The organism is Kiritimatiellia bacterium, assembly GCA_018001225.1.
Classification (GTDB): domain Bacteria; phylum Verrucomicrobiota; class Kiritimatiellia; order CAIQIC01; family JAGNIJ01; genus JAGNIJ01.
The window spans coordinates 1-55,090 of record JAGNIJ010000023.1 but is presented as its reverse complement, the minus strand read 5'-3'; the positions used below and the strand labels follow the sequence as shown (position 1 = coordinate 55,090).

63 protein-coding genes and 2 tRNA genes (1 of these 65 cut by a window edge) are annotated in these 55,090 nt (G+C 66.7%); 4 read left to right on the top strand and 61 right to left on the bottom strand.

From position 1 onward, the window contains the following. Positions 1–1,965: the start of a hypothetical protein gene (locus KA248_09290; GenBank protein ID MBP7830096.1), read on the bottom strand. It extends 4,758 nt beyond the left edge of the window; the window shows 1,965 of its 6,723 coding nt (coding positions 1–1,965); it begins with the start codon at positions 1,963–1,965; its stop codon lies beyond the left edge, outside the window. Positions 1,966–2,150: 185 nt separating this feature from the next. Then, entirely contained in the window at positions 2,151–4,376 is a 2,226-nt protein-coding gene (locus KA248_09285) for a hypothetical protein (protein MBP7830095.1), read from the bottom strand. 221 nt (positions 4,377–4,597) lie between these two features. On the opposite strand from KA248_09285, the gene KA248_09280 reads away from it, so the two are divergent. Both KA248_09280 and KA248_09275 read left to right on the top strand, forming a co-directional pair. Beyond that, positions 4,598–4,930 carry a hypothetical protein gene (locus tag KA248_09280; protein MBP7830094.1) on the top strand — a complete coding sequence of 111 codons (333 nt, stop codon included), beginning with the start codon at positions 4,598–4,600 and terminating at the stop codon, positions 4,928–4,930. A 4-nt stretch (positions 4,931–4,934) separates the two neighbouring features. Next, entirely contained in the window at positions 4,935–5,723 is a 789-nt protein-coding gene (locus KA248_09275) for a hypothetical protein (GenBank protein MBP7830093.1), read from the top strand. A gap of 122 nt (positions 5,724–5,845) precedes the next feature. Here KA248_09275 and rplQ read toward each other — a convergent pair whose 3' ends face one another. From rplQ to KA248_09020, 51 genes are all read right to left on the bottom strand, one after another. After that, positions 5,846–6,328: a 50S ribosomal protein L17 gene (rplQ, locus tag KA248_09270; GenBank protein ID MBP7830092.1), complete on the bottom strand. Its 483-nt coding sequence runs from the start codon at positions 6,326–6,328 to the stop codon at positions 5,846–5,848. Positions 6,329–6,352: 24 nt separating this feature from the next. Next, positions 6,353–7,372 carry a DNA-directed RNA polymerase subunit alpha gene (locus KA248_09265; GenBank protein ID MBP7830091.1) on the bottom strand — a complete coding sequence of 340 codons (1,020 nt, stop codon included), beginning with the start codon at positions 7,370–7,372 and terminating at the stop codon, positions 6,353–6,355. A gap of 55 nt (positions 7,373–7,427) precedes the next feature. Beyond that, the gene (gene rpsD, locus KA248_09260; GenBank protein MBP7830090.1) at positions 7,428–8,054 is read right to left on the bottom strand and encodes a 30S ribosomal protein S4; all 627 of its coding nucleotides are present in this window, start codon (positions 8,052–8,054) and stop codon (positions 7,428–7,430) included. 28 nt (positions 8,055–8,082) lie between these two features. Beyond that, positions 8,083–8,583 carry a 30S ribosomal protein S11 gene (rpsK, locus tag KA248_09255; GenBank protein MBP7830089.1) on the bottom strand — a complete coding sequence of 167 codons (501 nt, stop codon included), beginning with the start codon at positions 8,581–8,583 and terminating at the stop codon, positions 8,083–8,085. A gap of 20 nt (positions 8,584–8,603) precedes the next feature. Continuing rightward, positions 8,604–9,005, bottom strand: a complete 402-nt coding sequence (gene rpsM, locus KA248_09250) for a 30S ribosomal protein S13 (protein ID MBP7830088.1) — start codon at positions 9,003–9,005, stop codon at positions 8,604–8,606. Between the two features lie 11 nt (positions 9,006–9,016). Beyond that, positions 9,017–9,130, bottom strand: coding sequence for a 50S ribosomal protein L36 (gene rpmJ, locus KA248_09245; protein ID MBP7830087.1), 114 nt, complete (start codon positions 9,128–9,130; stop codon positions 9,017–9,019). Continuing rightward, entirely contained in the window at positions 9,127–9,354 is a 228-nt protein-coding gene (gene infA, locus KA248_09240; protein ID MBP7830086.1) for a translation initiation factor IF-1, read from the bottom strand. Before infA ends, rpmJ begins: the two co-directional genes overlap by 4 nt. Beyond that, entirely contained in the window at positions 9,336–10,091 is a 756-nt protein-coding gene (gene map, locus KA248_09235; protein ID MBP7830085.1) for a type I methionyl aminopeptidase, read from the bottom strand. Before map ends, infA begins: the two co-directional genes overlap by 19 nt. Next, entirely contained in the window at positions 10,088–10,750 is a 663-nt protein-coding gene (locus KA248_09230; protein MBP7830084.1) for an adenylate kinase, read from the bottom strand. Before KA248_09230 ends, map begins: the two co-directional genes overlap by 4 nt. Before the next feature lie 9 nt (positions 10,751–10,759). After that, the gene (gene secY, locus KA248_09225) at positions 10,760–12,109 is read right to left on the bottom strand and encodes a preprotein translocase subunit SecY (protein MBP7830083.1); all 1,350 of its coding nucleotides are present in this window, start codon (positions 12,107–12,109) and stop codon (positions 10,760–10,762) included. A gap of 15 nt (positions 12,110–12,124) precedes the next feature. Further along, on the bottom strand, positions 12,125–12,577 hold the full coding sequence (gene rplO / locus KA248_09220) for a 50S ribosomal protein L15 (protein MBP7830082.1): 453 nt from the start codon (positions 12,575–12,577) through the stop codon (positions 12,125–12,127). Positions 12,578–12,579: 2 nt separating this feature from the next. Beyond that, positions 12,580–13,041: a 30S ribosomal protein S5 gene (gene rpsE, locus KA248_09215; GenBank protein ID MBP7830081.1), complete on the bottom strand. Its 462-nt coding sequence runs from the start codon at positions 13,039–13,041 to the stop codon at positions 12,580–12,582. Positions 13,042–13,097: 56 nt separating this feature from the next. Beyond that, entirely contained in the window at positions 13,098–13,463 is a 366-nt protein-coding gene (locus KA248_09210) for a 50S ribosomal protein L18 (protein MBP7830080.1), read from the bottom strand. Positions 13,464–13,468: 5 nt separating this feature from the next. Further along, entirely contained in the window at positions 13,469–14,002 is a 534-nt protein-coding gene (gene rplF, locus KA248_09205) for a 50S ribosomal protein L6 (GenBank protein MBP7830079.1), read from the bottom strand. 16 nt (positions 14,003–14,018) lie between these two features. Next, the gene (rpsH, locus tag KA248_09200) at positions 14,019–14,417 is read right to left on the bottom strand and encodes a 30S ribosomal protein S8 (protein ID MBP7830078.1); all 399 of its coding nucleotides are present in this window, start codon (positions 14,415–14,417) and stop codon (positions 14,019–14,021) included. A 25-nt stretch (positions 14,418–14,442) separates the two neighbouring features. Further along, positions 14,443–14,628 carry a type Z 30S ribosomal protein S14 gene (locus KA248_09195; protein MBP7830077.1) on the bottom strand — a complete coding sequence of 62 codons (186 nt, stop codon included), beginning with the start codon at positions 14,626–14,628 and terminating at the stop codon, positions 14,443–14,445. Continuing rightward, positions 14,621–15,184 carry a 50S ribosomal protein L5 gene (gene rplE / locus KA248_09190; GenBank protein ID MBP7830076.1) on the bottom strand — a complete coding sequence of 188 codons (564 nt, stop codon included), beginning with the start codon at positions 15,182–15,184 and terminating at the stop codon, positions 14,621–14,623. Before rplE ends, KA248_09195 begins: the two co-directional genes overlap by 8 nt. A 21-nt stretch (positions 15,185–15,205) precedes the next feature. Further along, positions 15,206–15,469: a 50S ribosomal protein L24 gene (rplX, locus tag KA248_09185; GenBank protein ID MBP7830075.1), complete on the bottom strand. Its 264-nt coding sequence runs from the start codon at positions 15,467–15,469 to the stop codon at positions 15,206–15,208. Between the two features lie 26 nt (positions 15,470–15,495). Beyond that, positions 15,496–15,861 (bottom strand): 50S ribosomal protein L14, encoded by a 366-nt coding sequence (rplN, locus tag KA248_09180; protein ID MBP7830074.1) that lies wholly within the window; start codon positions 15,859–15,861, stop codon positions 15,496–15,498. Then, positions 15,858–16,148, bottom strand: coding sequence for a 30S ribosomal protein S17 (rpsQ, locus tag KA248_09175; GenBank protein MBP7830073.1), 291 nt, complete (start codon positions 16,146–16,148; stop codon positions 15,858–15,860). The genes rplN and rpsQ overlap by 4 nt, the downstream gene beginning before the upstream one ends. A gap of 2 nt (positions 16,149–16,150) precedes the next feature. Further along, a complete protein-coding gene (gene rpmC, locus KA248_09170) occupies positions 16,151–16,348 on the bottom strand; it encodes a 50S ribosomal protein L29 (protein MBP7830072.1) in 198 nt (65 codons plus the stop codon). Between the two features lie 19 nt (positions 16,349–16,367). Beyond that, positions 16,368–16,781 carry a 50S ribosomal protein L16 gene (rplP, locus tag KA248_09165; protein MBP7830071.1) on the bottom strand — a complete coding sequence of 138 codons (414 nt, stop codon included), beginning with the start codon at positions 16,779–16,781 and terminating at the stop codon, positions 16,368–16,370. Further along, positions 16,765–17,427, bottom strand: a complete 663-nt coding sequence (rpsC, locus tag KA248_09160) for a 30S ribosomal protein S3 (GenBank protein MBP7830070.1) — start codon at positions 17,425–17,427, stop codon at positions 16,765–16,767. The genes rplP and rpsC overlap by 17 nt, the downstream gene beginning before the upstream one ends. Before the next feature lie 29 nt (positions 17,428–17,456). Then, positions 17,457–17,804, bottom strand: coding sequence for a 50S ribosomal protein L22 (rplV, locus tag KA248_09155; GenBank protein ID MBP7830069.1), 348 nt, complete (start codon positions 17,802–17,804; stop codon positions 17,457–17,459). Between the two features lie 6 nt (positions 17,805–17,810). Further along, a complete protein-coding gene (locus tag KA248_09150) occupies positions 17,811–18,329 on the bottom strand; it encodes a hypothetical protein (protein MBP7830068.1) in 519 nt (172 codons plus the stop codon). Positions 18,330–18,461: 132 nt separating this feature from the next. Continuing rightward, the gene (gene rpsS, locus KA248_09145; GenBank protein ID MBP7830067.1) at positions 18,462–18,746 is read right to left on the bottom strand and encodes a 30S ribosomal protein S19; all 285 of its coding nucleotides are present in this window, start codon (positions 18,744–18,746) and stop codon (positions 18,462–18,464) included. A gap of 2 nt (positions 18,747–18,748) precedes the next feature. Beyond that, a complete protein-coding gene (gene rplB, locus KA248_09140; protein MBP7830066.1) occupies positions 18,749–19,573 on the bottom strand; it encodes a 50S ribosomal protein L2 in 825 nt (274 codons plus the stop codon). A gap of 13 nt (positions 19,574–19,586) precedes the next feature. Further along, positions 19,587–19,871 carry a 50S ribosomal protein L23 gene (rplW, locus tag KA248_09135; protein ID MBP7830065.1) on the bottom strand — a complete coding sequence of 95 codons (285 nt, stop codon included), beginning with the start codon at positions 19,869–19,871 and terminating at the stop codon, positions 19,587–19,589. Further along, positions 19,868–20,512 (bottom strand): 50S ribosomal protein L4, encoded by a 645-nt coding sequence (rplD, locus tag KA248_09130; GenBank protein ID MBP7830064.1) that lies wholly within the window; start codon positions 20,510–20,512, stop codon positions 19,868–19,870. Before rplD ends, rplW begins: the two co-directional genes overlap by 4 nt. Then, positions 20,509–21,198 (bottom strand): 50S ribosomal protein L3, encoded by a 690-nt coding sequence (gene rplC / locus KA248_09125; protein ID MBP7830063.1) that lies wholly within the window; start codon positions 21,196–21,198, stop codon positions 20,509–20,511. The genes rplD and rplC overlap by 4 nt, the downstream gene beginning before the upstream one ends. A gap of 8 nt (positions 21,199–21,206) precedes the next feature. Next, positions 21,207–21,515, bottom strand: a complete 309-nt coding sequence (rpsJ, locus tag KA248_09120) for a 30S ribosomal protein S10 (protein MBP7830062.1) — start codon at positions 21,513–21,515, stop codon at positions 21,207–21,209. 7 nt (positions 21,516–21,522) lie between these two features. Beyond that, positions 21,523–23,652, bottom strand: coding sequence for an elongation factor G (gene fusA / locus KA248_09115; protein MBP7830061.1), 2,130 nt, complete (start codon positions 23,650–23,652; stop codon positions 21,523–21,525). A 21-nt stretch (positions 23,653–23,673) separates the two neighbouring features. Then, positions 23,674–24,144 (bottom strand): 30S ribosomal protein S7, encoded by a 471-nt coding sequence (rpsG, locus tag KA248_09110; protein ID MBP7830060.1) that lies wholly within the window; start codon positions 24,142–24,144, stop codon positions 23,674–23,676. Positions 24,145–24,155: 11 nt separating this feature from the next. Further along, on the bottom strand, positions 24,156–24,530 hold the full coding sequence (gene rpsL, locus KA248_09105; GenBank protein MBP7830059.1) for a 30S ribosomal protein S12: 375 nt from the start codon (positions 24,528–24,530) through the stop codon (positions 24,156–24,158). A gap of 73 nt (positions 24,531–24,603) precedes the next feature. After that, entirely contained in the window at positions 24,604–28,779 is a 4,176-nt protein-coding gene (rpoC, locus tag KA248_09100; protein MBP7830058.1) for a DNA-directed RNA polymerase subunit beta', read from the bottom strand. Between the two features lie 27 nt (positions 28,780–28,806). Further along, complete coding sequence (gene rpoB / locus KA248_09095; GenBank protein MBP7830057.1) at positions 28,807–32,553, bottom strand: DNA-directed RNA polymerase subunit beta; 3,747 nt, start codon at positions 32,551–32,553, stop codon at positions 28,807–28,809. A gap of 80 nt (positions 32,554–32,633) precedes the next feature. Then, positions 32,634–33,059: a 50S ribosomal protein L7/L12 gene (rplL, locus tag KA248_09090; GenBank protein ID MBP7830056.1), complete on the bottom strand. Its 426-nt coding sequence runs from the start codon at positions 33,057–33,059 to the stop codon at positions 32,634–32,636. A 28-nt stretch (positions 33,060–33,087) separates the two neighbouring features. Beyond that, on the bottom strand, positions 33,088–33,606 hold the full coding sequence (locus KA248_09085; GenBank protein MBP7830055.1) for a 50S ribosomal protein L10: 519 nt from the start codon (positions 33,604–33,606) through the stop codon (positions 33,088–33,090). A gap of 26 nt (positions 33,607–33,632) precedes the next feature. Continuing rightward, entirely contained in the window at positions 33,633–34,328 is a 696-nt protein-coding gene (locus KA248_09080) for a 50S ribosomal protein L1 (GenBank protein ID MBP7830054.1), read from the bottom strand. 2 nt (positions 34,329–34,330) lie between these two features. After that, positions 34,331–34,753, bottom strand: coding sequence for a 50S ribosomal protein L11 (rplK, locus tag KA248_09075; protein ID MBP7830053.1), 423 nt, complete (start codon positions 34,751–34,753; stop codon positions 34,331–34,333). A 55-nt stretch (positions 34,754–34,808) separates the two neighbouring features. Beyond that, positions 34,809–35,357 carry a transcription termination/antitermination protein NusG gene (nusG, locus tag KA248_09070; GenBank protein MBP7830052.1) on the bottom strand — a complete coding sequence of 183 codons (549 nt, stop codon included), beginning with the start codon at positions 35,355–35,357 and terminating at the stop codon, positions 34,809–34,811. A 28-nt stretch (positions 35,358–35,385) separates the two neighbouring features. Then, positions 35,386–35,526 (bottom strand): preprotein translocase subunit SecE, encoded by a 141-nt coding sequence (secE, locus tag KA248_09065; GenBank protein MBP7830051.1) that lies wholly within the window; start codon positions 35,524–35,526, stop codon positions 35,386–35,388. A gap of 85 nt (positions 35,527–35,611) precedes the next feature. Next, positions 35,612–35,687: transfer RNA gene (locus tag KA248_09060), tRNA-Trp, on the bottom strand. Between the two features lie 16 nt (positions 35,688–35,703). Beyond that, a complete protein-coding gene (rpmG, locus tag KA248_09055) occupies positions 35,704–35,856 on the bottom strand; it encodes a 50S ribosomal protein L33 (GenBank protein MBP7830050.1) in 153 nt (50 codons plus the stop codon). A 78-nt stretch (positions 35,857–35,934) separates the two neighbouring features. Then, positions 35,935–37,143, bottom strand: coding sequence for an elongation factor Tu (gene tuf, locus KA248_09050; GenBank protein ID MBP7830049.1), 1,209 nt, complete (start codon positions 37,141–37,143; stop codon positions 35,935–35,937). Positions 37,144–37,222: 79 nt separating this feature from the next. Beyond that, positions 37,223–37,295 (bottom strand) — tRNA-Thr (locus tag KA248_09045). A gap of 375 nt (positions 37,296–37,670) precedes the next feature. After that, positions 37,671–37,862, bottom strand: a complete 192-nt coding sequence (locus KA248_09040; protein ID MBP7830048.1) for a hypothetical protein — start codon at positions 37,860–37,862, stop codon at positions 37,671–37,673. 67 nt (positions 37,863–37,929) lie between these two features. Then, positions 37,930–40,095, bottom strand: coding sequence for a hypothetical protein (locus KA248_09035; protein ID MBP7830047.1), 2,166 nt, complete (start codon positions 40,093–40,095; stop codon positions 37,930–37,932). 3 nt (positions 40,096–40,098) lie between these two features. Then, complete coding sequence (gene murB, locus KA248_09030) at positions 40,099–41,031, bottom strand: UDP-N-acetylmuramate dehydrogenase (protein MBP7830046.1); 933 nt, start codon at positions 41,029–41,031, stop codon at positions 40,099–40,101. Next, positions 41,028–41,594: a cob(I)yrinic acid a,c-diamide adenosyltransferase gene (locus KA248_09025; protein ID MBP7830045.1), complete on the bottom strand. Its 567-nt coding sequence runs from the start codon at positions 41,592–41,594 to the stop codon at positions 41,028–41,030. Before KA248_09025 ends, murB begins: the two co-directional genes overlap by 4 nt. Positions 41,595–41,863: 269 nt before the next feature. Then, positions 41,864–43,372, bottom strand: a complete 1,509-nt coding sequence (locus tag KA248_09020) for an aminotransferase class V-fold PLP-dependent enzyme (GenBank protein ID MBP7830044.1) — start codon at positions 43,370–43,372, stop codon at positions 41,864–41,866. 85 nt (positions 43,373–43,457) lie between these two features. Here KA248_09020 and lgt point away from each other — a divergent pair, with 85 nt between their 5' ends. Continuing rightward, positions 43,458–44,447 (top strand): prolipoprotein diacylglyceryl transferase, encoded by a 990-nt coding sequence (lgt, locus tag KA248_09015; protein ID MBP7830043.1) that lies wholly within the window; start codon positions 43,458–43,460, stop codon positions 44,445–44,447. Here lgt and KA248_09010 read toward each other — a convergent pair whose 3' ends face one another. From KA248_09010 to KA248_08985, 6 genes are all read right to left on the bottom strand, one after another. Beyond that, a complete protein-coding gene (locus tag KA248_09010) occupies positions 44,448–45,755 on the bottom strand; it encodes a 3-deoxy-D-manno-octulosonic acid transferase (GenBank protein MBP7830042.1) in 1,308 nt (435 codons plus the stop codon). Positions 45,756–46,026: 271 nt separating this feature from the next. Then, positions 46,027–46,965: a tyrosine recombinase XerC gene (locus tag KA248_09005; protein ID MBP7830041.1), complete on the bottom strand. Its 939-nt coding sequence runs from the start codon at positions 46,963–46,965 to the stop codon at positions 46,027–46,029. Then, a complete protein-coding gene (gene topA, locus KA248_09000) occupies positions 46,962–49,517 on the bottom strand; it encodes a type I DNA topoisomerase (protein ID MBP7830040.1) in 2,556 nt (851 codons plus the stop codon). The genes KA248_09005 and topA overlap by 4 nt, the downstream gene beginning before the upstream one ends. Before the next feature lie 25 nt (positions 49,518–49,542). After that, positions 49,543–50,685: a DNA-processing protein DprA gene (gene dprA / locus KA248_08995; GenBank protein ID MBP7830039.1), complete on the bottom strand. Its 1,143-nt coding sequence runs from the start codon at positions 50,683–50,685 to the stop codon at positions 49,543–49,545. An 85-nt stretch (positions 50,686–50,770) separates the two neighbouring features. Continuing rightward, positions 50,771–52,096 carry a hypothetical protein gene (locus tag KA248_08990; GenBank protein MBP7830038.1) on the bottom strand — a complete coding sequence of 442 codons (1,326 nt, stop codon included), beginning with the start codon at positions 52,094–52,096 and terminating at the stop codon, positions 50,771–50,773. 34 nt (positions 52,097–52,130) lie between these two features. Then, the gene (locus tag KA248_08985; GenBank protein ID MBP7830037.1) at positions 52,131–52,502 is read right to left on the bottom strand and encodes a hypothetical protein; all 372 of its coding nucleotides are present in this window, start codon (positions 52,500–52,502) and stop codon (positions 52,131–52,133) included. Positions 52,503–52,638: 136 nt separating this feature from the next. Between KA248_08985 and KA248_08980 the strand changes: the two genes are divergently transcribed. After that, positions 52,639–53,910 carry a hypothetical protein gene (locus KA248_08980; GenBank protein MBP7830036.1) on the top strand — a complete coding sequence of 424 codons (1,272 nt, stop codon included), beginning with the start codon at positions 52,639–52,641 and terminating at the stop codon, positions 53,908–53,910. Here KA248_08980 and KA248_08975 read toward each other — a convergent pair. Beyond that, complete coding sequence (locus KA248_08975) at positions 53,888–54,577, bottom strand: class I SAM-dependent methyltransferase (protein MBP7830035.1); 690 nt, start codon at positions 54,575–54,577, stop codon at positions 53,888–53,890. The genes KA248_08980 and KA248_08975 overlap by 23 nt on opposite strands. Before the next feature lie 17 nt (positions 54,578–54,594). After that, positions 54,595–55,090 (bottom strand): hypothetical protein (locus KA248_08970; GenBank protein ID MBP7830034.1); only part of this gene is annotated, 496 nt, incomplete at its 5' end.

Below are 55,090 nucleotides of genomic sequence, written 5' to 3'. Positions count from 1 at the left end.
GTAATACTCCAACCGCCGCATTTCGTTGGTATCCACCAATTCCGTGATTCGCGTTTCATACCGGCCGCCGTTGCCGGAGTTCAGGCTCCAGCCCTGATAGCCGGCATCCCATGTATACGCGTACTCCTTTGTAGCTCCTTCCCTGATTTCGCTGATGGCCACCGCGTTCGTATTGCCGGGCGTCCCCTCTATGCGCCAGATCACATAAGGCACGCCTACAGGCTCATACAGGCCTTCCGCGTTCTTCTCCCCCGCCGATGCCGGCAGATAGAAACGCACGTCATAGCTGATGGAGCTATTCGTTACGATATCCACCAACGCCTGCGTGGCGCGCACTTGTCGCAGGGCGCCATCCTCGGAGCGGATTACCTCGGCCCCGCTTCCCGTGCGATAGTATCTCAATCCCAGCGGAGAAGTGAGATCCGGTACGGGATACCGGGCATACAAGGTAAGTCTCCCCGCCGATTTCCCGTCGGCCATTCGTCCCAAGCTCATCTCCAGGTGAACGCTATCATTATTCGCGTAGCCGCTGCCGGACGGGCAGGAGTCGCCCTCACACTTCTTACAGACAATCTTCACGAGGAACGAACCCGTCTCGTCATTTCCGCATTGGTCCACGGCATACAACGTCACCCGTACCGCGTCGCCAACGGAGTACTTTTTCGATCCCGGAGCCGGCGTCTGCGTTACGGAATCCAAGGCGCAACTGTCCTTGGCGGCGGATCGGAAATCGGGCAACCACGCATACCCGTCTTTGTCGGCCTCCACTTCAACTTCCGAAGCAATATCAATGACCGGATCCGTGGTGTCGTTGATGGTGATGGTCCGCGTCTCCGACGCTTCGTTCCCGCTGGAATCCACCGCCGACCAGGTGCGGGTGATGACCGTGGGACATGACCCTTCGGTGGTTTCCTCCAGCGTCACCGGCACGGAGCCATCCCGATCATCGCGGGCTGTCACGGTTGGAGCGCTGGTATCGCCCACGGGGCACTCGTTGGTCACGGATTCCGGCACTCCATACAACACGGGAGGTTCCGTGTCGGGCACCGCGTTCGTCAGAACCGTATAGTTGATTCTGTCCCGCGCGCCGCTCGCGGGATGAACGGCCACAATTTGGCCTGATGCCTCGGGAAGCTGCCCCTCAACGTAGAGTTTTAAAGGGAAGCTGGAGACCGGATAGCTACTGGCAGCCGGAGTCTGCTTCCGGCGATCTTCATAACAATGGGCAATTCCCGTTAGCTCCACGGTCTGTCCCGCCGGCAAATTGGCGGGATAGATCGCGATATCAACGCCGACAAGATCCGTATCATCCAGTAACAACGGAGCTTCGTCCTTATCCGGAATACCGCTGCCGTCACTGTCATTGTCGTTCAGTCCGACAAACCCGCCCGGATTTTCCTCCTCATCCTCATCCACACACCCGATAGCCACATCCAGTTTTACCACGGTGAGCCGCTTTTCCAGGTACGGACACAGCTTGCTCACACCGACCCAATCGCCTTGGTACGAACCGCTGGGCAATCCTATTTCCTTCACGTGCACCTGCGCGGAGACCGGATAAGGCGGCTCGCTTGTAAAGCGGACCCTATCGCTGCGGGACCACAGGTAGTCCAAGTCGTAGAGTTCGGGTGTCAATTCGGCCGTTACTACGAGTTCATCGTAGGGCGGGCTCGGAGAATCGAACAAGTTGATGCCCAGGTAGTACTTTGTAACGTCAAGAGTCAGAAGGTGAGCCGAAAAGGACTTGGAAATGGTTTTTACCACATCGCAATCCGTCGGATGGTCCGTGGTGCCTTCAACCGTAAAATAAATCTGGGCCTGGCCCGGCGTCAGCGGTGTGAAGTCAGCGCAATGGCCTTTGCCGCTTTGAGGATCGGCGGTTATTCCGATCACCTCCCAGGAATAGGAGACTGCTTGAAACCAAAAAGAAGCTCCATCGCACAGCCCGTTCGTTTGATTAACCATGGACACACATGTGTAGATCGGATTGCCGACACATACCCGGATGAGCGTAGGGCTGACGGCTAATCCGAAGTCGGGACAGTAACAGGGTCCATTCGTGTGGCCGGCAGGAGGATCTCCGCTTTGGCTCCACGCTGAAGAGCAAAAGAGGAAGGCGGTGAAAACAGATAATGCCGCAGTTTTATTTATCATAGCGGTAACGCTAGATCGTGGTGGATTTCCTCGAGGACTCCGGAAAGGAAATCGGGACGATAGTTGACTGCCTGGGCATCTATCTTGGTAGGATCCAGGTCCGCAAGCAGTAACAACGCTTTAGCGTCAAGCTTCCATTCGTCGAGAAGCCCTACGTTCGTCCCTTGCGCCAAGCGCAACGCTTGAACGCATCGCGCACATTCTCGTGCATCACCTCGCTTGAACGATCCAAGCGCTTTCCAATACCAACTCCGCGCGCACTGGGGATGGGTTGGCGCCTCCCGGATGAGTTGGTCAAACAAGGCCAAGGCCTCTGGAACCCGCCGGCTTTCAATCAGCCATTCCCCGTACACGGTCCCGACCTGAACTCTACCCTCCGGCGGGGTCGCCACATCCTTGAGCCAGGCCTTGGCACATCCGTCTACATCCGCAGCGGACCCGGCCCGCCCGTACGCCCGCAGAAGAAGCCCAAGGTATTCCCAATATCGCTGTTGCGTGGACCATAGCCATGTTCTTTGCTGCTCATTCAGTCCTTCCCACATCTTTATTGCATCGTGCGAACGGCCGAAGTCGTAGACTTGTCGCCGGGTTAGTTTGAAAAGAATATCAAGCGCAACGGATGGATGGCTCGCTTCTTCGAACTGCTCGATCGCCAGCGCGGCGCCTTTTTCAAACAGATCAACCGCCCATGTCTGCAACTCTGGCGATGTCAAGGCCAGTTGCCGAGCGAAATCCATGAGAGTTTCAGGATCCCGAACCTCCGTCAGCATGGCCTCGATCGCTGGGCGGGCCGCCAACAGGGCGCCATATTCTCCGCCCTTAAGCAAAGCCTGAATCCACAACGTCCCGGCTTGAAGACGAAATCGCATCGGCAAGGCTTGTGTTTCGCTGAATCTCTTATAGAGGCTGGCCGCAGACGTGTAATTACCGAGCACGTTTTCCATGCGCGCCAAAGCCCAGAGGGACTTTGCCCACACGCTTCTCCCAGCCTCCGCTTCTGCCAGATTGCGTTGCAGGAGCTTCCGCGCCAGGTCGTGCCGCTTCGCCATCATGCACGAGAGAGCCAGACTATGCGCTGCGCGCAAGCCGGAATCACCTCCATAGCAGTTGTCGGCGAATTGAACGAGGGCATCCACATCCGGAGTCGTTCCTTCCCAGAACCCGGCCCGGACGGCCTCCTTGGCGGCGGCCAGCCATTCATTACGGCTTAATCCCGGCGTTCTCATGAGCGCTTCCGCCAACTCGCGCTTGCCTTTCGCATCGCCTGGCTGAACCTTAGCTGAAGCCAGATACATTTTCCGGATTTCCGCCTCGATGATCGGGAACTTCTTGCCCTCACCCTGCAACCATCTATCCGCCACTTCACGCCATTGCCGCATGTCGCTATTTCGGAGTTCCCGCGTAATCGCCAACACCGCGCGTGCTCTTACAGATGGCGTCGCCATCTCAAGTCCGTTGAGAAGAGTCTGGCTAATCTGCCAGCCACCCAGTTTTCGTCGAGCGGCAATCAGGATCGCCCATGCAGCTATGGTTTTTGCTCCGTAATGACCTATACGGATTGACTCCGCGGCCAGATCCAATGCTCGGGCAGGATTACTCACCAGTGCGATACGAGCCAATCCTTGACGGGCTCGACAGGCTCCGCGGGGATTCGCGGTCACCGCTCTTTGGAAGAACTCTTCTGCCGCGTCGGGTTCTCCTTCATCCAGGAACAGAAAACCCATTCGTGTCGCTACTACGCTGATCCGGGGTGGAAGAGAAGGCACGGTCACGCTTCCGCCTGTCGCCATCTCCTCGTTGGCCGCGGAAACCTGCTCATCAAACGCCGCGCATTTCTGTGCTGAAATGTCGCAGGCATGGCGCGCGATCATCCGCGCATCGTCAACGCGTACGTTTTTCAACAGGGCAAGGACCTGACCTATTATCGGACGGAGCCACAGGTCGTGATGATCGAAACATAGTGTTGCCGCTCGTTGATAGACTGTCAGAGCTTCATTAAATGCTCCGCGAAGAAATTCACTGTCGCCCACCATGCCCAAGACCCTGGCTTGTTCATGCCGGCTGATGGTGAGAGAAGCGAGTAGATCGTTGGCCCTGGACAAGCCGGCCTTCACATCAGAGCACTGGATGCGTGCACCGATCTCGCGCAAGGTTGCAGAAAAGGCCCTTTTGTCCCGTGGCGACTGATAAGGATGTTTATGATAATGCCGTCGCATGTTCATACCTCCCACCCTGTCTCAATCAAAGAGGTCGCGCCATGCGACGCGGCCTGTAGCCCCCTTGCCTCCAGAACCTTCCTGCTAGAAAAAGGCGGCCAGGAACCTGAAATCCTCGCGGGTTGTTTTCGGTTCCCGGCCAAAGCCCTCGGCAGACACGCAGCGCTGCTGCGCGTCCCCCGAGGGCGAAAGAGTAAAATGTTCAGCACTCACGGCGTATTTCTGCAATGAGCCCGCGTCTGGCCGCGACGCGCATGGCATCCGCTGCAGTCCTGAAACGAGCCCTTGCGCAGAAGGCCTCATCCGATGCGGTGCATTTCGCAGAAGAAAGGAGACTCAAGCGCACCAGTTTCGGCCCCAAATCTGAACCGATCAACTTCCTTGACATGAAAGAACATGCGGTGAATCCCACAGCGGCCGCGCTGGTTACCTGTAAAAACCTCCTGCGTGATACAGGTTTCATGTTCGGCTTCTATTATATGCGTGGGGGGGAGGCAAGTCTTTTTTTTACAGTTTCTCTGATATTGCTTTATCTTAAACGGTTCAAGAGGTTATGTTGAAATTATGAAACACAGTTTGCATTTTTTCCTGCTGCTCCTGTCCGTTTCAATGGTGAGAGGAGACACGATTGCCTTCTTTTACGCTCTCGACAGCGATTTGGCAGCACTGAAAACAGAGGCCCGCGAAATCGGACAACCGTACTCCGCCGGTGCGCGGCGTATTCAGCGTCTGGCTCTCGGCCCTCATTCGATCTACGCGTTGAAGATGGGTTCGGGCTGCGTGGAGACGGCGGCATCGGCCCAGGCCTTGCTATCGCGTTTTCGCTGCGACTGGGCGTTTTCACTTGGGCCGGCCGGAGGGTTGTCCGAGCATCTGGAAACCGGATGCTGGTATCGCGTGGGACGCGTCGTGGCCTGGCAACGCGGGGTCATGGAATCCACGGGCACGTCACTCTCGGAATCATCAACATGGGAAACCGATTGGAGCCGGTTCCCCGCTCCTATCCCCTCCCCGCTCGCGCCATCAACATCCACTATCTCCGTGGCGTCGGGGGAATTGTTCGTGGCCTCTTCCAGGGAACGCGAAAGGATACGCGCGGTCGCCGAAGCCGATGCCGTGGACATGAACAGTTTCGGCCTGGCCCTGGTCTGCGCGGACCATGGCGTGCCGCTGTTCGCGTGGAAGATCATCAGCGACCGCGCGGATGATAATGCCTCGCTGGATTTTCGGGCGTTCGTCAGCGGCTACCAGGGGGAGGGAGGAAAGGCGCTGGCGGAGATCATCGCGGCGTTGCCGGCGCATCCGCATGACCCGGCGTCGTACCCGGCGATCAAGAAATTGCTTCACGAGTGATCGATCGCCTCGGCGTCGCGGGAGCTCCGCCCTCCAGGAAGAGGCGGACAGGAATTGGAAAAGAAAATCGCCCCCCGATCCGTGGATCGGGGGGCGCGGCACGGCCGGTGGCCGGCCGTGAATCAGGCCTTCGACTTCTCCGCGGCCTTTTTCTCGGTCTTCTTGTCGGCCTTCTTTTCCGGGGCCTTGGCCTCGGGCTTTTCGCCGGGCTTCTCCTTCTTGTCCTTCTTCTTGGCCTTCGGCTGGGGCACGAAGTTCACCCACTCCAGCAGCGCGTTCTCGGCGCCGTCGCCCAACCGCTGCCCGAGCTTGACGATGCGGGTATAGCCGCCCTGTTTTTCCTGGAAGGCCGGGCCGACCTGCTCGAACAGGGCGCCGACCACGTCCGCCCGGTGAAGGCGGGCGATGGCGGCGCGGCGCGCCGCCAGGGTGTTCCGCTTGGCCAGGGTCACCATCCGCTCGGCCAGCCGCCGGGCGGCCTTGGCCTTGACCACGGTGGTCTGGATGCGGCGGGCCAGGATCAGATTGCAGACGAGGCTGCCGAGCAGCTCCTGCACGTGGGCCGACGTGCGGCCCAGCTTCAACGTGTCTTTGCGATGGCGCATGGAGGCATTCCTTCCCGGCGGCCGTTACTCGGCCGGTTCCTGGGGTTCGATTTCCAAGGGCTTGAGCACATCCGCGTCGAAGGACATGCCGAGCGACAGGCCCATTTCGCTCAACTTCTGCTTGATCTCGTTCAGCGACTTGCGGCCGAAGTTGCGGTACTTGAGCATCTCGGCCTCGCTCTTCTGCGCCAACTGGCCGACCGTCGTGATGTTGGCGTTGTTCAGGCAGTTCGCCGCGCGCACGCTCAACTCGATCTCGTTGACGCTGATGTTCAGGCGGCGGCGCAATTCCTCGCGCTCCGGGTTGATCTCGGGCACGGCCTCGGCGATCTCGATCTCCTCGTGCTCGGCGCTGACGAAGACATCGAGGTGGTGCCGCAGGAGGGCGGCGGACACGGCCAGCGCCTCGTCGGGCGTCTGGCGGCCGTCCGTCCAGACCTCCAGGATCAGGCGGTCATAATCCGTGCGCCGGCCGACGCGGGTGTTCTCGACCGTGTACTTGACGCGGCGGACGGGCGAGAAGAGGGAGTCGATCGGGATCAGGCCGATTTCCTGCTCGTCCTTCTTGTTCCACTCGGCGGGGCAGTAGCCGCGGCCGATCTTGATTTCCAGCTCGGCCTCGAACTTGCCGTCCTTGTCCAGGGTGGCGATCTTGTGGTCGGGATTGAGCACCTCGACCATGCTGTCCGCCTGGATGTCGCCGGCCTTGACCTCGCCGGGGCCCTTCACGCTGATCTTCAGCTTGCGGGGCGCGCGGGTGTACATCTTGAGGAGCACCTGCTTGAGGTTGAGGATGACGTCGGTGACGTCCTCGACCATGCCGGGCAGGGTGCTGAACTCGTGCTGGACGCCCTCGATCTTGATGGACGAGATGGCCGCGCCCTCGATCGAGGAAAGCAGCACGCGGCGGAGCGAATTCCCGAGCGTCCGGCCGTAGCCGGCTTCGAAGGGCTCCGCGATGAATTTGCCATAGTTGGGGACCGCCCCGGCGTCATCCTTGGCGATGCGCTTGGGCATTTCGAACCGGGCCAGACGTACGGGCATGACTTTCCTCCCAGGGCCGGGCGTTAGCCGGCCCGTATGGTGTTCACGGACCTGCTTACTTCGAGTACAACTCGACGATCAACTGCTCGCGGACCACGGGCGCGATCTCCTCGCGCGTCGGGACGTGCAGCACCTCGCCGCGCGCGTTGGCGCGGTCGAGGGCCAGCCAGCCGACGATGCCGCGGCCCTCCGCGACTTCCATGTGGCGGTTGGCATACTCGCGGCTCTGGGCGCGGTCGCGCACCTGCACGACATCGCCGGCCTTGAGTTGCATGGAAGGGATGTCCACCTTGTTCCCGTTGACCTGGATGTGGCCGTGACGGACGAACTGGCGGGCGGCGCGGCGCGACGGGGCGAAGCCCAGGCGGAACACGACGTTGTCGAGGCGGCACTCGAGCGACTGGAGCAGCGTCTCGCCGGTGACGCCGCGCTTGCGCAGCGCGCGCGTGAAGAACAGGTGGAACTGGCCCTCCTGCATGCCGTACATGCGGCGCAGGCGCTGCTTTTCGCGAAGCTGCACGCCGTAGTCGGACATCTTGCCGCGGCGCTGCCCGTGCATGCCGGGCGCCGGACGGCCCGTCTCGATGGGGCACTTGGCCATGAAACAACGGTCGCCCTTGAGGAAGAGCTTCATGCCCTCCCGGCGGCACATCCTGCAAACGGGTCCTGTATATCTGCCCATGAACTCTTCCTCGCTTTCTCGGGAAAACCTAGACGCGCCGCCGCTTGGGCGGCCGGCACCCGTTGTGCGGGACCGGCGTGATGTCCTTGATGACGGTGACGGTCAGCCCGGCGGACTGGATGGCGCGGATCGCCGACTCCCGGCCGGCGCCGGGGCCCTGGATCCGCACCTCGACCTCGTGCATCCCGAAGCCCACCGCCTGGCGGGCGGCTTCCTGGGCGACGACGGTGGCGGCGTAGGCGGTGCTCTTGCGCGAGCCCTTGAACCCGCAGCGGCCCGCCGTGCTCCAGCAGACCACGGCGCCCCGCATGTCGGTGATGGTGACCATCGTGTTGTTGAATGTCGCGCGGACATACACGATCCCGACCGGGACCGAGCGCTGGCCCTTGACGGCCTTCCGCTTGACGGGCTTGGCGGCGGCCTCCCCTTCCGCCGGCGCGGCGCCCTCGGCCGGGGCCGGGGCGGCTTCCGCCGGGACCGCTTCCGCGGCCGGCGCCTTGACTTCCTTCTGTTCTTTTTCCTCTGCCATACCCACCTCGCCCTTCAACATTATTTCTCTTCGGTCTTCACGGCGGACCGGGCGTCCTTGCCGCGGACGGCGCCGACCGTCTTGCGCGGGCCCTTGCGCGTCCGGGCATTGGTGCTGGTCCGCTGGCCGCGCACGGGAAGGCCCTTGCGGTGCCGCGAGCCGCGGTAGCTGCCGATGCCGATCAGCCGGCGGATGTTGGAGGCCACCTCGCGCCGCAGGTCGCCCTCCAGGGTGTAGCCCTGGAGCGCGTTGGACACAGCCGTGACCTGTTCGTCCGTCAGGGCGTCCGCCTTGGTGGCCGGATCGATCCCGGCCTGGGCCACCACCTGGCGCGCGCGGGCCGGACCGATCCCGTAGATGTACCGCAACGCAAATTCCACCCGCTTCTTGCCGGGTATCTCGATGCCGAGCACTCTGGGCATGGTTCCCTCCGTTAACCCTGGCGCTGCTTGTGGCGCGGGTTATTGCAGATGACGCGCACCACCCGTTTCCGGCGCACGACTTTGCACCGCTCGCAGATTCGCTTGACTGAACTTCGTACCTTCATCCGTTTTCCTCTTCCCTGAAAACCAGCCGTCCCCTCGACATGTCGCAGGGCGACATTTCCACGCGCACCCGGTCGCCCGGCTGCAGCGTTCCCGCGCGGCTTTTCCCGGCCCGGTCCGCGTAGGCCACCAGGCCGTGCCCGTTGGCCAGTTCGACCCGGAAAACCGCGTTGGTTATCACAGAAACCACCCTCGCGTCCAGCCGAATTATTTCGGGCCCAGCCACGTCAGCACCTCGGCCGCCCCTTCCCCGACCGCGATCGTGTGCTCGAAGTGCACCGACAGGCTCCGGTCCCGCGTTCGCACCGTCCACCCGTCGCCGAGGACTTCCACCTCGTGCCCGCCGCGGTTGATCATCGGCTCGATCGCCAGCGTCATCCCCGGCTTCAGCCTCGGGCCGCGCCCGGGCGGCCCGAAGTTGGGGATCTGGGGATCCTCGTGCATCGAACGGCCGACGCCGTGCCCCACGAAATCCCGCACCACGCTGTACCCGGCCTCGCGGGCCGTGGACTCGATGGCATGCGAGACGTCCGACAGCCGGCCGCCGGCGACGGCCTTGCCGATCGCCGCCTCCAGCGCCCGGCGCCCCGTGCTGACGAGGCGCACGACCTCGGGATCGCTGACGCCGACCATCACCGTCGTGGCGTTGTCGCCGACGTACCCCTCGTACACCACGCCGACGTCCAGGCTGACGATGTCGCCCACCTGGATCCGCCGCGGGCCGGGCACGCCGTGCACGACTTCGTCGTTGATCGAAATACACGTCTGTCCGGGGTATCCCCGGTATCCAAAGAACGCGCTGCGCCCGCCGCGCCGGGCCATCAGCTCCCGGGCCAGATCGTCCAGCTCCTTCGTGGTCACCCCCGGCGCGACCCGGCGGGCCAGTTCCCCGAGCACCTCGGCGGCCATGCGGCCGCTCACCCGCATCCGGGCCAGGTCCTCTGGGGTCTTGATGACGATCATGTCCCGGCCGCCGGCTTCCGCAGAACGTCCAGGATCTCTGCCTGGACCACTTCCCGGTTTCGGCCGGCGTTGATCCTGACCAGCACGCCCTTTTTCTCGTAGTACTCGATCAGGCTTTCCGTCTGCTTTCGAAAGACCTCGAGGCGGTTGAGCACGGTCTCCTCCGAGTCGTCCGCCCGCTGGTAGAGTTCGCCGCCGCACGCGTCGCAGACGCCGGCGACGCGCGGCGGGATGTTGCGCACGTGGAAGACCGCGCCGCAGCTGCGGCAGATTCGGCGGCCCGCCAGGCGGTCCACCAGGATCTCCCGGGGCACGTCCAGCAGGAACACGAAGCGCACGGCCGTGCCGTGCTCCGCGAGGACCTGGTCCAGCATCCGGGCCTGCTCGGGCGTCCGCGGGAAACCGTCGAACAGATATCGGGCGTCCTTCGACCCGGCGTCGAGCCGCTCGGTGACGATGCGGATGATGACCGCGTCGGGGACGAGTTCGCCCTTCTCCATGTAGGACCGGGCCTCGAGCCCCACGGGCCGGCCGGCCTTGACCGCGGCGCGGAGCATGTCCCCCGTGGAGACGTGCTCGTAGCCGGCCCCGGTCTTCACGACGTCGGCCAGCGTGCCCTTGCCCGCGCCCGGGGCGCCGAGGAATATGATGGCTTCCATGGATTCCGCCTATCCCCGCCTCGAATGCAGGCGGCCTTTCTTGAGGAATCCGTCGTAGTGGCGGGTGATCAGGTGCGCCTCGACCTGGCGCATCGTGTCCAGCATCACGCCGACGATGATCAGCATGCTGGTCCCGCCGAAGAAGGAGGAGACGATCCAGGGGATGTTGAACTGCTGGGCCATGATGCTCGGCAGCACGGCGATGACGGTCAGGAAGATCGCGCCCGCGAGGGTGATGCGGGTCATGGTCCGGTCCAGAAACTCGGCGGTCGGCCGGCCGGGCCGGATGCCGGGGACGTAGCCTCCGTACTTCTTGAGGTCGTCGGCGATCTGGATCGGGTTGAACTGGGTCGCGACCCAGAAGTAGGAGAAGAAGAGGATCATCAGGGCGTAGAGGACGTTGTAGAGCGCGCCGCCGACCTGCAGCGCGTAGGCGAGCCGCTGGAAGAAATCCATCTTGATCATGCCGAAGAGCTTGGACGGGAACATCAGGATCGCCTGCGCGAAGATGATGGGCATGACGCCGGAGTAGTTGACGCGCAGGGGCATGTACGTGCTCTGCCCGCCGTAGACCTTGCGGCCGATGACGCGCTTGGCGTACTGGACCGGGATCTTCCGCTGGGCCTGCGTGACCGCGATGACGCCGGCGATGACCAGCAGGAACATCGCCAGCATGCCGACGAGGTGGAACAGGCCGAACTGGGCCACGCCGTCCACCGGCTTGAACATCGCCATCCCGGCCTGGACCGCGCCGGGCAGGCGGCTGGTGATGCTGATGGTGATGATGAGGGAAATCCCGTTGCCGATCCCGCGCTCGGTGATCTGCTCGCCGAGCCACATCAGCAGCATCGTGCCCGAGGTCATCGTGAGGACCGCGAGGAGCCGGAACTTCAGGCCCGGGATGATGACGATCTGGCGGTTGATCCCCAGCCCCTCGGGATGCTCCAGCGCCACGGCCATCGCGTAGCCCTGGACGATGCAGAGCGCGACGGTCAGCAGGCGCGAGTACTGGTTGATCTTCTGCCGGCCCGCGTCGCCCTCGCGCGCCAGGCGCTCGAGGGACGGGACGACGGCGGTCATGAGCTGCATGATGATCGACGCGCTGATGTTGGGCATGATGCCCAGCGCCCCGATGGCGACGTTCTCCAGCGCGCCGCCGCTGAACAGGTCGAACAGCCCGACGAATCCCCCGCCCGCGGAGGCCCGGACCCCGGCGATGAACTCCCGCAGCGCCACGGCATCCACGCCCGGCGTGGGGATCATGGCGAGGATGCGCACGACGAAGATCAGGCCGAGGGTATAGAAGATCCGGGTCCGGAGGTCCGGGATCTTGAGGCTGTTGACGAAGGCGGAGAACATGGGGATTTCCTGGCGTTATTGGAAGGGGACGATTTCGCAGGTGCCGCCGGCGGCCTCGATGCGCGCCCGGGCGGTCGCGCTGAAGGCCTGGGCTTTCACGGAGAGCTTCCGGGCCAGTTCGCCCGTGCCGAGCACCTTGATCCCGCGCACGCCGGGGCCCCGGTGAGCCAGGCGGGCCTTGACCAGGGCGTCCGCGTCGACCACGGCGCCTTCCTCGAAGCGCCCGAGGGCGGCGAGATTGACGGCGATGTAGCGGTCCTTGCTCCCCGTGAAGCCGCGCTTCGGCATTCGCCGGACCAGGCGCATCTGGCCGCCTTCGAAGGTCGGCTTGCGCTTGTGGCCCGTGCGGGACATCTGGCCCTTGTGGCCCTTGCCGGAGGTCTTGCCCTTGCCGGACGACCGGCCGCGGCCGACGCGGAGCCGGCGGTGCCGGGCGCCCGGCGTGTTGGAGAGGTTCGAGAGGGTCAGACTCATGACACGCCTTCCATCTGGCGCAGCGCGGCCGCCTCCTCGCGGGTGCGGAGTTGCTGCAGACCGTTCACGGTGGCCTTGATAACGTTGAGGGGATTGGTCGCGCCGAGGGACTTGGCGAGCACGTCCCGGATGCCCGAGAGCTCCAGGATGGCCCGGACGCCGCCGCCGGCGATGACGCCCGTGCCCGGCGAGGCGGGGCGCAGCATCACGCGCGAGGCGCCCATCCGGCCGACCACGGCGTGGGGAATGCTCTTGTCCTTCATGGTCACGGGGAACATGCCGCGGCGGGCCGATTCGGTGGCCTTGCGGATGGCGTCCGCCACCTCGTTGGCCTTGCCGAGCGCGTAGCCCACGTGGCCCTTGCGGTCGCCGACGACGACCAGCGCGCTGAAACTGAAACGGCGCCCGCCCTTGACGACCTTGGCGCAGCGGTTGACGTTCACCACCCGCTCCTCCATGTCCGAGGGCTCTCTGACTTCGTGCCTGGCTGGCTTTCTCACGCGCTGTGCTCCTTTCAGAACTTCAATCCGGCGGCGCGCGCGGCGTCGGCCAAGGCCTTCACGCGCCCCTTGTAGGCAAACCCGCCGCGGTCGAACACCACGGTCTCGATCCCCTTCTCGCGGGCCGCCTTGCCGGCATACGCGCCCAGCTCCTTGGCGGCGGCGACCGTATTCTTGCCCTTGACGAGATCCCGGATGGCGGGGGTCAGGGTCGAGAAGGCCGCGAGGATACGCGCCCGGGCATCGTCCACGAACTGCACGCGCATGTGCTTGTTGGAGACATGCATGCACAGGCGGGGGCGCTCGGCCGTCCCGCTGACCTTCCGGCGCACCCGCAGGTGCCGCCGGACCACGTAATCGGTCCTGGATTTCAATTTCATGATGATTATGCCACCGTCTTGCCCACTTTGCGCCGCACGTACTCGCCCTTCAGGCGCACGCCCTTGCCCTTGTAGGGCTCCGGCGGGTAGAAGGAGCGCAGCCGCGCGCTGACGTCGCCCACGAGATGCTTGTCGGCCCCGCTGACCACGATGTTCCCGTCCTCCATCTTCACGGTAATACCCTCGGGGATGGCGAACTCGATCGGGTGGGAGTAGCCCAGCGCCAGGACCAGCTTCCGGCCCTGCAGCGTCGCGCGGAAGCCAACGCCCTGGATCTCCAGCGTCTTGGAATAGCCGTCCTTGACGCCGCGCACCATGTTGGCGATCAGGCTCCGCGTGGTACCATAGACCGCGCTGCCCTGCTTGTCCTTCCGCTCGCAGGCCACCTCGACCCGGCCGTCCTTGACGGCCACCTGGATATACGGGACGCACTCCCAGGCCAATTCCCCCTTCGGTCCCTTCACGCGGACCGTCCGGCCCTCGACCGTCACGGTGACGCCCTGGGGGATGGCTACCGGCTGTTTTCCGATTCTGGACATGATCCAATCCTCGCTGTTACCAAACGTAGCAAAGCACTTCGCCGCCGAGCCGGTTCTGCCGCATCTCGCGGTCCGTCATCAGGCCCTTCGAGGTGCTGATGATGGCGATGCCCATGCCGCCGACGACGCGGGGCGGCTTGGTGAGGTCGGCGTACCGCCGGAGGCCCGGCTTGCTGATGCGGCGCAGGCCGCGGATCACCGGGGCGCGCCCGGCCGTGTACTTCAGGTACACGCGCAGCCGCTTCTTGCCGTCCTGCGCCTCGCTCACGAAGTCGGCGATGAAGCCCTCCTTCTTCAGGATGCGGGCGATCTCGCCCTTGAGCTTCGAGTGCGGCATCTCGGTCGTCGCGAGGCCGGCCCGGCCCGCGTTGCGGATGCGCGTCAGCATGTCGGAAATCGGATCAGATACGCTCATGGTCTTTTCTCTCTCCCGCCGGCCCCTACCAGCTCGCCTTCACGACGCCGGGGATCTTGCCCTCCAGCGCGAGTTCCCGGAAACAGATTCGGCACAGTTGAAACTTCCGCATGTAGGCGCGGGGCCGGCCGCACTTGCGGCAGCGGCGGACGGTCCGCGGGGCGAACTTCGGTTTCCGGTTCGCCTTGATGATGAGGGATTTCTTAGCCAACGCGTCCTTCCTTTCCCGCGGCCGCGCTCGCGAACGGCACGCCCAGGAGCTTGAGCAGCTCCTCGGCCTCGCCGTCCGTGGCCGCGCTGGTGACGATGGTGATATCCATACCCTGGGTGCGTTTCACGTGGTCCGCCGGGATCTCCGGGAAGAGCGTCTGCTCCTTCAGGCCCAGCGTGTAACTCCCCCGCCCGTCGAACGACCTCGGCACGCCGCGGAAGTCGCGGATGCGGGGCAGCACGGCGCCGATCAGGCGCTCGAGGAAGTCGAACATCATCGGCCCGCGCAGGGTGACCTTGGCCCCGATCGGCATCCCAGCGCGGAGCTTGAAGTTCGAAATGCTCTTCCGGGACTTCGTGATCACCGGCTTCTGGCCCGTGATCTTCGCCAGGTCCTCGGCGACGTGCTTGAGGACGTCCTTCTCCTCCGTGGCCTTGACGCTCATATTGACCACGATCTTGAGCAGCCGCGGCACCTGCATGGGGTTGCGGTATCCCCGCGACTCCCTCAAGGCCTTGACCACTTCCGTCTTGTAGCGTTCTCGCAAGCTCGACATGATGGATCCCCCGGCGGCGGGTTACTTCGCCTTTTTTTCCGGGCGGGCCGGCGCGCTCTTCGCCGCGGCGGCCTGCCGCTTGAGTTTCGACACGTGGATGGGCGCTTCCTTCCTGACGATCGCGCCCTTGGGATTGTCCTGGCTCTTGCGCAGGTGCTTGGTCACCAGGCGGACCCCCTCGACCAGCGCGGCCGCCTGCTTCGGGAGGACCTGGAGGACCTTCCCGGTCTTGCCGGCGTCCGATCCGGACAGGACCACGACCGTGTCGCCGCGATGGATGTGCATCTTGATTCGTTCCGGGCGCTTTTTCACTAGATGACCTCGGGTGCCAGGGAAATGATCTTCATGAAGTTCTTCTCGCGGAGCTCGCGGGCCACGGGGCCGAAGATGCGCGTGCCGCGCGGGTTCATCTGGTCGTCCACCAGGACCACGGCGTTGTGGTCGAAGCGGAGCAGCGTGCCGTCCGGCCGCCGGATGCCCTGCTTGGTGCGGACGATCAGCGCGCTATGGACCTCGCCCTTCTTCACCATGCCGACGGGCTGGGCCTCCTTGACGGCGACCTTGATCAGGTCGCCGATGTGGGCGTAGCGCTTGCGCTGGCCGAGCACGTGGATGCACTGCACCCGGCGCGCCCCGGTGTTGTCCGCCACGTCCAGGTTGGTTCGCATCGCGATCATGGGGCCGACTCCACGGGCGCCGCCGCCGCGCCGCGCCGCACGATCTCCATCAGGCGCCAGCGCTTGAGCTTGCTCAACGGCCGGATCTCCTGGATCCGGACCACGTCGCCCTTGTGCGCTTCGTTCTTCTCGTCGTGGGCATAGAACTTCGCGTGCTGCCGGATGACCTTGCCGTAGACGGGATGGTGGTACCGACGCTCCACCCGCACGACGATGGTCTTGTCCATCGCATCGCTCAAGACGACGCCCTCGCGTTCCTTCCGTACGCTCTGCCGTGTGCTTGCCATAATCACCTGCCCGCCTTCTGCCGTTGCCGCAGCAGGGTCAGCACCCGGGCGATGTCCCGCCGCAAGGTCTTCAGGCGCGAGGCCTTCTCCATCTGGCCCGTCGCCTGCTGGACGCGCAGGTTGAACAGCTCCTGCCGCGCTTCCTCCAGCCGCTGCTGCAATTCGTCGGCGGTCAATTCCTTCAGTTCGCTTGTCTTCATGCCGATTCCATCCCCGGCGTTACCGGCCGCGCCGGATAAACTGCGTGTAAATGGGGAGCTTCGTGGCGGCCAGCCGCAGCGCCTCCCGGGCCTGCTCCTCCGTGATGCCGTCCACCTCGAACAGCACCCGGCCCGGCTTGATCACGGCGACCCACTTGTCCACGGCCGCCTTGCCCTTGCCCATGCGGACTTCCAGGGGCTTCTTCGAGATCGGCTTGTCCGGAAAGACGCGGATCCACATCTTGCCGCGGCGCTTCAGCTCGCGGTTGATCGCCACGCGGCAGGCCTCCAGCTGGATCGCCGTCACCCACGCCCGCTCCAGGGCCTTGAGCCCGTACTCGCCGAACTCCAGCGTGTTCCCGGACTGCGCGAACCCGGAGCGGTTGCCGCGCTGCGCCTTGCGGTACTTCACCCTTTTAGGCATAAGCGGCATGGGTCTTCTCCTTCACCGTCTCTTCCTCTTCCTTCTTGCAGATCCAGACCTTGCAGCCGATCTTGCCCGTCACCGTGTGCGCCTCGGCGAACCCGTACTGGACGTTCGCGCGCAGCGTGTGGAGGGGCACCTTGCCCTCCTTGTACCACTCGCGCCGCGCCAGCTCGGCCCCGCCCAGGCGGCCGCTGACGTGCACCTTGATCCCCAGCACGCCCAGCTCGATCGCCATCTGCACGGCCCGCTTCAGCGCGCGGCGGAACGACACCCGGCGCTCCAGCTGCAGCGCGATGTTCTCGGCCACCAGCTGCGCGTTCGTGTCCGGGCTCTTGACCTCGCGGATCTCGACGTAGATCTCCTTCTTCGTCGCGTCCGCGATCGCCGCCCGCACCTGCTCGATCGCCTCGCCCTTGCGCCCGATGACGATGCCCGGCCGCGCCGTGTAGATGGTGATGCGCGCGCGGTTGGCGTAGCGCTCGATCAGCACCTCCGGCACGGCGGCGTCCTTCAGTTTCTTTTTGACCAGCTCGCGGATCAGAAGATCCTCGTGCAGCAGGTCGCCGAACTGGCGCTTCTCGGCATACCACCTCGAGCGCCAGTCCTTGTTGACGCTTACCCTGAACCCGATAGGATTTACTTTCTGACCCAAGACCGGTCTCCTTTCCAGCAAAAGCCGCGTTATTTTGCCGACGGATTTTCGTCCGTCAATACAATCCTGATGTGACTCATTCTCCGCAACACCGGGCTGACCATGCCTCGCGAGCGGGGCCAGAACCGCTTCATGGCGGGCCCCTGCTCCACCGCCGCGTCGCGGACGAACAGCTTCGTCGCGTCCAGCTTCGCGTTGTTCTGGGCGTTCGCGATGGCCGCTTTCAGCGTTTTCAGCATGAGGACCGCGCCCTTGCGCTGGCTGCCCGCCAGCGTCCGGACCGCCCGGTCCACGGGCTGGCCGCGGACGGCCCGCGCCAGATCCGCCGCCTTGCTCGCGCTGATCCTCGCGTATCTCGTTTTAGCTACAATATCCATGGCATCTCACCTCAAGCTCATTCCGGGCCGCGCCGGGATCACCCGGTCGCCCGCGGCGGGCTCCGTACGGTCCCGCCTCTCTTCCACCACCGCCCCGGCCACCCCGGCCCGGGCATCCACGACGACCAGCCGGGCCACCGGCCGGTCGTCCCGCAACACGTACATCCGCATCCCGTTCCGCAGCCCGCGCTGCGCGCCCCCGTCCAGGATCACCATCCGGAGTTCCGGGTCGGCCTTCAGGACCTTCCACTCGCCCGCCAGGTCGCCGGCCGCCGGCGGCTCCGCCGGGAACCCGACCTGGTCCAGCCGGGCGCGGTACCCATCCGCCTCGATCCGCACCGCCGCCAGCGCCTCCGCCAGCCGGCCCACCTGCTGCTCGAGCGTCGCCGCCTCGCGGCGCAAGGACTCGTTCTGCTCGGCCAGCGCGAGGGCCGCCAGCCGGGCCTCGCGGCTTTCCACGGTTTCCGCGGCGCTCGTGGCCGCGGGGCGGGGCCTTCGGGCCGGCACCGCCTTTTTCGTACTCAAAGAACAACTTCCGCACCGCCCCACCCACCATCCGCTCGCCCCGGCCAGCGCCGCGATCAGCAGTCCGCCCGCGATCCACGGCCCGGCGTCCCGGCCCGGCCCTCTGGCCTGACCCTCCAGGGTGCGCCTCGCCTACTTCAGCGCCACGGTCTTGTCGGTGGCCGCGCCGTGTTTACGGAATATCCGCGTGGGCGAAAACTCGCCCAGGCGGTGACCGACCATGTTTTCCGTCACGAAAACGTTCACGAACGTCTTGCCGTTGTGCACGGCAAACGTATGCCCCAGGAACTCCGGCATGATCATCGAGCGGCGCGACCAGGTCTTGATCGGCGTCTTCGCGCCGGACCGGTTCAGCAGGTCCACCTTCTTCAGCAGCCGGGGCTCCACGAACGGCCCTTTTTTCAGGGATCGCGACATGCTTATTTCCTCCGCTTGAGGATCATCCGGCTCGACACGCGCCGGGGGTTCCGGGTCTTCTTGCCCTTGGTCAACTCGCCCCACGGCGTGACGGGATGCCCGCCGCCGGAGGTCCGGCCCTCGCCGCCGCCCATCGGGTGGTCCACCGGGTTCATCGCCACGCCGCGCACGGTCGGGCGGATGCCCTTCCAGCGCTTGCGGCCGGCCTTGCCCAGCGAAACGCTCTCGTGGTCCAGGTTGCCGACCTGCCCGATGGTCGCCATGCAGCGGATCGGGATCTTCCGAATCTCGCCGGAAGGGAGACGGATATGGGCATACTCGCCTTCGCGGGCCATGATCTGGGCCGCCATGCCCGCCCCGCGCACCAGTTGCGCGCCGCGGCCGGGGACCATCTCGATGCAATGCACGGGCACGCCGAGCGGGATTTCGATCAGCGGCAGGGCGTTGCCGTCGAGGGGCTCGGCGCCCGGCCCCGAGACCACCGTGCGGCCGACGGCCAGGCCGAGCGGCGCCAGGATGTAGCGCTTCTCGCCGTCCTTGTAGTGCAGCAGGGCGATGCGGGCGGACCGGTTGGGGTCGTACTCGATCGCCACGACCTTGGCCGGGATGCCGGCCTTGTCGCGCAGGAAATCCACGTTCCGCAGGAACCGCTTGTGCCCGCCGCCGCGGTGCCGGATCGTGACCCGGCCGTGGCTGTTGCGCCCCGCGCTCGACTTGCGGAAGGAGCGCAGGGATTTCTCCGGCCGCTTCTTGGCCAGGTCGTCGCGGCTCAACAGCGACGTGAATCGCTCGCTGGGCGTGACCGGTTTGTGGGATTTCAGAGCCATGGGATCAATCCTTTCACGTGAATTCGATCTTGTCGCCCTCGCGGAGCGCCACGACCGCGCGCTTGGAGTCGGCGGTCCAGCCGTACTTCATCGTGCGCAGCCGCTTCTGCTTGCCGGATCGGTTCAGGGTGTTCACCCGGGTGACCTTGACCTTGAAGAGCTTCTCCACCGCCTGGCGGATCTCGATCTTGTTCGCGTCCCGGCTCACCTCGAAAAGGTACCGGTTGTCCTTCTCCTTCATGGCGGTGCCCTTCTCCGTCAGCAGCACCTTCCGGACGATCGTGCGCGGGTCCTTCATGACGCGTCTCCCAGCCGTTTCTGCATCCGTTGATCGATCAGCTCCAGGGCGGCGCGGGAGACCACCAGCAGGGGGGCCGCCAGGACCTCGTAGGTGTGCAGCGAGGCGGCGGTGGTCACGCCCACGCCCTCGATGTTGCGGGCGGCGCGGATCACGCTGGCGTCCGCGGCGTCGAGCACCAGCAGGGCGCCCCGTTTCGCCTTCAGCGCGTCGAGCATCGCCTGCACGTGGCGCGTCTTCGGCTCGGGCAGTTCGATACGCTCCAGGACCGCGACCTGCCCGGCCGCGGCCTTCTCGGCCACGGCCCGGCAGAACGCGAGCTGCGCGGCCTTCCGGGGCAGCTTCCGGGAGAAGTCCCGCGGGTGCGGACCGAACACGATGCCGCCACCGCGCCAGATGGGAGACCGGATCGAGCCCGCGCGGGCGCGGCCGGTGCCCTTCTGCTTGTAGGGCTTGGCGCCGCCGCCGGCGACCTCGCCGCGCTTCTTCGTGGAGGCTGTGCCGGCCCGGCGCGCCGCCAAATGCGCCGTCACCGCGTCGTGGACGGCCTGGCCGCCCTTGCCTTTCGGGAGCGCCTCGTCGGACAGGCTGACCTCGCCCACCCGCTCCCCCTTCATGGTGTAAAGAGGTAGTTTACTCATGATTTCTTAGCCGCCTTTTCCGCCTTTTCCGCCGCCTTCGCCGCCTTGGCCGCGAGCACCGCGCCCTTGACGGCCTTGCGCACGACCAGCAGGGCCCCCGCGGGGCCGGGCACCGCGCCGCGCACGAGCAACGCGTGGTCTTCCGGCCGCACCTGCACGACCTTGAGGTTCTGCACGGTCACCTGCACGTGGCCCATGTGGCCGGGCATGCGCTTGTTCTTGAAAATACGGGCGGGCCAGGTGCGGTTGCCGATGGCGCCGCTGCGCCGGTGCATCATGGACCCGTGCGCCGCGCCGCCGCCGACCATGCTGTGCCGCCGCACGACGCCCTGGAACCCCTTGCCCTTCGACATCCCCTCGACGTCCACGTGGGACACGCCGTCGAAGATCGAGACCGTCAGCGAGGCGCCGGGCGCAAGGTCCTCGCCCTCGTCCAGCGGGAACTCCCGCAGCACGCCGCTCGGCTCCTGGCCGGCCTTCTTGAAATGCCCCAGCTCGGGCTTCGTCAGGCGGGATTCCTTCTTCTTCTCGAATCCCATCTGCACGGCCTCGTAGCCGTCCTTGGCCTTCGTCTTGCGCTGCACCACGACGCAGGGCCCCACCTGGAGCACGGTCACGGGCACCTGGGCGCCCTGGTCGTCGAAGATTTCGGTCATTCCGATTTTTCTGGCGAGTAAGCCTTGCATGGTCGTTCTCAAATCTTGATGGTGATGTCCACGCCGGCCGGGAGGTTGAGCTTCTTCAGCTCGTCCACCGTCCGGGCCGTCGGGTCGATGATGTCCAGCAGCCGCTTGTGAGTCCGGATCTCGAACTGCTCCATGGATTTCTTATCCGCGTGGGGGCTGCGGTTTACACTGTAGCGCTCGATGCGCGTCGGCAGGGGAATCGGGCCGGCCACCCGCGCGCCCGTGCGCTTGGCGGTCTCGACGATGTCCCCCGCGGACTGGTCCAGCACCCTGTGGTCGAATCCCTTGAGTCGTATGCGTATGCGTTGTCCGCTCATGCTTGTCTCACCGGTTTAAGATACTTTTCTGCAGCGAATCCGGAACGGTCTCGAATTGATAAGGCTCCATCGAGCAGCTGGCGCGTCCCTTGGAAAGCGAACGCAGCGACGTGGTGTACCCGAACAGCTCCGCCAGCGGCACTTCGGCGCGGACGATCTGCACGCCCTCCCGCGCCTCCATCTCCCGCACCTGCCCGCGCCGGCTGTTGACGTCGCCGAGCACGTCGCCGAGGAATTCCTCGGGGGTGATGATCTCCATTTTCATGATGGGCTCCAACAGGGTCGGCTGGGCCTGCAGCGCGGCCTCGCGCAGCGCAAGGACCGACGCCGTCCGGTAGCCGACTTCGCTGGAATCCACGGGATGGAAACTGCCGCCCACCACGCGGACGCGCACGTCCGTCAGCGGGTAGTTGCCCACGACGCCCGTCAGGAGGCCGTCTTGCAGCCCCTGCTCCACCGCCTCGCGGAACGAGTTCGGGATGTCGTTGGCGGAAACTTCGAATTCAATCTCGTTGCCCGACGCCCGCTCGCGCGGCTCGAGCTCGATGACCACGTGCCCGTACTGGCCGTGCCCGCCGATCTCGCGCTGGAACAACTGCTCCGCGCGGGCGGCCGCCCGGATGGTCTCGCGGTACGCGACCATCGGCTTGCCGGCGTTGGCCTGCACCTTGAATTCGCGGAGCATCCGGTCGCGGATGATCTCGAGGTGCAGTTCGCCCATGCCCTTGATGATCGTCTGACCGGTCTCCGCGTCCGTCGCGACCTTGAACGTCGGGTCTTCCTCGGACAGCGAGGCCAGGGTCTCCGCCAGCTTCGCGCGGTCGGCCGCCGTGCGGGGCTCGATGGCCATGGCCATGACGGGCTCCGGGAACTCGATGCGCTCGAGGGCGATCGGTTTCTGCTCGGCGCAGAGGGTGTCGCCCGTCGTGATCTGCTTGATCGCCGCGACGCCGCCGATCTCGCCGGCGTACAGCGCCTCCACGTCCTCGCGGTGGTTGGCGTGCAGCAGGACGAGCCGCCCGAGCCGCTCGCGGGTGCGGGTGCGCGGGTTGAAGACGTTCTGGCCCTTCTTGAGCAGCCCCGAGTACACGCGCACGAAGGCCAGCCGGCCGACGTACGGGTCGGTGGCGATCTTGAAGGCCAGGGCGCTCAAGGGCACCAGGTCGCTGGTCTCGCGGGTCTCGGCCTCGTTCGAGCGCGGATGGTGCCCCTGGACGGCGGGCACATCGAGCGGGGAAGGCAGGTAGTCCACGACGGCGTCGAGCAGGGGCTGGATGCCACGGTTGCGGAGGGCGGCGCCGCCCAGGACGGGGACCAGCGCGCCCGCCAGGGTCGCGCGGCGGAGGCCGGCGCGGAGCGTCTCCGCGGGGACGTCCATGTTCTCCATGAACGCCCGCATGACCTCCTCGTCCTTGTCGGCGACGGCCTCGACGAGGGCCAGGCGCGCCTTCTCGGCGGCGGCGGCCAGTTCGGCCGGGATGTCGCACTCGACGACCCGGGCGCCGAGGGAATCGGCGTCGAAGTCCAGCGCGCGCATGCGGAGCAGGTCCACGAGCCCGCGGAACGACTCCTCGCGGCCCCAGGGGATCTGCACCGGGACGGCGGGCGCGGCCAGGCGCTCGCGCATCTGGCGCACCACGGCGTCGAAATCGGCGCCCGCGCGGTCAAGCTTGTTGACGAAGGCGAGCCGGGGCACGCCGAACTTCTGGGCCTGGTGCCAAACGGTCTCGGACTGGGGCTGGACGCCGCCGACGCCGCAGAAGACGCCGATGGCGCCGTCGAGCACCCGCAGCGAACGCTGCACCTCGACCGTGAAGTCGATGTGGCCCGGCGTGTCGAGGATGTTGACCTGGTGGTCTCGCCAGAAACAGGTCGTTGCGGCGCTGGTGATGGTGATCCCGCGCTCCTGCTCCTGGATCATCCAGTCCATCGTCGCCGTGCCCTCGTGCACCTCGCCCATCTTGTAGACGCGGCCGGTGTAGTAGAGCATGCGCTCGGTGACCGTGGTCTTGCCCGCGTCGATATGGGCGATGATGCCGATATTGCGGAGCAGCGGCAGGGAGCGGCGGCGGCCCGGCGCCTCGCGCCCGGCCTGCTGCTCCTTCCGCTCTCTGGACTGTTCGACCACGGTGCCCATGAACTTGTTGCCGATCCGTTTCTACCAGCGATAGTGCGCAAAGGCCTTGTTCGCCTGCGCCATCTTGTGCGTGTCGTCGCGCTTCTTGATCGCGTTGCCCTGGTTCTTGAACGCCTCGAGCACCTCGAGGGCCAGCGCGCGGTTCATCGCGACGCCCTTTCGCCCCTTCGAGAAATCGATGATCCAGCGGAGGGCCAGGCTGACCTGCCGGTCCGCGGCGACCTCGACCGGGACCTGGTAGGTCGCGCCGCCGACGCGGCGGGACTTGACCTCGAGCCGCGGCTTGACGTTGTCGATCGCCTGCGTGAAGACCGCCAGCGGGTCCTCGTTGCCGGCCGCGCGGATCTGCTCCAGCGCGTCATAGACGATCCGCTCCGCGGTGGACCGCTTGCCCCGCTCCATCAGGCTGTTGATGACCGTCGCCACGAGGAGGCTGCGATACCGGGGATCCGGCAGCGTCTTGCGTTTTTGTGCCCTTCGCCTTCTGGCCATGGTGTCGTCCCCTACTGTTTAGGTGTCTTGGCGCCGTACTTGGAACGGCCGCGCCGGCGGGTGTCCACGCCGAGACAATCCAGCGTGCCCCGGATGATATGGTACCGGACGCCCGGCAGGTCCTTCACGCGGCCGCCGCGCACCAGGACCATGCTGTGCTCCTGCAGATTGTGCCCGACGCCCGGGATGTACGCCGTGACTTCCTCGCCGTTGGTCAGGCGCACGCGGGCGACCTTGCGCAGCGCGGAGTTCGGCTTCTTGGGCGTCATGGTCTTCACGAGCAGGCAGACCCCGCGGCGCTGCGGGCATTCCCGCAGGGCCGGCGACTTGCTTTTGAACTTCGGGGGCCGCCGCCCTTTCTTCACCAACTGGTTGATCGTCGGCATACTTCCGTTTCCTTATTGGTCCGTGGACACGAGCGCGGCACGATAGCAGACGCGCGCGCGCCTGACAACTGAATCATGTCGCGTTCGTCGTCTCCGGCGTTTTCTTGGGCCCAAAAATATCCTCGCCCCGCCACTCCTCCACCGAGATCGGCTCGCCGAGCGGCACCAGCTTGAGCTGCCGGTACATCCCGAAGCCCGTGCCCGCGGGGATGACGTGGCCCATGATCACGTTCTCCTTGAACCCGCGGAGCGCGTCCACGCGGCCCAGCGTCGCGGCATCCGTCAGGACCCGGGTCGTGTCCTGGAACGACGCGGCGGAGATGAAGCTCTCGGTCTCGAGCGAGGCCTTGGTGATGCCCAACAGCACCGGCGACGCTTCCGCCGGGCGCTTGCCCTCGGCCACGGCCTTCTGGTTGACCTCCTGGAAGAGGTGCTTCTCCACCTGCTCGCCCCAGAGGAAATCGGTGTCGCCCGGCTCGGTGATGCGCACCTTGCGCAGCATCTGGCGGACGATGATCTCGATGTGCTTGTCGTTGATCTCGACGCCCTGCAGCCGGTAGACCTCCTGGACCTCGTTGACGAGGTATTCCTGGAGCTCCTGCGGGCCGCAGACCTCGAGCACCTCCTGCGGGACCACGGGACCTTCCGTCAACTGCTGCCCCTTCCGGACGTGGTCGCCCTGGAAGACCACGACGTGCTTGCCCATCGGGATCAGGTGCTCCTCCTGGTCGCCCGTCGCCGGGTCGCGCACGATCAGCTTGCGGCGGCCGCGGACCATGCCCGCGAACTCGACCAGCCCGTCGATCTTGGCGATCTCGGCGGCGTCCTTCGGGCGGCGCGCCTCGAACAGCTCGGCCACGCGCGGCAGGCCGCCGGTGATGTCCTTGGTGCGGACGACCTTCCGGGGCGTCTTGGCCAGCATGGCGCCGGCGACGACCTTGTCGCCCTTCTTGACCATCACGTGCGCGCCCGACGGGATGGAGTAGTAGCTCAAGACCTTCTCCCGGTTGTCCGGGTCGCGCAGCACGAGCTGCGGGTGGAGGTCTTCCTTGTGCTCCATGACCACGGTGCCCTCGAGCTTCGTGGACTCGTCCATCTCGCGGCGCACGGTGACGCCGTCGATGAAATCGTGGAAGTCCACGGTGCCCGTCTGCTCGGACAGGATGGGCACGCTGTAGGGGTCCCACTTGACGAAGCTCTGGCCCTTCTTCACGGACCCGCCGTCCGCGACGGCGATGACGGCGCCGATGACGGCGTTGTAGCGCTCCAACTCGCGGCCCTCGTGGTTGTAGACGCTGACCGCGCCGTTCTTGTTGAGCACGATGAAGCTGCCGTCCAGCGCCTGCACCGTGCGCAGGTCGTTGTAGCGGATCACGCCGTCGTGCTTCGCGATCAACTGGGGCTGCTTGAACACCGAGCTCGCGCTGCCGCCGATGTGGAAGGTCCGCATCGTCAGCTGCGTGCCGGGCTCGCCGATCGACTGCGCGGCGATGATGCCGGCGGCCTCGCCGAGCGCGATGGACCGGCCGGTGGCCAGGTTGCGGCCGTAGCAGCGGGCGCAGATGCCCTGCCGCGACTCGCAGGTCAGCAGGCTGCGGATCTTGATCTTCTCCAGGCCCGCCTGGCCGATGATCTCGACCGCGCGCTCGTCGATCTCCTGCCCCGCGGCCACGACGATCTCGCCGTTGCGCGGGTCGCGCACGTCGTCCACGGCCGTCCGGCCGAGGATGCGGGCGGCCATCGGCACGAGTTCCTCGTCGCCCTCGTAAATCGAGGTGACCTCGATGCCGTTGAGCGTGTTGCAGTCCTGCTCGACGATGATCATGTCCTGCGCCACGTCCACCAGCTTGCGGGTCATGTAGCCCGAGTCGGCGGTCTTCAGGGCGGTGTCGGCCAGGCCCTTGCGCGCGCCGTGCGTGCTGATGAAGTACTCCAGCACGCTCAACCCCTCGCGGAAGTTGGACAGAATGGGCTGCTCCATGATTTCGCCGGAGGGCTTGGCCATCAGGCCGCGCATGCCGGCGAGCTGGCGGATCTGCTGGCGGTTGCCGCGCGCGCCGGAGTCCACCATCATGAACAGCGGGTTCACGTCGTTGCGGCCCTCGTTGAACTCGATGGCGCGGAACATGGCCGCGGACGTCTCGTCCGTGGCGTGGGTCCAGATGTCGACGATCTTGTTATAGCGCTCGCCGTCGGTAATGACGCCCTTGCGGTACTGCACCTCGACTTCCGCGATCTGCCGGTGCGCGCCCTCCACGATCTGCGCCTTCTCCTTCGGCACGATCATGTCTTCCATTCCGATGGAAATGCCCGCGAGCGTCGCGTGCTCGAAGCCGAGGGCCTTCAGGCGGTCCAGCACCCGGACGGTCTCCTCGTGGCCGGCGATCTGGTAGCAGCGCCAGATGAGCTCCTCCAGGCGCTTCTTGCCGACCGGGTTGTTATAGAAGCCCAGCGATTCCGGCCAGACCTCGTTGAAGAACACGCGGCCGACGGTGGTCGTGATGACCGAGACCTTCGCGTTGCCGTAGCGCGTCTCGCGGCGGCAGTCCGGGTTCCGGAAACGGATGCGGTCGTGGATCCGCACGGCCTTCTCGTCGTAGGCCGTGTGCACTTCCATGACGTCGTTGAACAGGGGCAGGTGCTCGACCTCGCCGGTCGGCGCGGCGCGGCGGGCGCGCAGGCGGTCCTGCTGCGACTCGATCGTCAGGTAGTAGCAGCCCAGCGTGATGTCCTGGGTCGGCGTCGTGATCGGCTTTCCGCTGGACGGCGAGAAGATGTTGTTCGGCGCCAGCATGAGCAGGCGCGACTCGAGCTGCGCCTCGACGGAGAGCGGGACGTGCACGGCCATCTGGTCGCCGTCAAAGTCGGCGTTGTAGGCGGTGCAGACCAGCGGATGGATGCGGATGGCCTCGCCCTCGATCAGGACGGGCTCGAAGGACTGGATGGACAGCCGGTGCAGCGTCGGGGCGCGGTTCAGCATGACCGTGTGCCCGCGCGTCACCTCGTCCAGGATGTCCCACACCTGGTCCACCTCGCGCTCGATCATCTTCTTGGCGCTGCGGACCGTGTGGACGACGTTCATCTCCTTCAGGCGGCGGATGATGAACGGCTCGAACAACACCAGCGCCATTTTCTTCGGCAGGCCGCACTGGTGCAGACCGAGCTCGGGGCCGATGACGATCACCGAGCGGCCGGAATAGTCCACGCGCTTGCCGAGCAGGTTCTGGCGGAACCGGCCCTGCTTGCCGCGGAGCATGTCGGAGAGCGACTTCAGGGGGCGGTTGCCCGCGCCGGTAACGGCGCGGCCGTGCCGGCCGTTGTCAAACAGGGCGTCCACGGCCTCCTGCAGCATGCGCTTCTCGTTCCGAATGATGACGTCCGGCGTCTTGAGCTGGAGCAGGTTCTTCAACCGGTTGTTGCGGTTGATCACGCGGCGGTAGAGATCGTTGAGGTCCGAGGTCGCGAAGCGGCCGCCTTCCAGCGGAACCAGCGGCCGCAGGTCCGGCGGGATCACGGGCAGGACTTCCAGGATCATCCACTCGGGCCGCGTATGGTTGGCGCGGAAGGCCTCGAGGACCTTCATCCGCTTGGTCAGCTTCTTGCGGGTCTGCTTGCTGCGGGTGCCTTCCATCTCGGCGTCGAGCGCGTCCAGGGCCTCGTCGAGGTCCAGGCGCTTCATCAGGTCGCGGATACCCTCGGCGCCCATCTTGGCGACGAACGCGTCGCCGTACTTGTCCTGGGCCTCGCGGTACTCCATCTCGCTCAACAGCTGCTTTTCCTTGAGCGGGGTGTTGCCGGGGTCCACCACGATGTAGTCCTCGTAGTAGAGCACGCGCTCCAGCTCGCGGCCCGTGATGTCCAGCACCAGGCCCATGCGGCTCGGCGTGCATTTGAAGAACCAGATGTGCGAGACGGGCACGGCCAGCTCGATGTGCCCCATCCGTTCGCGGCGCACGCGCGCCTGGGCGACTTCGACGCCGCAGCGGTCGCAGATCACGCCCTTGTGCTTGATCCGCTTGAACTTGCCGCAGCTGCACTCCCAGTCCTTGCTGGGCCCGAAGATGCGCTCGCAAAACAGGCCGCCCTTCTCGGGCTTGAAGGTGCGGTAGTTGATGGTCTCCGGGTTCTTCACCTCGCCCTTGCTCCAGGAGCGGATGACCTCGGGGGAGGCCAGGTGAATCGTGGCGAAGTCAAACCCGGTGGACGTCTCCGGCCCCAGCAGGCCGCCGATGTTCGTGTTCTGAACCATGGGACTCCTTTGCTCGTCGCGCATTCGCTACTCCTGCTTCCGCTGGACCCGCACGTCGAGCACCAGACTCTGCATTTCCTTCATCAACACGTTAAAGGACTCCGGCATCCCCGCCTCGAGGGTGTTCTCGCCCTTGACGATGGACTCGTAGATCCGCGTCCGGCCGAGCACGTCATCGCTCTTGACCGTCAGCAGCTCCTGCAGCGCGTAGGCGGCGCCGTAGGCCTCCATCGCCCAGACTTCCATTTCGCCGAAGCGCTGGCCGCCGTACTGCGCCTTGCCGCCCAGCGGCTGCTGGGTGACCAGCGAGTACGGGCCGACCGCGCGGGCGTGGATCTTGTCGCTCACGAGATGGTGCAGCTTCATCATGTAGATGTTGCCGACCACGACGCGCTGGTCGAAGGGCTCGCCGGTCCGGCCGTCGTAGAGCACGGTCTTGCCGTCGGTCGGCAACCCCGCCTCGTTGAGCATCTCGCGGACGCGCTTCTCGGGCACGCCGTCGAAGACCGGGGTCTCGACGTGGTAGCCGAGAAGCTGGCAGGCCCGCGCGAGGTGCGTCTCGAGCACCTGCCCCACGTTCATGCGGGAGGGCACGCCCAGCGGGTTGAGCACGATCTCCACGGGCGTCCCGTCCGGCAGGAACGGCATGTCCTCCTCGGGCACGATCCGGGCGATCACGCCCTTGTTGCCGTGCCGGCCGGCCATCTTGTCGCCCACGGACAGCTTCTTCTTGCTGGCCACGTAGACCTTGACCTGCTTGATGATCCCCGCGTCCAGGTCGTCCCCGCTCTCCAGCCGGTCCTGCGCCCGCTCCTGCTCCAGCTCGAGGTCGGAGAACTTGTGGCTGAACTCGTTGATGATGCTCTGGATCTTCTGCTGGATCGGGCTCGGGTCGATCTCGATGTGCTGGCTCGCCGCCGCCAGCTTGCGCAGCAGCGTCTTGGTGATCTTCCGGTTGGCCGGGATGATGACCTCCCCGGTCTCCATGTTCACGACGTCGAGCGGGATCTTCTCGCCCAGGAGGATGTTGCTCAAGGCCTCGGTCAGGTCCTCGGTCAGCTGCTGCTTCTTCTCCTTATACTCCTCCTGGATGCCCTTCATCTGCTTGCGGCGCTCGCCGGGCGTAAGCTTGGTCCGCTGGATCTCCTTGCGGGCCGAGACCTTGACGTCCATGACGATGCCGTAGGTGCCGCTCGGGACGGTCAGCGACGTGTCGCGCACGTCCGCGGCCTTCTCGCCGAAGATGGCGCGCAGCAGGCGCTCCTCCGGGGCCAGCTCGGTCTCGCTCTTGGGCGTGATCTTGCCGACCAGGATGTCGCCCGGCTTGACCTCGGCGCCGACGCGCACCACGCCGTCGTGGCCGAGGTTCTTCAGCGCCTCCTCGCCCACGTTCGGGATGTCGCGCGTGATTTCCTCGGGCCCGAGCTTGGTGTCGCGCGCCCCGCACTCGAACTCCTCGATGTGGATCGAGGTGAAGACGTCCTCGCGGACCAGCTTCTCGCTGATCAGGATGGCGTCCTCGAAATTGTAGCCGCACCACGGCATGAACCCGACCAGGACGTTGCGCCCCAGGGCCAGTTCGCCCTGGGCCGTCCCCGGCCCGTCCGCCAGCACGTCGCCCTTCTTGACCACCTGCCCGATCTCGACGATCGGCTTCTGGTTGACGCAGGTCCCGGCGTTGGACCGCATGAACTTGCGCAGGCCGTACTCCTGGTATTCGTCCTTCGGGGTCTTGCGCGTGGGCATCTCGCCGTCCTTCGAGACGACGATCTTCTCCGCGGAGACGTACGCCACCTTGCCGCGCTCGGTCGCCAGCAGCATGACGCGCGAGTCGCGCGCCACGCGCTCCTCGATCCCCGTGGCCACGTAGGGCCGCTCGGTGACCAGCAGCGGGACCGCCTGGCGCTGCATGTTGGAGCCCATCAGCGCGCGGTTGGCGTCGTCGTGCTCCAGGAACGGGATCAGGCCCGCCGCCACGCTGACGAGCTGCTTCGGCGAAACGTCCATGTAATGGATCTTCTCCGGCGGCACCTCGATGAACTCCCCCCGGTAGCGCACCGACACGGACTCCGCCGTGAAGCGGCCCCGGTCGTCCAGCGCCGCGTTGGCCTGGGCGATGATGAACGTCTCCTCCTGGTCCGCCGTCAGGTACTCCACCTGGTCGGTGACCCGGCCGCTGACGACCTTGCGGTAGGGGCTCTCAATGAACCCGAACTCGTTCACCCGGGCGTACATGCTCAAGGACGAGATCAGGCCGATGTTCGGCCCTTCCGGCGTCTCGATCGGGCAGATACGCCCGTAGTGGCTCGAATGCACGTCGCGGACCTCGAAGCCCGCGCGCTCGCGGCTCAAGCCGCCCGGCCCGAGGGCGCTCAAGCGCCGCTTGTGGGTCATCTCGGCCAGCGGGTTGGTCTGGTCCATGAACTGCGAGAGCTGGCTGCGCCCGAAGAAATCGCGGATCACCGCGGCCAGGGCCTTCGGGTTGATCAGCTTCTGCGGCGTCAGCTTCTCGGTCTGCGTGTCGAAGATCGTCATGCGCTCGCGGACCAGCCGCTCGGTGCGGGCCAGGCCCAGGCGGCACTGGTTCTCGATCAACTCGCCCACGGTCCGGACGCGCCGGCTGCCGAGGTGGTCGATGTCGTCCACCGTCCCCTCGCCCTTCTTCAGGTTGATGAGGTAGCGGATCGCGGCGAGGAGGTCTTCCTTCTCCAGGATGCGCGAGTCGCGGTCCTTGTCCATGCCGAGCTTCTGCTGCATCTTGTACCGCCCCACGCGGCCCAGGTCGTACCGGCGCGGGTCGAAGAAGATGCGCTTGATGAGCTGGCGGGCGTTGGACACGGTCGGGGGGTCGCCGGGGCGCAGCTTGTGGTAGATGTCCTTCAGCGCGTCCTCGTTGGAGCGCGTGCCGTCCTTCTGCACGCTCTTGAGGAAGACGCCCTCGTCCCAGGACACGTCCACCACGTCCACGCTCGTGAACCCGGCGGCCTTCATCTGGCGGACCAGGTCCTTGGTCACCGGCTCGTAGCGCCGGGCGAGGATGGTCTTCGAGTCCGCGTCGATGACGTCGTCGTGCACGACGCGGTTCGCGAGCGCGGCCTCGTCGGGCATCTCCTTGAGGGACAGCTTTTCGAAGGTGTAGAACAGGCCGAGCAACTCGTCGTCGGTGCCGTAGCCCAGGGCGCGCAGGAACGTCGTGGCCAGGAACTTGCGGCGCCGCTTCTTGCGGTCGAGGTAGATCTGCAGCAGGTCCGAGGTGTCGAACTGCACCTCGATCCACGAGCCGCGGTCCGGGATGATGCGGAACGAGTAGAGCACCGAGCCGTTCGGGTGGATCGTCTGCTCGAAGCAGATCCCCGGCGACCGGTGCAACTGGCTGACGACCACGCGCTCGGCGCCGTTGATGATGAACGTGCCGGGCTCGGTGATCAGCGGGACCTCGCCCATGTAGACGTCTTCCTCCCGCATCTCCTTGTTCTCGCGGAGGCGGAACGTCACGTAGAGGGGCGCGGAATACGACACCCCCTCCCGCAGACATTCCAGGGGGGACGTCTTCGGATCGGCGATCTCGTACTTCACGAACTCGATGGCGATCTGCCCGTCGTAGCTCTCGATCGGGAAGACCTCCTTGAACACCGCCTGCAAGCCCACGAGCTTGCGGCGGGTCGGCGGGACGTCCTTCTGGAGGAAGTCCCGGTACGAATTCGTCTGGATCTCGATCAGATCCGGGAGATCGATCACGCTGGCCAGCTTGCCGTATTTTATTCGTTCAGCCATGCCACACCTTCCGACACCGTGCGCCACGGGCCCGCCCCCGCGGACGGGCCCCTACAAGGGGGAAAACAACGCGAACGCGACTACTTGATTTCCACCTTGGCGCCGGCCGCTTCCAGCTGGGCCTTGATCTTGTCCGCCTCTTCCTTGGTCGCGCCTTCCTTGACCGGCTTCGGCGCGCCTTCCACCAGGTCCTTGGCTTCCTTCAGGCCGAGGGACGTGAGGGCGCGGACTTCCTTGATGACGGCGATCTTGTTCGTGCCGGCGCCGGCCAGCACCACGGTGAACTCCGTCTTCTCTTCCGCCGGGGCCGCCGCGGCGCCCGCCGCCGGGCCCGCCGCCACGGCCACGGGGGCCGCCGCCGACACGCCCAGGCGCTCCTCCAGCCCCTTCACGAGCTGGGACAGCTCGAGGACCGTGATACCCTCGATCCACTTCGCGAACTCCTCCGCCTTGCCTTCCAGTTTCACGCCCGTCTCCTTCGCTTGCTCGGTTGCCTGTTCTGACATGTTCGTTCTCCTTATATCCGTGGGGTTGTTATGCCTTTTCCTTCTTGTCCTGTATGGCCTTCAGCACATACAAAATGCTCGCCGTCTTGGCCTGCAGCACGCCGACCAGCCGCTGCATCGGGGCGGCCAGGAGGCCGACCAGCTGGGCCAGCAGCGCCTCGCGCGGCGGCAGCAGCGCGATCGCGTCCACGTCCGCCTTCGAGAGCAGGGCGCCCTGGAGCGCGCCCAGCTTGATCGCCGGCATCTCGTTTTCCTTGATGAAGGTGCGCAGCACCTTCGCGGCCTGCGAGATGTCGCCCTGCCCCCAGACCATCAGGGAGGGACCGACCAGCCCCTGGTCGAAGCCCGGCGGGGTCAGGTCCTTGCCCGCGATCTTGAAGAGGCGGTTGGGCACCACCTGGGCCTCGGCCCCCACGCCGCGCAGCTGCCGGCGGAGGGTCTCGGTCCGGGCGACGCTCATGCCCCGATAGTCGGCGAGGATGACGTACAGGGCCTTCTGCAGCTTGCCCCGCAACTCCTCAACGATGGTTACCTTTTCCGGTCTCATCGGTAGACTCCTTCACGCGGCGCGCGTCAGGCCGCCGCTTCCTTGAAATCCAGTCGCAGCCCGGGGCCCATCGTCGAGCTCACCGTGCACCGCTTGATGAACACGCCCTTGGCCGTCGCGGGCCGCGCCGCGCTGATCGCCGCCAGCACCGCCCGGCCGTTCGCCGCCAGCGCCTCGACGCTGAAGGACAGCTTGCCGAAGGGCACCAGGACGTTGCCGTTGCGGTCCATCCGGAACTCCACCCGGCCGGCCTTGCACGCCTTCACCGCCGCGGCCGTGTCGTCCGTGACCGTGCCGGTCTTCGGGTTGGGCATCAGCCCGCGGGGGCCAAGCACCTTGCCGAGCTTGCGGACTTCCTTCATCGCCTCCGGCGTCGCCACGGCCACGTCGAAGTCCGTGTAGCCGCCCGCCACCTTGGCCACGAGTTCCTCGAAGCCGACCTCGTCCGCGCCCGCTTCCTTCGCGGCGTCCGCCGGCGGCCCCTTGGCGAAGACCAGCACGCGGACCTTCTTGCCCGTGCCGTTCGGCAGCGCCACCGTGCCGCGGACCATCTGCTCGGACTTCGTGGGGTCCACCCCCAGCCGGATCGCCAGCTCGGCGGTCTCGTCGAACTTGGAGGCCTTGTTGTTCTTCAGGAACTCCAGGGCCTTCTCCAGCTCCCAGACGGCCGTGGCGTCCAGCTTCTCGCGCACCGCGCGGTATTTTTTTCCGTGATGGGCCATGATCACTCCACCTCGATTCCCATGCTGCGCGCCGTGCCCGCGATGATCTTCACCGCCCGGTCCAGCTCGCGCGCGTTCAAGTCCTTCTGCTTGGTCTTGGCGATCTCCAGGACCTGCTGTTTCGTCACCTTGCCGACCTTGTCCCGGTTGGGCTGCCCCGAACCGGTGGCGATGCCCGCGGCGCGCTTCAGCAGCGTCGAGGCCGGCGGGCTCTTGGTGATGAACGTGAACGACTTGTCCTGGTAGACCGTGATCACCACGGGGATGATCAGCCCGGCCTGGCTCTGCGTGGCCGCGTTGAACTGCTTGCAGAACTCCATGATGTTGACGCCCTGCTGGCCGAGCGCCGGCCCCACCGGGGGCGCGGGGTTCGCCTGGCCCGCCGGGATCTGCAGCTTGATGATGCCTGTGACTTTCTTTGCCATAGTCCGACTCGGGGTTCGCTGTTCTGTGTTCTCGGGGCCGGGGCGCGGGTTGAGGCTAGGCCCGCTCCACCTGCCAGTACTCCAATTCCACGGGGGCCGTCCGGCCGAAGATGGACACCGAGACCTTCAGCTTGCCGCGGTCCGGATCCACCTCTTCGATCACGCCGCTGAAATTCAGGAACGGCCCGTCGGTGATCTTCACCGTCTCGCCCGGCTCGAAGACCACCTTGGGCTTGATCTTCTCCTTCTTCTCCTCGATCTGGCTCAAAATGATGTCGACTTCCTGCGGGCGCAGCGGCACCGGCCGGTCCCCGCCGATGAAGCCGATCAGCCCCGGCGTCTCCTGGGTGAAATACCAGGTCTTGTCCACCAGGCGCTTCTCCTCGTCGTACAGGCGCATGTTCACCAGCACGTAGCCGGGGAAGAACTTCCGCGTCGTCGTCGTCTTCCGGCCCTGCTTGACCTCGGAGACCTTCTCCGTCGGGATCAGAACCTCACCGATGTAGTCCTGCATCTCCTCCTGGACGATGCGACGCTCGATGTTCTCCTTGACCTTGGCTTCCTGCCCGGAGAGCGTATGTAGCACGAACCACTGTTTTTCCATGACCGCCACCTGTCCCCTGGGTCCCGGCCTACCGGATCACCATGCGCATCAGGCCCATCAGCACCATGTCGCTCAAGCCCACGAAAATCGCCAGCAGCACCACGGACACGATCACCACCATCGTCGACTCCGACAACTCGGAGCGGGTCGGCCACGAGCACTTCTTCATCTCGGTGCGGACTTCCTCGATGAACGTCCTCGCCGCCGTTATCCCCTGCTGTATCTTGCTCACGGTGTTCTCCCGCCGGGTTCAATGGCAGGCCAGGAGGGATTTGAACCCCCAACCCTCGGTTTTGGAGACCGATGCTCTGCCAATTGAGCTACTGGCCTGCCGGTTCGATCCTTCCTACTTGATCTCTTTGTGCGGCGTGTGCTTGCGCTCGAAACGGCAGTACTTCTTCAACTCCACCCGCTCCGTCGTCTTGCGCTTGTTGCGCGTCGTCGTGTAATTCCGCTGCTTGCACTCCGTGCACGCGAGCGTGATGATTTCCCTGGGCATGCTGGGCTCCGTCCGCGGGCGCCCCGGGCGGTCCGCTCCGAGCGGTACCGCCCCGGCCCCCGCCGTGTTGCGTCCGTCTTATTCGATGATTTCCGTCACGCGGCCCGCGCCCACGGTCCGGCCGCCCTCGCGGATGGCGAACCGCATCGTCTTCTCCATGGCGATGGGCGTGATCAGCGCGACGTTCATACCGATGTTGTCGCCCGGCATCACCATGTCCACGCCCGCCGGCAGCTCGATGTCGCCGGTCACGTCGGTCGTGCGGAAGTAGAACTGCGGGCGGTACCCCTTGAAGAACGGCGTGTGACGGCCGCCCTCTTCCTTGCTCAAGACGTACACTTCCGCCTTGAACTTGGTGTGCGGGGTGATGGACCCGGGCTTGGCCAGCACCTGGCCGCGCTCGACGTCCTCTTTCTTGAACCCGCGCAGCAGGCAGCCGATGTTGTCGCCCGCCTGGCCCTGGTCCAGCAGCTTGCGGAACATCTCGACGCCCGTGACGACGGTCTTGACCGTCGGACGCAGGCCGACCACCTCGATGTCCTCGCCGACCTTGACGATCCCGCGCTCCACGCGGCCCGTCACCACCGTGCCGCGGCCCTCGATCGAGAACACGTCCTCGATGGGCATCAGGAACGGCTGGTCGATCGGGCGGGTCGGCTCGGGAATGAACGAGTCGATGGCGTCCATGAGCTCCTGGATGCACTTGGCCTCCGGCGCGTCCGGCTTCTCGGCCTTCATCGCCGCCAGCGCGGACCCGCGGATGATCGGGGTCTTGTCGCCGGGGAACTCGTACTTGTTCAGGAGGTCGCGGATCTCCATCTCGACCAGGTCGAGCAGCTCCGGATCATCCACCGTGTCCACCTTGTTCAGGAAGACGACGATGGCCGGCACGCCCACCTGGCGGGCGAGCAGGATATGCTCGCGGGTCTGGGGCATCGGGCCGTCGGACGCGCTGACCACGAGGATCGCGCCGTCCATCTGCGCCGCGCCGGTGATCATGTTCTTGATGTAGTCCGCGTGGCCGGGGCAGTCGACGTGCGCGTAGTGGCGCTTGTCGCTCTGGTACTCCACGTGCGACGTGGCGATCGTCAGGATCTTGGTTGCGTCGCGGCGTCCCTGCGACTCGGACGCCTTCGCGACCTGGTCGTAGGAGACGAACTGGCTCAACCCCTTCGCCGCCTGGACCTTCGTGATCGCGGCGGTCAGGGTCGTCTTGCCGTGGTCCACGTGACCGATCGTGCCGACGTTCACGTGCGGCTTGGTGCGTTCGAATTTTTCCTTGGCCATGGTTTCCTCCTGCCTGTCTTCTTTCCCGTGTTCTGGTTTCTGCTGCTTCTTTACGGTTTCCCGTCCGTTACATTTTTTAAGCCCACGAGCGGGATTGAACCGCTGACCTCGTCCTTACCAAGGACGTGCTCTACCAACTGAGCTACATGGGCGCCGTCGCTATCCGTTCCGCCACCGGACCCGCACCCACCATCCCGCCATCGCTTCCCCTGCGGTGCCGTTCTCACATAAAACGTAAAACCGGCCAAAATACAAAAACAGACTATAACACTCCTCTATCTTCCCCTTTTCCCCGAACAAACCCGGAAAATAGAAGTGTCCGTCTTTACTACTATTTAAGATCCCGGCACTTCCCGGAATCTATTTATACTGGTAACTTACCCAAAAACGATACAACGTCAATAGCTTTTTTTCAGAAAAATGATCGGCCCGGCTCCCGCAGGTTCCGGGCCCGCTCCACCCCTCCCGCCGGACGGGAGGCCGGGGCCGCCATGAACGCCCCGGGCCGAGGCCGTTCCACCCTCCGGTCAGGCCTTGATCCGCGCCGGCCGCTTGAGCAGCGTGCGCACGGCGGCGGCGTCCAGCTTGCTCACCTTCTCCGCCGGCACGCCCAGGGCGACCAGGCGCGCGCGATGCACCTTCTCCCGGCGGCGGCGCGCACGCGCGGGCTTCCGGGGACGGTTGAGATTCTTGTCACGAAGACTAAGGGTCTGGCCCATGAGCTTTTCTCCTGTTCTTTCAAAAAAGTCGCGGCAGCTTATAGGGCCGCCCGCCGCCATGCAAGCGTTATTCCAAGTGCATCCCGAATCCCGTGACGCGCAAGAGGACCCCGGTGGGCCAGGCCGCGTCCGCGGAAATCTCGATCCGCCGCGGGCCGGCTTCGGGACGGGGCGGCAGGCGGAACCGGTGCCGGATCTCCCGGCGGCCGAGATCCGCCAGCCCGCGCCCGAGCTCGCGGTCCCCTTCCTTATAAATAAGGCGGAGCGCCTCCCGCGCGCGGCGGTCCGGCTGATACACGAGTTGGATCGTCAGCCCTCGCTCCTCCCCGCCCGCCACGGGCGGAATCTCCAGGACCCCCGCGCCCGGGAACGCCACCCCGTACTTGTGCCGCGGGCCGGCCGTCACGAACGGGGGCCGGAACCACGACGTCAGCGACAACGGGCGAGGCCGGGTCAGGTCATGCGCCCGCGGACGGCCGGCCTCGTCAAGACCGCGCAGCACACCGGCGGGGAACGGTCGCCCGGACGTGATGGACACAAAGGCGGCGGCTTCGCCGGGGTCCAGGTAGATGGGTTGCAGTTGAACCGCCGGGCCCAGAGACCAGCTCCGGAGCACGCCCTGGCGTTCATCGAGCAGCGCGACGGTTTTCACGGCCTGCGTCGCGGCCTGGAAGTCCAGCCACGCGAGCAGGGGCACGGACGAATTCGCGGGCAGCGGAAAGAGGGCGCGCGTCGCGGTCCACGGGCGAACCTCTTTCATTCTGTAAACCTGCGGGCCGAGCTGAACCCGGCCCGCCTCGCCGGCGGGCTCCACGTCGAAATAATGCCGCAGCATGGTCTCGGGCGGCACGCCCTGGTAGTCGCGGCCGGTGGCCACGTAGGCGTCGCGGCCGGCGGGATCGGCGTAGAACATCCGGACGCTGTCGCCGCGGACGCGCTCGGCGCTCAGCGGATCGGCCGTGCGGACCCGCGTGTAGGAGGCGAAGGCATCCGCCAGGTACCGGCAGCGGGTGTCCAGGAAGACCAGGTTGTTCGTTCCCTCGTACGGCCGGACCTGCTCCCGGAAACGCCGGATGTCCGCGCGGGAGACCCGGATTCCCCAGGGCGCGGCCCGGCGCAGGAGCGCGGCGCAGGGAACCAGGAACACGACGGCGAGCAGGCCGCTGATGGCAAGCTCACCGCGCCCCCGGAACAGCCGGCCGGAAGGACGTTCCAGCCCGCGCGCGCACAGGGCCACGCCCCCCATCGCCAGCGGGGCCATGAGCACGAGCGCCTCGAGGACGTAGCGGGGATGCTCGCCGTGGCAGCCATAGAAGAGCAGAAGCAGCAGGCCGGGCGCGAGAAAGAGGAGCAAGGCTTCCCGCCGGCGCCAGGCCGCGTCGGCCGCGCCGATCGCCGTCAGGGCCGCGCCCCACCAGCCCGCCGACCGGACCCACGCCGCCAGCATCACGGCGAACGCGCGGCCGGCGTGGCGGAGCTTCACCCAGGCCCCGCCCTCGGGCCAGCCGTACACCCAGAACGACATCTGCGCCGTCCCCCACCCGCCCCGGGCCAGGCTCATCCCGAGCCACAACAGCGCGGCGGGCAGGAACGGAAGGAGAAACCAGCCGAGCGCCCGCGCGCGCCGCCCGCGGCCGGCGGCCCGGGCGATCGCCCACGCGGCAAACGGCACACAGAACAGCGCGGGCTCGCGCATCGCGCCGGCCAGCAGGAACGAAAGCCCGGAAAAAAATAAACGGGCCGACCCGCCCTTTTCCCTCGACGCCAGCGCCAGCAGGCTGCCGAGCAGGCAGAAGAAGAGCATCGGCGACTCGCGGAACGGGTACAAAAGGAAATGCGGGTTCAAGGCGTGGCCGGCCAGGATCAGCCACAGGCCGAACAGGGTCATCGCGACCAGCGAAAGCCCATCGCCGTAAAGGCGGCGCGCGATCAGGACAAGCAGGATGAAGAGCCCGATCGTGAACGGCAGGTTGACCCAGTACGGCGCGAACGGGCCGCCGATCCCGATCGCCGCCGCCAGCCACAGCGGGTAGCCGGGCATCATCCACCGGAAGACCTCCAGCACGGCCGCCGGGCGGAACGACGCCTCCGCCAGCCGGCGCGCCAGACGGATGTAGATGAACGGATCCTGGGCCGTGACGTAGGTCAGGATACGCAGGTGCAGGACGAACAGGAACGCCGCGGCGAACAGCGCGGCGAGAAGCGCCCCGTTTTTTTTCAGGAAGGCCTGCATGCGTCACGCGCCGCCGACCGGGCCGAGGAACCGCACTTCGGGTTGCAGGTCGATGCGGAACACCTGCCGGACGGCGTCCGCCATCTGCCGCGCGAGCGCGGCCACGTCGGCGGCCGTGCAGCCGGGGTCGGCGACGATGATGTTCGCGTGCTTCTCGAACACCCGCGCCCCGCCGACGCGCAGTTCCTTGGCGCCCGCCTGCTCCAAATACCAGCCCGCGGCCTGCCGCGGCCCGGCGGCGGAACTGGGCTCGACGTTCCGGAAGAAGCTGCCGGCCGTCGGCGTGACCCGCCAGTCCGGATGCCGCTCGCGGCGCAGGGCCAGGATCCTCTCGCGCTCGGCCGCCAGTTCCGCGCGGGGCCGGAACCCCAGTTGAAACACCGCGCTCAAGACGAGCTCGCCGCTTTCCTGGAGGCGCGACCGGCGGTAGGCGAACTCCAGGTCGGCGGCCTGGACCTCGCTCGCGCGGCCCGCGCCATCCATCAGCGTTACCCGCGCCAGGCCTTCCGCCACGGAGCGCCCGAACGCGCCGGCGTTGCCGGCGATCGCGCCGCCCACGGTGCCGGGGATGCCGGAGAGGAATTCGAGGCCGGCCAGTTCCTGCTGGACACCGTATGCGGCTAACGCATCCACCTCGGTCGAGCCCGAAACGCGAAGCAGGGCGCCGTCCCGCTCGATCTGGGCGATGGGACTGGCATAGCGCACCACGCAGGCGTCCAGGCCGGCGTCCGCGGCGAGCAGGTTCGAACCCGACCCGATGAAGAGGTGCGGTTCGCCGGCGCGGCGCAATTCGCGCGCGGCCAGCGCGGCCTGCTCCGGCGTCCGGCAGGTCAGGACGGCGCGGCACGGGCCGCCCAGCCGGAAGGTGGTGTACTCCCGCAGCGCGGGGGCCTCGGCGATGTCAATGCCGGCCTGCTCGAGGACCGGCCGGTTCATTCGGCGCTCTCCTCCTCCGGCGCGCGCCGGGGGATGGACGACGTTTCCTCGCTGCGGGCCAGCAGCCAGAGGTAGTCGGAAAGCCGGTTCATCCAGACCGGCAGGTGGGGATTACGGCACCCGCCGCCGCGGCACAGGGCAACCACGCGGCGCTCGCAGCGGCGCGCCACCGCGCGGGCCAGGTCCAGGTGCGCCGCGGCCGGCGTCGAACCGGGGACAACAAAATCCTCCGGCATCCGGCGCAGCCCCTCCAGGACGAGGCTCTGCTCCTCCAGTTGGGCGACGGATTCCGGGTTGACGCGCGCGGGCAACGCCTCCGCCTTGTCGGGCGCCGTCGCCAGTTCCGCGCCCACATCGAACAGCCGGCGCTGGAGCGCGAGCAGGGCGTCGCGCGTGGCCTGGCGGCGGGCATGGCACCGCGCCACGCCCAGCAGGCAGACGAGTTCGTCCAGGTCGCCGAGCGCCTCCAGGGCCGGCGCGTCCTTGGGCACTTCCTCGCCGGAGAAGAGGCGCGTGCGCCCTTCGTCGCCCTGTCCCGTCGTTATGCGAGCCCGCGTTTTCACTCGCCGGAGAGCGTGGCGCAAAGCCCGGGGCTTGTCAACCGGCGCCGGGCGTCCCATATCCGCGCGTAAGGACGGCGGTCGCTCGGGCCTTTCCTGCGTACGCCGCCGTCGTTGCGGCTCGCGTGGACGCTCGCCCTCCATAACGCTGTCTTTACGATGCAGATAATTTTCCCGACTGGAAGGGCGAGCGTCCCGCGAGCCGTGTCAGCAAGCAGAAGCGGCGTGCCATCATCAGAGTCAAACGTGCTTACGCGCGGATTCAGGGGCGTTCAGCCGACGACCTTCTTCATGACCTCCGCGCAGGCGTCGACGAAGGCGTCCATGTCGGCCCGGTTGCACCAGGCGGGCGTCCCGGTGCGGAACGGGATGTCGTCCGGCGCCGGGCGGTTGGTCTCCGGGTCGCGGTTCGGGATGCACAGGTCGAAAAACGCGCCCGCGTCGGGATCGGGCGCGCGGGTCAGCCCCTTCAGCCCGGTGCCTCCGCAACCGACGTGGTAGCCCGCGGCTTCCATGCCCGACTGGAACGCGCGGGCCGCCTTCGGATCGCGGCGCGGCCCGGGCTCCGGGAACGGGTTGAACGCGACGATGCCCGAGCGGAGTTCAGTATCCTTGCACGGCTGGAGGATCGCCTGCTCGCCGAACGCGGCGATCAGCGCGGCGCGCGTGTAGTCGGCCAGCGCGAGGATGTAGTTCTGGATCCGCTCGCGGCCGACCTGGTCCCAGAACTCGCAGACCTCGCCGAGGGCCCGCCAGTCGGCGGATTCGGGGAAGCCGTACAGGCTCAACGCGGCGCCCAGGTCGAATCCTTCCGGACGCGAGCCGTCGGTCGGCGCGTCGAGGTCGCCCGACCGGACGATGTGGAAGCGCGGGAGCGGGTTCGGGTTCGCGGGCCAGGCCGCGTTGCGGGCGTACAGGATCCCGGTGCCGCCGGGGCCGCACTGCCACTTGTGGCCGGAGAGGCCCCAGAAGTCGATGCCGGTCTCGTCGAGGCGCGGGACGAACTGGCCGCCGTAGTGCGCGCCGTCCACGACTGTCGTGATCCCGAATTCCTGCGCGAGCCGGGCCAGCCGGCGGACGGGCAGGGCCACGCCGCTGGGATGCGCCGGGCACGAGAAGAACATCGCCTTCGTCTTTCCCGGCGCGATCCGGCGGCGCGCGGATTCCACGATCTCCTCCGCGGAGAAGTCCGGCCGCGACGGCACGCCGAACTGGCGGATCGTCAGCCCGAAGCGCCCGGCGACGCGCCGGACCGTCGCGACGCAGTTGGGATACTCGAGCGTGGAGCAGAGCAGTTCGTCGCCGGGCCGCCAGTCCAGGCCGTGGAGAATCTGGCTGATCGCATCGGTCGTGTTGCGCGAGATGGCGATCTCGTCCACGCGCGCGCCGTAGCCCCGGGCGATCTTCTCCCGCGTGACGGCCGAGGGCTCCAGGTACACGGGGAACGGGTCCCGCGCGACCTGGTCCAGCCCCTCCTTGAAATGCCGGAGGATCGGGATGGGCATCGACCCCTTCTGGCTGGCGACGAGGTACTTGTGCTCGTCGGCGAGGGTGAACAGCTTCGCGAAATCGGCGAAATACGGCTCCTCCGCGGCCAGCAGTTCGTCGGCCGGCGTGCCGGGTCCCGGCGGCGGGGCCGCGGGCAGGGCGGAGTCGGCGCGGAGTTCGCGCCAGAGCGCCAGCGTCGCCAGCGTGCCGGCGCCCAGTTTTTCGATGAACCGGCGGCGCGTGATCGGGCCGGAGACCGCTGTAGCGATGCCATCGCGTAGCCTTGTGCGCATGATCACTCCCTCCCGGAGTTGAGGAATCGTGCTTTCAAGCATACAGGCCGGCCGGTATCCTTGCGACCCTCAAAACGAGGCTCGAATGAACTGGATCGGACCCTACGTTCACCGGATTGATCCCGTCCTGGGATCGGTGGGCGGGTTGTATCTCTGGTGGTACGGCTTGAGCTTTTCGCTGGGATTCCTGAACGCGCACTTGTACCTGCGCCGCCGGCGCCGCCACCTCGGTCTTTCGCTGGGCTCGGTGTACACGTTGAGCCTATTCCTCGCGGTCGGCGTGCTGCTGGGCGGGCGGACCGTTGAGGTGCTGTTCTACGAGTGGCCCTTTTACCGGGCGCATGGGCGTTTGATCCCGGCGGTGTGGCTGGGCGGCATGGCCACGCACGGCCTGCTGTTCGGCGGGCTGGCGGGCGTATGGCTGTTCTGCCGCCGGCAACGGCTGTCCTTCCTGCGCGTCACGGACGTGCTGGCGATCCCGGCGGCGTTCATCCTCGCCATGGGCCGGATCGGCAACTTCATCGACGGGCAAATCGTCGGCAGCGTGACCGACGCCTGGTGGGCGGTGAAGTTCCCCGACGCCGAGGGATTCCGGCATCCCGTGGTGCTCTACGACGGGCTGAAGAACCTGCTGCTGATCCCCGTCCTGCTGCGGGCCTCGCAGGCCGGCCTGCGGCGCGGCGCGGTGACCGGGCTCTTCCTGTTCCTCTACGCGGGACTCCGGGTGCTGATCGACTTCACGCGCGAATACCCGACCACCCTGCTCGGCCTCGCCACCGGCCAGAGCCTGAACCTCTTCATGACCCTGCTGGGGCTGGCCCTGCTGATCCTCCGCTGGCGCCGCGAGCCGGATTCCGGTGAACCGTCCGCGCGGGCGCAGCTCGATGCGCCCGGCAAGGTCGCGCCGCCGGAACGGCTGATCGTGCGCCCGGTGTTGCTCGCCCTGCTGATCGTCATCGTCCCGATCATCCCGAGCGACTGGACGCAGGACATCCCGGCACGCTACGGGAAACGGCACGCCGGGATGGAACACTCGGCCCTTTATCCCGTCCTGGACACGGCGCCGCCGAACTGATCACGCGGGGAAGAGCACCGGGCCGATCCGGTCCAGGGTGCGCTCGCCGGCGCCGGCCTTCTCGCGGACCAGCCGCGCCGCACGCGCGCCGAGCTCGACCCGGCGGACCGGGTCGTCCAGCAGCCCCAGGACGGCCATCTTCAGGCCGTGGGCGTCGGGCACCTGGAGGATGGCGTTCGCCTCGAGGAACTCCTCCATGACCGCGGCAAAGTTCTTCATGTTCGGACCCACGAGGACGGGCTTGCCCCACCACGCGGGCTCGATGATGTTCTGCCCGCCCTGCTGCTCGGACAGGCTCTTGCCCACGAAGATGATCGTCGCGCAGGAGTAGAAACCCATCAGCTCGCCGGTGGTGTCGACCAGCAGGACGTCCGGCCGCTCGGCCGGCGCCGCGCCCGGCCCGATCTCGGAGCGCCGCCGCACGGTCAGCCCCCGCGCCTCGATCTCGGCGAGCACCGCCGCGCGGCGCTCGACGTGCCGCGGCACGAGCACCAGGGCCAAATCCTCCCGCTCGCTCTTCAGCTCCTTGTAAAGGTCCAGGAGAATCGCCTCCTCCCCCGGCCAGGTCGAACCGCCCAGCAGCACGGCATGCTTCTCCGTGATCCCGGCCGCCCGCAGCACGGCGCGGGCCTGTTCCGCGACCGACGGATCGGGTTCCGCGATATCGTACTTCCCGCTGCCGACCACGGTGATCCGGTCCTCCGGCGCGCCCAGGTCCCGCAGGCGCTGCCCGTCGCCGGGACTTTGCACGCAGAACCGGTCCACCATCGGCAGGAGCCGCCGGGTGAAGACCCGCAGCTTCCGGTAGCCGCGGTAGGAATGCTCCGAGATCCGGCCGTTGATCAGGACCACCGGGACGCCCCGCGCCCGCGCGAGCCGGACCAGGTTGGGCCACAGCTCGTTTTCGACCAGGATCAGCGCCGCGGGCCGGATCGCCTCCAGGGCCCGGCGCGTGATGAACGGGAAGTCGGCCGGGAAATAGATGAGGACGTCGTCGGCGGGCAGTTTCTTCTCGGCGATCTCGTGGGCCGTGGAAGTCGTCGTCGACACCACGAACTTCGTCCCGGGCCGCCGCCGCCGGATCTGCTCCAGGAATCCCAGCGCGAGATTCATCTCGCCCACGCTCACGGCCTGGATCCAGATGCGCCCTCCCTCCGCCAGGCGCGCCGCGACGTCGGGTTCATACCGCCCGATGCGCTGCCAGAAATGGCGCGTGTATCCGCCCCGCCGCCGCATGCGCAGCAGGAAATGCGGCAGCAGGAGCAGGAAGCCGACGGTGAAGAGAATGTTGTACAGGAACCAGAGCATGAGGGGCGAAATAGGGTTCAGGGTTCAGGGTTCAGGGCGAATAACGGACTCGACGTCCAACAACCAACATCCAACTTCCAACGTCCAATTAAAGATGTTCTAAACCTTGGAAGTTGGACGTTGGACGTTGGGCGTTGGACGTTGAAATCAAATATGTTACATGCGCTTTTCACGGATGGTGTCCCAGGTCGGGTTAACAAACTTCCGCAGATCGGATTGCCATTTCACACCTTGCTTTTCCTGACCCCTGAACACCGAACCCTGATCCTTCCTACGCTCTCGGGTGCGCTTCCTCGTATACCTTTTTTAACCGCTCCACGCTGACGTGCGTGTAAATCTGCGTCGTGGACAGGCTGGCGTGGCCCAGCAGTTCCTGCACGCTGCGCAGGTCCGCCCCGGCATCCAGCATGTGGGTGGCAAAGCTATGCCGAAGCGCGTGGGGAGACAAGCCCGGATTCAGGCCGGCCGCGGCGGCGTACTGCTTGAGCAACCGCTCGACCGAGCGGGAGGTCAGGCGGCCGCCGCGCCGGTTGACGAACAGCGCGGCGGGCTTCCCGGCCGCCGCGCGCGAGGCCAGGAACCGGTCGCGGGCCTCGACGGCGGCCCGCAGCGCCCGGTGCGCCGGCCGGCCGTACGGGCAGAGCCGCTCCTTCTTGCCCTTGCCGCGCACGCGCACGACGCTGGCGAGCCAGTCCACCTGCTCGTCGGCGAGCCCGGTCAATTCGCTGACACGCATCCCCGTGCTGTAGAGCAGTTCCAGGACGGCCGCGTCGCGGAGGGGCGCGTAGTCGTTCCAGGACGCGGAGCGGGTCCGCCCGGCGCCCTTGAGCGGCGCGGCCAGCAGGCGGTTGACCTCGCCGAGGCCCAGCACGACCGGGAGTTTCCGGCCTCGCTTGGGGAGCATCAAGCCGCTGAACGGGTTCACCTTCACCAGGTCCTCGCGCATCAGGAAGCGGTAGAACGAGCGCAGGCTGGAAATCTTGCGGGCGGTCGTCGTCGGCGCGCAGTTCTGTTTCTGGAAACCGACGAGGAAGCCGCGGGCAGCGTACCGGTCCGCGCGGTCCCACGGCAGGGGCGGGTTCGGCGGCGTCTTCCACAGGAAGGCGGCGAACTGGCCGATGTCGCGCTCGTAGTTCGAGAGCGTGTGCGGCGAGGCGTTGCGCTCGGCCTCGAGGTAGCGCAGGTAGCGGCTGACCGCCGGATCGGTCATTCCGGGCTCGCCTCGGGCGCGGCGGGCTTGCGGGTCTTGATCAGGCTCGCGAGGCCGTAGCGTTCGGACAGCGTTTCGAAGTCCTGGATCTGGGCGCGGTAGCGGGTCGCCAGTTTCTTCAGGGACAGCACCTGGCGCGGGGAGAGGTGCCGGTGCTCCGCGTGCTGGGCGGACAGGGACTGGAAGAACGCGTGGTCATCCCACGTGCGCCGCCCGCGCTTGACCGGCGGCTTCCATTCCTTCACCGCCTTCAGCGCGTCCAGCAACGGCCCGACGTCCTCCATGCCGTGCGGGCCCTCCCGGTGCAGGCCCAGTTCGGCCGCGAGGGTTTCGAAGTTCTCCATCTGGCTGGAATACTTCATCACCAGCCGGTCGAGGTAATGGACCTGGTTCTCCGACAGCGCGCGCCCGCCCTGGACCTGGCGGCGCAGCGAATCGGCGAAGACCCGGTCGTCGTAGGTCTTCTTGCCGACCTGGCGCGCGGGCTTGAACTCGACCTTCTCCAGCAGCTCCAGCTTGCGCAGCGTCTCGGGCGACGGCGGCAGGACGGGGGCCCGGCTTTTTTCCGCCTCGGCGGCGAGCCCGAGCTCGTCCAGCACCCGCGGCAGGTCCGGCAATTGCTCGCGGTAGTGGATCGCGAGGCTCTTCAGCGCCTCCAACTGCCGGTCGGTAATCGGTTTTTCCTCGGCGAGGTTCTTGCGCACGGATTCCACAAACTTCTGATCGCTGTAGGTCCGCTTCCCGCGCTTGTTTTCCGGCGCCCATTCCCTGACGCCGTCCATCGCGTCCAGCAAGGCCTGCACCAGCCGCGGATCGGCCGGCGGGCCCTTGGCGGCCTCGAGCCACTGCTGGAACCGCCCGTAGAAATCGCCGAGCATCCTGGTCCACTCGACGCGGCCCTCCTCGATCTCGTCGAGCGCCTCCTCCATGCCCGCGGTGAACTTGACGTCGAACAACTCGCCCAGGTGCGTGACCAGGAACTCGCAGACCTTCATGCCCATGTCCGTCGGCGAGAGCGTGCGTTTCTCGCGCGTCACGTAGCGGCGCTGGACGAGCGTGGAGAGGATCGAGGCGTAGGTGCTCGGCCGGCCGACGCCGTTTTCCTCGAGGGCGCGGACGAGCGCGGCCTCCGAGAAGCGCGGCGGCGGCTGGGTGAACTTCTGCTGTTCGAGCCACTCGAGGCAATCCAGCCCCTCCCCGACTTCCAGCGGCGGGAGCCGGTCGATCTCCTCTCCGTTCTCGTCCTTCTTACGCTCCTCGCCGCCGGTCGCCTTCATGTAGCCGGGGAACACGACCTCGGAGGCCGTGGCGCGGAAGAGGTAGGTGGAGGTCTTCCCCGGCGGCGGCACGGCCTCGATCTCGACCGTGCGCTGCGCGATGCGGGCGGGGACCATCTGGCTGGCGACGAAGCGCTGCCAGATCAGGCGGTAGAGCCGCAGTTCCTCGGGCTCCAGCACCGAGGCCAGCGAGTCCGGCGTGCGCTCGACGTCGGTCGGGCGGATGGCCTCGTGGGCCTCCTGGGCGCTGCCGCGGCTGCGGTAGAAATTCGGTTTCTCGGGCAGGTACTCGGCGCCGAAATGGCTCCCGATGTACCGGCGGCAGGACTCCAGCGCGCCGCCGGCGATATGGAACGAATCCGTGCGCATGTACGTGATCAGGCCGATCGGCCCCTCGCCGAAGTCCTCGCCCTCGTACAGCCGCTGGGCGAGCTTCATGGTGTAGGCCGGCGCGTACCCGAGCACGCTGGAGGCGGCCTGCTGGAGGCTGCTGGTGATGTACGGCGGCATCGCGCGCTTGTTGATCTCGCGGGGCACGATCGCGGCGACCCGCAGCGCCCGGCCTTCCAGATCCGCCTTGACGGCGTGCGCCTGCTCCGACGCCTTGATCTCCGCCTTCTCGCCGTTGATCCGGGCGAGCCGGATTTCGAACGGGTCTTTCGGGTCGACCTGCTTGGCCACCTTCGCGCCGAGCAGCCAGTATTCCTCCGGCTTGAAGTTCCGGATCTCGTTCTCGCGTTCGCAGACCAGCCGCAGGGCGACCGACTGCACGCGGCCGGCGCTGGCCGCGCCGCGGATGCGCCGCCACAGCAGCGGGCTGACCCGGTAACCGACCAGCCGGTCCAGCACGCGCCGGGCCTGCTGGCTGTCCACCTTGCGCAGGTCGATCGGGCCGGGATGGCTGAACGCCTCGCGGATCGCGGGCGCGGTGATTTCGTTGTAGGACACGCGCAGGAAGCGGTCCTCCGGCACGGCCCCCTTCAGCGCGGTCTTCAGGTGCCAGGCGATCGCCTCGCCCTCGCGGTCCGGGTCGGGCGCGAGGTAGATCGTGTCCGACTTCGCCGCGACGGCCTTGAGTTCGGCCAGCACCTTCTCCCGGCCCTTGATGGCCACGTAGCGGGGCTTGAAGTTCCTCTCGATATCGATGCCGAAGTCCTTCGGCGGCAGGTCGCGCACGTGGCCCATGGAGGCCTTGACCGCGAACTCGGCGCCGAGAATCTTGTTGATGGTCTTCGCCTTGGCCGGCGACTCGACGATGACGAGGTGTTTGCTCATGGGGAAGGGTTCCGGTGTTCGGTGTTCAGGTTTCGGGCTTTTCGCCTTCCGTTTTATCCCGCAGCCCCTCGGCCAGTTCCACGAGGCGGCCGGGCAGCATACGCACAATCCGCTTCATTTCCAGTCCGATCAGCAAAGAACTTACCTCGTGGCTCTTCAGGCCGGACTTCCGGGTCAGCGAGTCCACGTCCAGCGGCTCCTCCCAGAGCGCCCGTACAATCCTCTGTTCCAGGTCGCTCAAAACCACCGTGGGCCGGCTGTCCAGCTTGTCCGCCGCGTCCTTCTTTTCCGGCGGGATCAGGAACTCGAATTCCTGCAGAATGTCGTCCACGTCCTCCACCAGCCGCGCGCCGTTCTTGATCAACCGGTGCGGGCCTTTGGAGGTCGGGTTATCCACGCGCCCGGGCACGGCGAACACCGTCCGCCCCTGCTCCAGCGCCTGGTCCACCGTATGCAGCGCCCCGCTGGTGGCCCCCGCCTCGACCACCACCACGCCCATCGAGAGCCCGCTGATCACCCGGTTGCGATAGGGAAAGGTGGTTCTATCCGGCTCGCGCCCGAGCGTGTACTCGCTGATCACGGCGCCGTGCTGGACGATCTCCTCGGCCAGCTTCTCGTTTTCCGGCGGGTACAGCCGGTCCAGCGCGCTGCCGATGACGGCGATCGTGCGGCCGCCGGCCTTCAGCGCGCCGCGGTGCGCGGCGGTGTCGATCCCCCGCGCCAGCCCGCTGACGACGGTGAAGCCGACCTTCCCCAGTTGATAGGCCAACTTGTCCGCCACGCTCAACCCGTAGTGCGTCGCGTGGCGCGTGCCGACCATGGCGATCGCGTGGCGGTCGGTTTTTTCCAGCGTGCCGCGGATGTAGAGCGCCAGCGGCGGATCGTAAATCTTCGAGAGCGGCTCGGGATACTCGGCGTCCGCCGGCGTGACGATCCGCGCGCCGAGCGCCTGCGCCTTCTGCTCCTCGGCCGCCGGGTCGAGCGTGTCGCGCTGCTGGAGGATCGACTCGGCGAGGTCCTCGCCGATGCCTTTCACGGACACCAGTTGCGCCCGGCCGGCGCCGAAGACCGCCTGGGGCGAACCGAGCGTCTCGATCAGCGCGCGGACGCGTACCGGCCCGATTTTGTCGGTCATGTTGAGCGCTATGTAGGCTTCGCGTTCGGTCATGCCAGGCCCCCGGCTTCCCTTGCGGGGGCGGAGAATGGGCGACAGGCGCCGTCGCCGTCAAGTCCAAACGCCCCTGACCGAATCGTCACGCACGTCGCAGCGCCCAGCGCAGGAAGCCCAGCGTTAGCAGGGCGGCGGCGAGGCCGTAGACCAGACCGTACGAGCGCAGCAGGGTGAAGCCGAGCGTCCGGATATACACGATCAGGCTCCAGTAGTCACACGCGAGGTAGCAGAGCGGCCCGACGAACAGGGCGATCACGAGCAGCCGGAACGTCCAGAGGCCCCGCCGCGTGGTCCGGTCACCCAGCCAACGCGCGATCGCCGCGTGGGCCATGAGCAGCGCCGCGATCATGGTGAATCGCCAGAATCCGCACTGAAGCGTGGACTGGTCCAGGCACCAGCCGACCCAACTGTGATCGAATTTCGCGGCGAAGAGCGACCCGGTGACCACGGCCTCGATGGCCCCTTTGAAATACATGAGGGACGGGACCACGGCCAGCAGCAGGAATCCCGCGGTCCACGGCCATCCCAGCGCGGCCGCCGGCGGGAGGGCGGCCAGCCGCGGCGCCAGGCGGACCGGCAGCCGGGGCCCCAGCATCAGCAGCTGAACCAGCGGGGCCCATTCCAGGAACACGATCAGGCCGGCATACATCAGCAGCGCCTTGAACTGGTATCCCTTGTGCAGGGCCAGCGGCAGCAGCGCCAGGACGACGAGGACGGCGGCCGCCAGGGTGGCACGCCAGCGCAGGCGGCCCGCGGGTCCGGGCGGCCAGACTTCCTCGCGCCATGGCGACAGGAGAAAAAGGAAGGCGCAGCCCGCCCAGGCCCAGTGCCGGAAAGACACCGCCAGCCGCCCCATCTCGTCGAAGTTGAAGATCCGCCAGAGCGCCCGCGGCCAGAAGTCGCGGCCGAAGGCCAGCCAGGGCGCCGCCAACAGGAGCAGCAAGGCGGCGAACAAGGCGCGCTTCAGCCGGCCGCCGCCCGGCGGCGGCCGCGAGGCGAACAGCAGCAGCGGCGAGGCGATCGCCAGGAACGGGGCGGTCCACCGGCGGCCCGGCCGACCGAACGCCTGGACGCCCGCCACGAGCAGGATCAATCCGACCGCGGCGACTTTGGCGACACCCGGCCAGTAAAAGAAATCCGTCATCGGGCGGAACGGGGGCAGCGGCACGCTCGCCACGGCCACGGCCGCTCCCACGATCAGCCAGAAGGGGCGCGGCGCGGGAACCCCTTCCCGGCGGTGTACGAGCCATAAGGCGGCAGCGGCTACGGCCAGCCAGGCCGCCGGCTCCCAGCCGCGGTCGCCCGCCAGGAAAAGGGGAAAGAAGCCGTCGTGAACGGGCATAAGCCACGTCCCGAGCAGGCCGAGCAGGATCACCAGGGCGAGGCGGAATACGGGACGCGGCGTCATTTCTTTCTTTCAGACACCGGCCCCGCCCCGGCGTTCAAGGCGTCTCGAGGTGAATGGTCACCTCGTAGTCGTCCCAGTTCCAGTCGTCGGTCTCGACATCCACGATGGTCAGGCGGCCCTCGATCACATCCACGTCCCACGCGCCGTAACGGTCTCCGCCGTCCTGGTCGAGGACGAGGCGATGCACGCCGGGATCCAGGTCGTAGGCCTCGTCCTTGTAGTCCCGCAACCGGTTGGTGGCCGTGCCGTCGATGAACACGTAGATGTCATCGCCGGTGAAGTTGTCGAGGATGATGCTCCCCTGCCCGTCCGGCGGAACGTGGTCGTAGTCCTCGTCCTCGCAGCCCGCGAGCCCCAGCGCAAGCACCCCGGCGATCAGCATCCACATGACATGGCGCGGCGACATGATGGCCTCCACTTTTAATTCATTATAAGAAGGCCACGCCGTCGAAGCAAGCAAAGCGGGATTCACCCCGGCTCCGTTTTTTACTTTCGCGGACCGAGCGGCCGGGCTAGCATTGTTCCATACAAGGGAGGCCGTCATGAAGCGCGCGATCCGAAGGGGCGTCGTCCTGGTTTCCTTCCTTCTGTTCTTCCCGGCGGCGGGCCGGGCCAGCGAGGCGAACTACCTGCAGTACCTGCTCGGCGACCGGGGGGCCGGCATGGGCGGGGCGGCCTGCGCGATCGCAGAGGGCGTCGAGGCCTGCTACTACAACCCGGCCGGCCTGGCGCGAACGCCGAACAACACCCTCTCGCTCTCGGCCAACCTCTACGGGTTCCAGCGCCTGAAAATGGATGACGCCCTGTTTCCCGGCGAGGACTTCGACGCCGACGCGTTCCAGACCGTGCCCTCCTCGGCGGGCGGCACGTACCGGATGGATACCAACCTGGTCCTGGGTTTCGCCGTGTTCGCGCCGAAGAAGATGTCCTACTTCGAGACCCTGGCCTTCCCCGAGTCGCAGCACTACTACACGTTGAGCCAGGACCACCAGGTCCTGTGGCTCGGGCCGTCGGCGGGCTGGCAGGTTTCCCCGAAGCTGGCCGTCGGGGCGTCCCTCTACGGCGTCTACAGCACGTTCAACTCCCAGCAGGACCTCTACTGGGGCGATTTCGGGCAGTCGTACGCGGCGGGCTACGAGTACAGCAGCCTGTCCCTGCTCGGCGTGGCGGGCCTGCAGTACCGGTGGAATCCGCTCTGGAGCCTGGGCCTCCGGGCGCAGACCCCGTCCGCCCTCCTCTACAGCGACGGCAAGGTGCTGGAGCATATCGTCGGCGTGGTCGACCGCCAGTTCCGGCGCGACGTGATGTATTCCGACGACGTCGAGGTGGACAACATGACGGCGGCCCAGTTCACGCTCGGCGTCGCGCGCGAGGTCCGGGACGCGTGGACGATCGGCGCGGACCTCTGCTGCCATTTGGCAGAGGACTTCACGCGCCTGAAAGGCACGGACCAGGACGGCCAGCCCTTCGAGGTGCCGGTGGAGCGGGAACTCGTCGTGGACGCCGCGGTCGGCGCCGAGTACCTGCTGTGGAAGAAGTACCCGCTGCGCGCCGGCTTCTTCACCAGCCGGTCCGCCGCGCCCGACCCGGACGTGGACGACCCCTACGCGCTGACGCAGACCGACCTGTACGGCGTCAGCTTCAGCGCCGGAACGCGCACGAAGAACAGCGCCGTCAACCTGGGCATCAACTACCTCTTCGGCGACGGCACCGACATCGGCTGGGCCCAGGCCGGCGGCCGCCTCGAACGGGTCCTCGTCGACGTGCGGGAGGAATACCTCTACTTCACCTTCAACACGTCGTACTACTTCTGACGCTGGCGCACTCCTTGACCAACCGCAATCGGCAGAGCGCGCCGGTGAACCCGGTCTCCCCGCCCGCGAAGACACTCTGCGCCGCCAGCGTCTCCATCTCGCCCGCGGAGTAGAACGGCTCCTCGAACGAGTGCAGCCACATCAGCGTCGCGCGGAACCGCCCGTATTCCGCCCGCGCGCGGCGGGCCACGTCCTCCGGCATCTTCCGAACCAAGTCATAGACCAGGGCCCGGCCGCCGGGCTTCAGCACGCGATGGATTTCGTTCAGCCCCGCCACGGGCCTCTTCCAATGATGGAGGGAACCCGTGGACACGACGACGTCGAAGAAGGCGTCCGGATAGGGCAGCGCCTCCGCGCCCGCGCAGCGCAGCTCGATGCCGCTCCCCGCCAGGTTCTGCGCCGCCTTCTCCACCATCGCCCGCGAGATGTCCGCGCCGTGCAGCGCCGCGCCCGGCAGCCGCTCGCGCAGGCGGAGCAGCAGCCAGCCCGGGCCGGTCCCGAGGTCGAGGACCGAGGCCGGCCGGAACGCCGCGACCTCGTCGGCCACGAGGACATAATGCTTCTGGAACGGCGACCGGCGGCTCAAGGCGTTGTAAAAACAGGTGCCGGGCCAGGGAATCCCCTCCGGCTCGATCCGCGAAAGCCATCGGCGCCAGGACGTGCGCATGTCTCACCCGGCGAGAGCTACCGCTCGCCGGAGGCGTGGCGGCTTTTCTTGAACAGGTCGAGCTGGGCGTCCTTGAGCAGGTCGTGCTTCTTCAGGATGCGCAGGAGCTGGAGCAGGTCGGACTTTTCGTAGTTTTTCTGCGCATCCACGTGGGCGGCCAACTCCAAAAGCATCGGGCGGAACAGCAGCACCCCGTCGATGCCCTTTTCGCGCAGGACTTCCAGCGTTTTGGCGACCATGGGCTTCGCGGCGGGCAGGTCGGGCAGGCAGAGGATCCGCGCGACGGGACCCGGCCCGAGGTCGCGCAGCGCCGATTTCAAGGCCTCCGCGTCGGCGAACCGAACGAGCTCGGGCATCCGCGCGACCAGCTTCGGGCTGATCCGCTCCGTGTGCCAGCCCCGCACGCTGACGACCGCCCGCGCCACCTGCCGGATCTCGGGGACGCCCCACAGGACATCCTCCGCAATGAGATGCCCCGCGGCCTTCGGGTTGACCACCAGCAGGTCGATCTCC

Bases quoted from the DNA above. Each gene is read 5' to 3' on its own strand.
- rpsS (MBP7830067.1), bottom strand. From the start codon at position 18,746: ATGTCGCGATCCCTGAAAAAAGGGCCGTTCGTGGAGCCCCGGCTGCTG.
- rplF (MBP7830079.1), bottom strand. From the start codon at position 14,002: ATGTCCAGAATCGGAAAACAGCCGGTAGCCATCCCCCAGGGCGTCACC.
- map (MBP7830085.1), bottom strand. From the start codon at position 10,091: ATGATCGTCATCAAGACCCCAGAGGACCTGGCCCGGATGCGGGTGAGC.
- rpsK (MBP7830089.1), bottom strand. From the start codon at position 8,583: ATGGCAGAGGAAAAAGAACAGAAGGAAGTCAAGGCGCCGGCCGCGGAA.
- KA248_09085 (MBP7830055.1), bottom strand. From the start codon at position 33,606: ATGAGACCGGAAAAGGTAACCATCGTTGAGGAGTTGCGGGGCAAGCTG.
- dprA (MBP7830039.1), bottom strand. From the start codon at position 50,685: ATGACCGAACGCGAAGCCTACATAGCGCTCAACATGACCGACAAAATC.
- KA248_08990 (MBP7830038.1), bottom strand. From the start codon at position 52,096: ATGACGCCGCGTCCCGTATTCCGCCTCGCCCTGGTGATCCTGCTCGGC.
- KA248_09210 (MBP7830080.1), bottom strand. From the start codon at position 13,463: ATGAAATTGAAATCCAGGACCGATTACGTGGTCCGGCGGCACCTGCGG.
- rpsE (MBP7830081.1), bottom strand. From the start codon at position 13,041: ATGGAGGAGCGGGTGGTGAACGTCAACCGCTGCGCCAAGGTCGTCAAG.
- KA248_09230 (MBP7830084.1), bottom strand. From the start codon at position 10,750: ATGGAAGCCATCATATTCCTCGGCGCCCCGGGCGCGGGCAAGGGCACG.
- nusG (MBP7830052.1), bottom strand. From the start codon at position 35,357: ATGGAAAAACAGTGGTTCGTGCTACATACGCTCTCCGGGCAGGAAGCC.
- rplX (MBP7830075.1), bottom strand. From the start codon at position 15,469: ATGCACATCCATCGCGGCGACACGGTCGTGGTCCTGTCCGGATCGGAC.
- rplE (MBP7830076.1), bottom strand. From the start codon at position 15,184: ATGTCGAGCTTGCGAGAACGCTACAAGACGGAAGTGGTCAAGGCCTTG.
- lgt (MBP7830043.1), top strand. From the start codon at position 43,458: ATGAACTGGATCGGACCCTACGTTCACCGGATTGATCCCGTCCTGGGA.
- rplQ (MBP7830092.1), bottom strand. From the start codon at position 6,328: ATGCGCCATCGCAAAGACACGTTGAAGCTGGGCCGCACGTCGGCCCAC.
- rplD (MBP7830064.1), bottom strand. From the start codon at position 20,512: ATGAGTAAACTACCTCTTTACACCATGAAGGGGGAGCGGGTGGGCGAG.
- murB (MBP7830046.1), bottom strand. From the start codon at position 41,031: ATGAACCGGCCGGTCCTCGAGCAGGCCGGCATTGACATCGCCGAGGCC.
- KA248_09285 (MBP7830095.1), bottom strand. From the start codon at position 4,376: ATGAACATGCGACGGCATTATCATAAACATCCTTATCAGTCGCCACGG.
- fusA (MBP7830061.1), bottom strand. From the start codon at position 23,652: ATGGGCACCGTGGTCGAACAGTCCAGAGAGCGGAAGGAGCAGCAGGCC.
- KA248_09040 (MBP7830048.1), bottom strand. From the start codon at position 37,862: ATGGGCCAGACCCTTAGTCTTCGTGACAAGAATCTCAACCGTCCCCGG.
- rpsH (MBP7830078.1), bottom strand. From the start codon at position 14,417: ATGAGCGTATCTGATCCGATTTCCGACATGCTGACGCGCATCCGCAAC.
- KA248_09005 (MBP7830041.1), bottom strand. From the start codon at position 46,965: ATGACCGATCCGGCGGTCAGCCGCTACCTGCGCTACCTCGAGGCCGAG.
- rpoC (MBP7830058.1), bottom strand. From the start codon at position 28,779: ATGGTTCAGAACACGAACATCGGCGGCCTGCTGGGGCCGGAGACGTCC.
- rplW (MBP7830065.1), bottom strand. From the start codon at position 19,871: ATGAAGGACCCGCGCACGATCGTCCGGAAGGTGCTGCTGACGGAGAAG.
- rpsD (MBP7830090.1), bottom strand. From the start codon at position 8,054: ATGGGCAGATATACAGGACCCGTTTGCAGGATGTGCCGCCGGGAGGGC.
- rpoB (MBP7830057.1), bottom strand. From the start codon at position 32,553: ATGGCTGAACGAATAAAATACGGCAAGCTGGCCAGCGTGATCGATCTC.
- KA248_09035 (MBP7830047.1), bottom strand. From the start codon at position 40,095: ATGCAGGCCTTCCTGAAAAAAAACGGGGCGCTTCTCGCCGCGCTGTTC.
- rpmC (MBP7830072.1), bottom strand. From the start codon at position 16,348: ATGAAGACAAGCGAACTGAAGGAATTGACCGCCGACGAATTGCAGCAG.
- rpsL (MBP7830059.1), bottom strand. From the start codon at position 24,530: ATGCCGACGATCAACCAGTTGGTGAAGAAAGGGCGGCGGCCCCCGAAG.
- KA248_09080 (MBP7830054.1), bottom strand. From the start codon at position 34,328: ATGGCCCATCACGGAAAAAAATACCGCGCGGTGCGCGAGAAGCTGGAC.
- KA248_09280 (MBP7830094.1), top strand. From the start codon at position 4,598: ATGAGCCCGCGTCTGGCCGCGACGCGCATGGCATCCGCTGCAGTCCTG.
- rplP (MBP7830071.1), bottom strand. From the start codon at position 16,781: ATGCCGCTTATGCCTAAAAGGGTGAAGTACCGCAAGGCGCAGCGCGGC.
- KA248_09265 (MBP7830091.1), bottom strand. From the start codon at position 7,372: ATGCCCGTACGTCTGGCCCGGTTCGAAATGCCCAAGCGCATCGCCAAG.
- secE (MBP7830051.1), bottom strand. From the start codon at position 35,526: ATGAAGAAGTGCTCGTGGCCGACCCGCTCCGAGTTGTCGGAGTCGACG.
- rpsQ (MBP7830073.1), bottom strand. From the start codon at position 16,148: ATGGCAAGCACACGGCAGAGCGTACGGAAGGAACGCGAGGGCGTCGTC.
- rplK (MBP7830053.1), bottom strand. From the start codon at position 34,753: ATGGCAAAGAAAGTCACAGGCATCATCAAGCTGCAGATCCCGGCGGGC.
- topA (MBP7830040.1), bottom strand. From the start codon at position 49,517: ATGAGCAAACACCTCGTCATCGTCGAGTCGCCGGCCAAGGCGAAGACC.
- secY (MBP7830083.1), bottom strand. From the start codon at position 12,109: ATGTTCTCCGCCTTCGTCAACAGCCTCAAGATCCCGGACCTCCGGACC.
- KA248_09020 (MBP7830044.1), bottom strand. From the start codon at position 43,372: ATGCGCACAAGGCTACGCGATGGCATCGCTACAGCGGTCTCCGGCCCG.
- rpsG (MBP7830060.1), bottom strand. From the start codon at position 24,144: ATGGCCAGAAGGCGAAGGGCACAAAAACGCAAGACGCTGCCGGATCCC.
- rpsJ (MBP7830062.1), bottom strand. From the start codon at position 21,515: ATGAGCGGACAACGCATACGCATACGACTCAAGGGATTCGACCACAGG.
- rplL (MBP7830056.1), bottom strand. From the start codon at position 33,059: ATGTCAGAACAGGCAACCGAGCAAGCGAAGGAGACGGGCGTGAAACTG.
- KA248_08975 (MBP7830035.1), bottom strand. From the start codon at position 54,577: ATGCGCACGTCCTGGCGCCGATGGCTTTCGCGGATCGAGCCGGAGGGG.
- KA248_08980 (MBP7830036.1), top strand. From the start codon at position 52,639: ATGAAGCGCGCGATCCGAAGGGGCGTCGTCCTGGTTTCCTTCCTTCTG.
- rpsM (MBP7830088.1), bottom strand. From the start codon at position 9,005: ATGCCCAGAGTGCTCGGCATCGAGATACCCGGCAAGAAGCGGGTGGAA.
- rplB (MBP7830066.1), bottom strand. From the start codon at position 19,573: ATGGCTCTGAAATCCCACAAACCGGTCACGCCCAGCGAGCGATTCACG.
- rpmG (MBP7830050.1), bottom strand. From the start codon at position 35,856: ATGCCCAGGGAAATCATCACGCTCGCGTGCACGGAGTGCAAGCAGCGG.
- rplN (MBP7830074.1), bottom strand. From the start codon at position 15,861: ATGATCGCGATGCGAACCAACCTGGACGTGGCGGACAACACCGGGGCG.
- rplV (MBP7830069.1), bottom strand. From the start codon at position 17,804: ATGGATATTGTAGCTAAAACGAGATACGCGAGGATCAGCGCGAGCAAG.
- KA248_09275 (MBP7830093.1), top strand. From the start codon at position 4,935: ATGAAACACAGTTTGCATTTTTTCCTGCTGCTCCTGTCCGTTTCAATG.
- tuf (MBP7830049.1), bottom strand. From the start codon at position 37,143: ATGGCCAAGGAAAAATTCGAACGCACCAAGCCGCACGTGAACGTCGGC.
- rplC (MBP7830063.1), bottom strand. From the start codon at position 21,198: ATGCAAGGCTTACTCGCCAGAAAAATCGGAATGACCGAAATCTTCGAC.
- KA248_09010 (MBP7830042.1), bottom strand. From the start codon at position 45,755: ATGCTCTGGTTCCTGTACAACATTCTCTTCACCGTCGGCTTCCTGCTC.
- KA248_08985 (MBP7830037.1), bottom strand. From the start codon at position 52,502: ATGTCGCCGCGCCATGTCATGTGGATGCTGATCGCCGGGGTGCTTGCG.
- rpmJ (MBP7830087.1), bottom strand. From the start codon at position 9,130: ATGAAGGTACGAAGTTCAGTCAAGCGAATCTGCGAGCGGTGCAAAGTC.